This is a genomic window from Oryzifoliimicrobium ureilyticum (genome assembly GCF_037199735.1).
Taxonomy (GTDB): Bacteria; Pseudomonadota; Alphaproteobacteria; order Rhizobiales; family Rhizobiaceae; genus Rhizobium; species Rhizobium ureilyticus.
Window position 1 is genome coordinate 273 of record NZ_JBBBVQ010000029.1, and the last position, 53,573, is coordinate 53,845.

At 58.3% G+C, this 53,573-nt stretch carries 53 protein-coding genes and 5 pseudogenes; 35 read left to right on the forward strand and 23 right to left on the reverse strand.

Translation table 11 applies throughout. The features are described 5' to 3' along the window. A partial coding sequence (locus tag VQ830_RS25950) for a hypothetical protein (protein ID WP_337271057.1) occupies positions 1-288 on the forward strand: 288 nt, incomplete at its 5' end. 598 nt (positions 289-886) lie between these two features. On the opposite strand, the gene VQ830_RS25955 is transcribed toward VQ830_RS25950, so the two are convergent. The 4 genes from VQ830_RS25955 to VQ830_RS25970 all read right to left on the reverse strand — a co-directional run bounded on the left by VQ830_RS25955 (position 887) and on the right by VQ830_RS25970 (position 4,468). Further along, positions 887-1,777: a transglutaminase family protein gene (locus VQ830_RS25955; RefSeq protein WP_337271058.1), complete on the reverse strand. Its 891-nt coding sequence runs from the start codon at positions 1,775-1,777 to the stop codon at positions 887-889. Positions 1,778-2,034: 257 nt separating this feature from the next. Then, positions 2,035-3,120 carry a fatty acid desaturase gene (locus tag VQ830_RS25960; RefSeq protein ID WP_337271059.1) on the reverse strand — a complete coding sequence of 362 codons (1,086 nt, stop codon included), beginning with the start codon at positions 3,118-3,120 and terminating at the stop codon, positions 2,035-2,037. Then, positions 3,117-3,293, reverse strand: coding sequence for a DUF4167 domain-containing protein (locus VQ830_RS25965; protein WP_337271060.1), 177 nt, complete (start codon positions 3,291-3,293; stop codon positions 3,117-3,119). Before VQ830_RS25965 ends, VQ830_RS25960 begins: the two co-directional genes overlap by 4 nt. Before the next feature lie 863 nt (positions 3,294-4,156). Then, on the reverse strand, positions 4,157-4,468 hold the full coding sequence (locus VQ830_RS25970) for a BON domain-containing protein (protein WP_337271061.1): 312 nt from the start codon (positions 4,466-4,468) through the stop codon (positions 4,157-4,159). Between the two features lie 1,959 nt (positions 4,469-6,427). On the opposite strand from VQ830_RS25970, the gene VQ830_RS25975 reads away from it, so the two are divergent. The 6 genes from VQ830_RS25975 (at position 6,428) to VQ830_RS26000 (ending at position 10,562) form a co-directional block, all read left to right on the forward strand. Further along, complete coding sequence (locus tag VQ830_RS25975) at positions 6,428-6,709, forward strand: hypothetical protein (RefSeq protein ID WP_337271062.1); 282 nt, start codon at positions 6,428-6,430, stop codon at positions 6,707-6,709. A gap of 151 nt (positions 6,710-6,860) precedes the next feature. Beyond that, positions 6,861-7,100 carry a hypothetical protein gene (locus tag VQ830_RS25980; protein ID WP_337271063.1) on the forward strand — a complete coding sequence of 80 codons (240 nt, stop codon included), beginning with the start codon at positions 6,861-6,863 and terminating at the stop codon, positions 7,098-7,100. A 386-nt stretch (positions 7,101-7,486) separates the two neighbouring features. After that, complete coding sequence (tnpA, locus tag VQ830_RS25985) at positions 7,487-7,921, forward strand: IS66-like element accessory protein TnpA (protein WP_337271064.1); 435 nt, start codon at positions 7,487-7,489, stop codon at positions 7,919-7,921. A 29-nt stretch (positions 7,922-7,950) separates the two neighbouring features. Then, positions 7,951-8,271, forward strand: a complete 321-nt coding sequence (tnpB, locus tag VQ830_RS25990; protein WP_342792463.1) for an IS66 family insertion sequence element accessory protein TnpB — start codon at positions 7,951-7,953, stop codon at positions 8,269-8,271. A 45-nt stretch (positions 8,272-8,316) separates the two neighbouring features. Continuing rightward, positions 8,317-9,975 carry an IS66 family transposase gene (gene tnpC, locus VQ830_RS25995; protein ID WP_337271066.1) on the forward strand — a complete coding sequence of 553 codons (1,659 nt, stop codon included), beginning with the start codon at positions 8,317-8,319 and terminating at the stop codon, positions 9,973-9,975. 2 nt (positions 9,976-9,977) lie between these two features. Next, positions 9,978-10,562, forward strand: coding sequence for a plasmid pRiA4b ORF-3 family protein (locus tag VQ830_RS26000; RefSeq protein ID WP_337271067.1), 585 nt, complete (start codon positions 9,978-9,980; stop codon positions 10,560-10,562). A gap of 33 nt (positions 10,563-10,595) precedes the next feature. On the opposite strand, the gene VQ830_RS26005 is transcribed toward VQ830_RS26000, so the two are convergent. From VQ830_RS26005 to VQ830_RS26025, 5 genes are all read right to left on the reverse strand, one after another. Continuing rightward, positions 10,596-10,820 (reverse strand): DUF6429 family protein, encoded by a 225-nt coding sequence (locus tag VQ830_RS26005; protein ID WP_105375144.1) that lies wholly within the window; start codon positions 10,818-10,820, stop codon positions 10,596-10,598. Between the two features lie 56 nt (positions 10,821-10,876). Further along, entirely contained in the window at positions 10,877-12,220 is a 1,344-nt protein-coding gene (locus VQ830_RS26010) for an IS4 family transposase (protein WP_337271068.1), read from the reverse strand. A gap of 250 nt (positions 12,221-12,470) precedes the next feature. Beyond that, the gene (locus tag VQ830_RS26015) at positions 12,471-12,662 is read right to left on the reverse strand and encodes a CsbD family protein (protein WP_337271069.1); all 192 of its coding nucleotides are present in this window, start codon (positions 12,660-12,662) and stop codon (positions 12,471-12,473) included. Between the two features lie 327 nt (positions 12,663-12,989). Further along, the gene (locus VQ830_RS26020; protein ID WP_337271103.1) at positions 12,990-15,041 is read right to left on the reverse strand and encodes a hybrid sensor histidine kinase/response regulator; all 2,052 of its coding nucleotides are present in this window, start codon (positions 15,039-15,041) and stop codon (positions 12,990-12,992) included. Further along, the gene (locus tag VQ830_RS26025) at positions 15,034-16,542 is read right to left on the reverse strand and encodes an ATPase domain-containing protein (protein ID WP_337271070.1); all 1,509 of its coding nucleotides are present in this window, start codon (positions 16,540-16,542) and stop codon (positions 15,034-15,036) included. The genes VQ830_RS26020 and VQ830_RS26025 overlap by 8 nt, the downstream gene beginning before the upstream one ends. 93 nt (positions 16,543-16,635) lie before the next feature. Here VQ830_RS26025 and VQ830_RS26030 point away from each other — a divergent pair. Further along, positions 16,636-19,389, forward strand: a pseudogene (locus VQ830_RS26030) (error-prone DNA polymerase); the annotation flags it as partial. A gap of 49 nt (positions 19,390-19,438) precedes the next feature. On the opposite strand, the gene VQ830_RS26035 reads toward VQ830_RS26030, so the two are convergent. After that, positions 19,439-19,765 carry an XRE family transcriptional regulator gene (locus VQ830_RS26035; RefSeq protein ID WP_337271071.1) on the reverse strand — a complete coding sequence of 109 codons (327 nt, stop codon included), beginning with the start codon at positions 19,763-19,765 and terminating at the stop codon, positions 19,439-19,441. Further along, complete coding sequence (locus tag VQ830_RS26040; protein ID WP_337271072.1) at positions 19,762-20,334, reverse strand: type II toxin-antitoxin system RelE/ParE family toxin; 573 nt, start codon at positions 20,332-20,334, stop codon at positions 19,762-19,764. Before VQ830_RS26040 ends, VQ830_RS26035 begins: the two co-directional genes overlap by 4 nt. A gap of 326 nt (positions 20,335-20,660) precedes the next feature. On the opposite strand from VQ830_RS26040, the gene VQ830_RS26045 reads away from it, so the two are divergent. From VQ830_RS26045 to VQ830_RS26085, 9 genes and pseudogenes are all read left to right on the forward strand, one after another. Then, positions 20,661-20,837, forward strand: coding sequence for a hypothetical protein (locus VQ830_RS26045; RefSeq protein WP_035211408.1), 177 nt, complete (start codon positions 20,661-20,663; stop codon positions 20,835-20,837). After that, a complete protein-coding gene (locus VQ830_RS26050; protein WP_337271073.1) occupies positions 20,809-21,000 on the forward strand; it encodes a hypothetical protein in 192 nt (63 codons plus the stop codon). The genes VQ830_RS26045 and VQ830_RS26050 overlap by 29 nt, the downstream gene beginning before the upstream one ends. A 56-nt stretch (positions 21,001-21,056) precedes the next feature. Next, on the forward strand, positions 21,057-22,022 hold the full coding sequence (locus VQ830_RS26055; protein WP_337271074.1) for a DUF3991 domain-containing protein: 966 nt from the start codon (positions 21,057-21,059) through the stop codon (positions 22,020-22,022). Positions 22,023-22,164: 142 nt separating this feature from the next. Continuing rightward, positions 22,165-22,770, forward strand: a pseudogene (locus VQ830_RS26060) (DUF1419 domain-containing protein). Between the two features lie 13 nt (positions 22,771-22,783). Then, positions 22,784-23,186: pseudogene (locus VQ830_RS26065) on the forward strand (DUF3085 domain-containing protein). 24 nt (positions 23,187-23,210) lie between these two features. Next, positions 23,211-23,597, forward strand: a pseudogene (locus VQ830_RS26070) (DUF7007 domain-containing protein); the annotation flags it as partial. A 540-nt stretch (positions 23,598-24,137) separates the two neighbouring features. Further along, positions 24,138-24,311, forward strand: a complete 174-nt coding sequence (locus tag VQ830_RS26075) for a hypothetical protein (protein ID WP_337271109.1) — start codon at positions 24,138-24,140, stop codon at positions 24,309-24,311. Continuing rightward, positions 24,280-24,867: a hypothetical protein gene (locus tag VQ830_RS26080; RefSeq protein WP_337271076.1), complete on the forward strand. Its 588-nt coding sequence runs from the start codon at positions 24,280-24,282 to the stop codon at positions 24,865-24,867. Before VQ830_RS26075 ends, VQ830_RS26080 begins: the two co-directional genes overlap by 32 nt. A gap of 272 nt (positions 24,868-25,139) precedes the next feature. Continuing rightward, the gene (locus tag VQ830_RS26085) at positions 25,140-26,063 is read left to right on the forward strand and encodes an ArdC family protein (RefSeq protein ID WP_337271077.1); all 924 of its coding nucleotides are present in this window, start codon (positions 25,140-25,142) and stop codon (positions 26,061-26,063) included. Positions 26,064-26,066: 3 nt separating this feature from the next. Here VQ830_RS26085 and VQ830_RS26090 read toward each other — a convergent pair whose 3' ends face one another. After that, the gene (locus VQ830_RS26090) at positions 26,067-26,240 is read right to left on the reverse strand and encodes a hypothetical protein (protein WP_337271078.1); all 174 of its coding nucleotides are present in this window, start codon (positions 26,238-26,240) and stop codon (positions 26,067-26,069) included. A 92-nt stretch (positions 26,241-26,332) separates the two neighbouring features. Between VQ830_RS26090 and VQ830_RS26095 the strand changes: the two genes are divergently transcribed. The 6 genes from VQ830_RS26095 to VQ830_RS26120 all read left to right on the forward strand — a co-directional run bounded on the left by VQ830_RS26095 (position 26,333) and on the right by VQ830_RS26120 (position 33,164). After that, positions 26,333-26,476, forward strand: coding sequence for a hypothetical protein (locus VQ830_RS26095; RefSeq protein WP_337271079.1), 144 nt, complete (start codon positions 26,333-26,335; stop codon positions 26,474-26,476). A 603-nt stretch (positions 26,477-27,079) separates the two neighbouring features. Further along, positions 27,080-28,237, forward strand: coding sequence for a tyrosine-type recombinase/integrase (locus tag VQ830_RS26100; protein WP_337271080.1), 1,158 nt, complete (start codon positions 27,080-27,082; stop codon positions 28,235-28,237). Next, positions 28,224-30,056 (forward strand): hypothetical protein, encoded by a 1,833-nt coding sequence (locus VQ830_RS26105; RefSeq protein WP_337271081.1) that lies wholly within the window; start codon positions 28,224-28,226, stop codon positions 30,054-30,056. Before VQ830_RS26100 ends, VQ830_RS26105 begins: the two co-directional genes overlap by 14 nt. Before the next feature lie 2 nt (positions 30,057-30,058). Then, the gene (locus VQ830_RS26110; RefSeq protein ID WP_337271082.1) at positions 30,059-31,930 is read left to right on the forward strand and encodes a site-specific integrase; all 1,872 of its coding nucleotides are present in this window, start codon (positions 30,059-30,061) and stop codon (positions 31,928-31,930) included. Next, on the forward strand, positions 31,914-32,360 hold the full coding sequence (locus VQ830_RS26115; protein WP_337271083.1) for a hypothetical protein: 447 nt from the start codon (positions 31,914-31,916) through the stop codon (positions 32,358-32,360). Before VQ830_RS26110 ends, VQ830_RS26115 begins: the two co-directional genes overlap by 17 nt. Positions 32,361-32,867: 507 nt before the next feature. After that, complete coding sequence (locus VQ830_RS26120) at positions 32,868-33,164, forward strand: DUF736 domain-containing protein (protein ID WP_337271084.1); 297 nt, start codon at positions 32,868-32,870, stop codon at positions 33,162-33,164. A gap of 88 nt (positions 33,165-33,252) precedes the next feature. On the opposite strand, the gene VQ830_RS26125 is transcribed toward VQ830_RS26120, so the two are convergent. Then, positions 33,253-33,777 carry a DinB family protein gene (locus tag VQ830_RS26125; RefSeq protein ID WP_337271085.1) on the reverse strand — a complete coding sequence of 175 codons (525 nt, stop codon included), beginning with the start codon at positions 33,775-33,777 and terminating at the stop codon, positions 33,253-33,255. A 99-nt stretch (positions 33,778-33,876) separates the two neighbouring features. Between VQ830_RS26125 and VQ830_RS26130 the strand changes: the two genes are divergently transcribed. The 3 genes from VQ830_RS26130 to VQ830_RS28880 all read left to right on the forward strand — a co-directional run bounded on the left by VQ830_RS26130 (position 33,877) and on the right by VQ830_RS28880 (position 35,334). Next, on the forward strand, positions 33,877-34,530 hold the full coding sequence (locus VQ830_RS26130; RefSeq protein ID WP_337271104.1) for a TetR/AcrR family transcriptional regulator: 654 nt from the start codon (positions 33,877-33,879) through the stop codon (positions 34,528-34,530). A gap of 70 nt (positions 34,531-34,600) precedes the next feature. Continuing rightward, a complete protein-coding gene (locus VQ830_RS26135) occupies positions 34,601-34,858 on the forward strand; it encodes a DUF736 domain-containing protein (RefSeq protein WP_337271105.1) in 258 nt (85 codons plus the stop codon). A gap of 164 nt (positions 34,859-35,022) precedes the next feature. Further along, on the forward strand, positions 35,023-35,334 hold the full coding sequence (locus VQ830_RS28880) for a hypothetical protein (protein WP_438618741.1): 312 nt from the start codon (positions 35,023-35,025) through the stop codon (positions 35,332-35,334). A 45-nt stretch (positions 35,335-35,379) separates the two neighbouring features. On the opposite strand, the gene VQ830_RS26145 is transcribed toward VQ830_RS28880, so the two are convergent. From VQ830_RS26145 to traC, 6 genes and pseudogenes are all read right to left on the reverse strand, one after another. Continuing rightward, the gene (locus tag VQ830_RS26145) at positions 35,380-35,658 is read right to left on the reverse strand and encodes an HU family DNA-binding protein (RefSeq protein ID WP_337271086.1); all 279 of its coding nucleotides are present in this window, start codon (positions 35,656-35,658) and stop codon (positions 35,380-35,382) included. An 82-nt stretch (positions 35,659-35,740) separates the two neighbouring features. After that, entirely contained in the window at positions 35,741-36,007 is a 267-nt protein-coding gene (locus VQ830_RS26150) for a WGR domain-containing protein (protein ID WP_337271107.1), read from the reverse strand. Between the two features lie 60 nt (positions 36,008-36,067). Continuing rightward, a pseudogene (locus tag VQ830_RS28885) lies at positions 36,068-36,238 on the reverse strand (hypothetical protein); the annotation flags it as partial. Positions 36,239-36,548: 310 nt separating this feature from the next. Then, entirely contained in the window at positions 36,549-38,507 is a 1,959-nt protein-coding gene (gene traG / locus VQ830_RS26155; RefSeq protein ID WP_337271087.1) for a Ti-type conjugative transfer system protein TraG, read from the reverse strand. Beyond that, positions 38,494-38,709, reverse strand: coding sequence for a type IV conjugative transfer system coupling protein TraD (gene traD, locus VQ830_RS26160; protein WP_337271088.1), 216 nt, complete (start codon positions 38,707-38,709; stop codon positions 38,494-38,496). The genes traG and traD overlap by 14 nt, the downstream gene beginning before the upstream one ends. A 4-nt stretch (positions 38,710-38,713) precedes the next feature. Beyond that, on the reverse strand, positions 38,714-39,010 hold the full coding sequence (gene traC, locus VQ830_RS26165) for a conjugal transfer protein TraC (RefSeq protein WP_337271089.1): 297 nt from the start codon (positions 39,008-39,010) through the stop codon (positions 38,714-38,716). A gap of 254 nt (positions 39,011-39,264) precedes the next feature. Here traC and traA point away from each other — a divergent pair, with 254 nt between their 5' ends. The 8 genes from traA (at position 39,265) to VQ830_RS26205 (ending at position 49,038) form a co-directional block, all read left to right on the forward strand. Then, complete coding sequence (traA, locus tag VQ830_RS26170; protein WP_337271090.1) at positions 39,265-42,567, forward strand: Ti-type conjugative transfer relaxase TraA; 3,303 nt, start codon at positions 39,265-39,267, stop codon at positions 42,565-42,567. A 44-nt stretch (positions 42,568-42,611) separates the two neighbouring features. Further along, a complete protein-coding gene (gene traF / locus VQ830_RS26175) occupies positions 42,612-43,094 on the forward strand; it encodes a conjugative transfer signal peptidase TraF (protein ID WP_438618752.1) in 483 nt (160 codons plus the stop codon). Positions 43,095-43,110: 16 nt separating this feature from the next. Continuing rightward, a complete protein-coding gene (locus tag VQ830_RS26180) occupies positions 43,111-44,310 on the forward strand; it encodes a conjugal transfer protein TraB (RefSeq protein ID WP_337271092.1) in 1,200 nt (399 codons plus the stop codon). Positions 44,311-44,322: 12 nt separating this feature from the next. Beyond that, positions 44,323-44,955 (forward strand): TraH family protein, encoded by a 633-nt coding sequence (locus VQ830_RS26185; RefSeq protein ID WP_337271093.1) that lies wholly within the window; start codon positions 44,323-44,325, stop codon positions 44,953-44,955. Positions 44,956-45,013: 58 nt separating this feature from the next. Then, positions 45,014-45,751: a LuxR family transcriptional regulator gene (locus tag VQ830_RS26190; protein WP_337271094.1), complete on the forward strand. Its 738-nt coding sequence runs from the start codon at positions 45,014-45,016 to the stop codon at positions 45,749-45,751. A 234-nt stretch (positions 45,752-45,985) separates the two neighbouring features. Further along, positions 45,986-47,035, forward strand: a complete 1,050-nt coding sequence (locus VQ830_RS26195; RefSeq protein ID WP_337271095.1) for a class I SAM-dependent methyltransferase — start codon at positions 45,986-45,988, stop codon at positions 47,033-47,035. A 28-nt stretch (positions 47,036-47,063) separates the two neighbouring features. Beyond that, positions 47,064-48,470: a hypothetical protein gene (locus VQ830_RS26200; RefSeq protein WP_337271096.1), complete on the forward strand. Its 1,407-nt coding sequence runs from the start codon at positions 47,064-47,066 to the stop codon at positions 48,468-48,470. Between the two features lie 67 nt (positions 48,471-48,537). Further along, positions 48,538-49,038, forward strand: coding sequence for a GNAT family N-acetyltransferase (locus tag VQ830_RS26205; protein ID WP_337271097.1), 501 nt, complete (start codon positions 48,538-48,540; stop codon positions 49,036-49,038). Positions 49,039-49,071: 33 nt separating this feature from the next. Here VQ830_RS26205 and VQ830_RS26210 read toward each other — a convergent pair whose 3' ends face one another. The 4 genes from VQ830_RS26210 to VQ830_RS26225 all read right to left on the reverse strand — a co-directional run bounded on the left by VQ830_RS26210 (position 49,072) and on the right by VQ830_RS26225 (position 52,239). Next, positions 49,072-49,389: a helix-turn-helix transcriptional regulator gene (locus VQ830_RS26210; RefSeq protein ID WP_337271098.1), complete on the reverse strand. Its 318-nt coding sequence runs from the start codon at positions 49,387-49,389 to the stop codon at positions 49,072-49,074. A 21-nt stretch (positions 49,390-49,410) separates the two neighbouring features. Next, entirely contained in the window at positions 49,411-50,733 is a 1,323-nt protein-coding gene (locus VQ830_RS26215; RefSeq protein ID WP_337271099.1) for a type II toxin-antitoxin system HipA family toxin, read from the reverse strand. A gap of 712 nt (positions 50,734-51,445) precedes the next feature. After that, complete coding sequence (locus tag VQ830_RS26220; protein WP_337271100.1) at positions 51,446-51,886, reverse strand: nuclear transport factor 2 family protein; 441 nt, start codon at positions 51,884-51,886, stop codon at positions 51,446-51,448. Between the two features lie 68 nt (positions 51,887-51,954). Beyond that, positions 51,955-52,239, reverse strand: coding sequence for a helix-turn-helix domain-containing protein (locus VQ830_RS26225; RefSeq protein WP_438618746.1), 285 nt, complete (start codon positions 52,237-52,239; stop codon positions 51,955-51,957). 523 nt (positions 52,240-52,762) lie between these two features. Here VQ830_RS26225 and VQ830_RS26230 point away from each other — a divergent pair. Further along, a partial coding sequence (locus VQ830_RS26230) for an ABC transporter substrate-binding protein (RefSeq protein WP_438618748.1) occupies positions 52,763-53,573 on the forward strand: 811 nt, incomplete at its 3' end.

Genomic DNA, 53,573 nt, shown 5'->3' on the forward strand with positions numbered 1-53,573 from the left:
TGTGGTTCCCGCGATGCCTTGCGAGATAAGATCGATTATTTGAGAGGAAATCCAACGGGAGCTAAAAGCTCTGGAACGACGTCACAAGCATTGGTCGATGAAGAAGATATAAGCTCAATTTTTGGTGTTACAATGCCCGACCTGCATTTCCTCCAATTTCCCATGCTGAAACTCGCATCGACCTTGAGTAACGCCTTAAGTGCGGTCATGACCGTAACAGGGATGGGAGCCTGTTTGTCGCGACAGATTTCGCGCAGTGATCTTGCTCAAAGCAAGCGAGTAAGCTGATTTCGGATCGACTGGACGCCAATGACATTGACTACGATGCCAGAGAACATCGCCTCCACGTTTTCCAAATTCGGTCGAGGACATTTGTTCACCCTTGACGACCGCACCCGTTTTATTGGCTGCCAATGACCCTGTAGGAAAAGGGACCGTGCTTGTTGAGGACGGATTGAATTTTTATCGCCAACCGGAGCGTGGATGGGCATGCTTCTCGATGTCTAACTTTTATAAAGTGCCTTGAAGAGCAAACAGCGCTCACTACCCTTACTTCGGCCAGCACAGCATCCGGCAAAAGGCTCTCGCGAAGTCATCGATAGAACCTGAAGATCTAATCCAAAACGCTGCTTGCCCCGAAAGGATCGTGATCCTGAAAAGGATCAGCCGATCTTGGAAGTCGAGAGACGTAGCTAGCTAGTTAATGCACGGTCTTTCCAGATCGCTCGCAAAGCCCGTCGGCAAAGACGTTCCTTCTTGAGGCACCAGTGTTCGTCAAGCGCGGTTGCACAGTGGCGACGCTCAACGAGAAGGGTGCCCAAGGTTGTCTGTTCCCGTTGAGATGAAGACGCGCCACGGCCTGACGAGCCACCTCCATGCGATTGCTCTACAGCCGCGCGACTGAGGCGGGATCGATCATTTTTACTTCCACGCCCACCGTCATCGACACGAAGGCATTTGTCCCGCCCACGAAGCCCCCGGAAACCGGAACGGCCTGGCCGATATCGCGGGTCACAGCGACGGGGATGAGGTTGGCGCCTCCCATAGCGCGGTTCGTTGGATCGAACGCGATCCAGCCGGCGCCTGGAACGTATACCTCACTCCAGGCATGCGTTGATCCTTGGTTAGTGCAGCCGATGAACGAGCCATTAGGATTGAACAAGTACCCGGAGACGATCCGAGCGCCAAAGCCTAGGCTGCGCACCGCCTCTACGAATAGTACGGCGAAGTCTCTGCAGGAACCCCACCCCCGATCAAGTGTAGCGAGAGGCGTTTGCGTGCCTTCCTCCTCGCGGCTCTGATAAAAGATAGAGGATGCAATACCCAGACTGATATCCTTCAGGAGGGCCAATGTGTCTGTCGGCCTGCCGGCAATAAACCTGCGCGCCCACATTTCCAGCCGGTTGTCGTTTTCGTTATATTGTTGCGCCGCGAGCGCACCGAGATCAGTCCAATCATCTTCGGTATAAAGAAATGGATAGTTGATCGCAGACGCTGCGATGTGGAACACGGGCCACGATACCGCGCTGAGGTCCACTATAGACGAGCTCTCCACCACGAGGCTGTCATTCCGGTCTTGAAACGTCGCGCCAGCAATTGCATTGCCGAACACATCGATCGACCAGTTGAGCGTTGCCTCAGGGATCGTCGATATATGATGGCTCAGCAGTCTCAATTCTCGCCCTTCGCGCGGCCTGAGCATAAGGCGGTGCGGCGACAGCGACACGTCCTCGCGAAAGCTATAGGTCGTAAGGTGATGAATACTAAGCATGGGCATGGCGATAGACCTCTTAAAGCTACTAGCGAGCCCGCTGCCCTGACGGGGGAAGAGCGTGTCTTTATTGAGCCGCTTCAACGGACGAACTGATCAACCTACCGGACGATGCCGCATTACTGATGATATTGCTGATGTCCGCATCCTAACCCCGGCATCGGGAACTAAACCTCGTTCGCATGTACGATGCCATAGTCATCACAGCTTTCATCCTTGACGCACGTGGCTCTCCAGTCGGAACTGGTGTTCATTGCAGGAAGTCAGTCCTGAGACGTTTGCTGTCCGGCTCGATGATCTCTGTGGCCTTGCTGAACAGGAGATGCGTCATGGGCAGCATCACGAAATGAGATCAGTCTTCGGCTCTGTTCGTCCCACAGAACCAGCCTCACGCATTGCAGGCTTTGCCACAGCGTTATCCTGCCAATTTCACCGAGTTCTGGATGGTTCCGAAGGACCTCAGGCAGGCGATAGTAGGGGACCTTGCTTGAAAGGTGGTGCACGTGGTGGATGCCTATATTGCCGGTCAGCCAACGCAGAGGAGGCGGCAGGTCGTAATGCGAGGCACCGTGCAGGGCGGCCTTTGAGAACTGCCAATCCGACTCTTTCGTCCAATGCGTCTCCTCGAATTGATGCTGCACATAGAAAAGCCAGACGCCCACCGTTCCAGCAAGAAGGACGATCGGCAGATGGACGACGAGGAAAGAGATGGGGCCGATAGCCCAGATCAGTAATGAAGCTACTGCCAAGACCGCAGCGTTGGTAGCCATCGTAGACATCCAGGGAAGGATGCCCTCGCGCATCATACCGATCGGCAGGCGTTGCTGAACCAGAAAGAGCCAAGCCGGACCTATTCCAAACATCACCAGCGGATGCCGATAAAGGCGGTATCCCATCCGTCCCCACCGGGACCGCCGACAGTATTCATTCACAGTGAGCGTGGTAATATCGCCGACGCCCCGCTCATCGAGATTGCCTGCCGAAGCGTGATGCGTGGCATGGGCCTTTCGCCAATAGTCGTATGGGGTCAGTGTCAGGACGCCGATGATACGCCCTGTCCAATCGTCGAAGCGCCGCCGGGCGAAGAAGGAACCGTGCCCGCAATCATGCTGGATCATGAATAGCCGCAAGAGAAAGCCCGCTGCCGGGACGATCAGCATCAAGCCCCACCAAAAGCTCAAATGTACCGCCAACCAGGTCAACGTCCAAAATACGGCGAAAGGGATAACTGTAACGGCCAACTCGAACACGCTGCGACCCGCATGCGGCGTGCGATATCTCGCGAGGATTTTGAGCCAGACTTTTTCATCCGAACGGTGTTGATTGGGCGATGTTGTCTCCTCGATCATTGCTCTTGACCATCTTCCTGCAAAGCTGCCGCGCGATAGAAGTGCTCAGCATGCTGATAAAGATTCTCGGCCTCGACCTGATCACCGGCTTGGGCAGCTTTTTGGGCTGAGACCACATACTGCTCGTATCGTCTTACCAGGGTCTTTGATTTTGATATTGCGATCGCATCCACGGTAGCTCCAAAAGCGCGGGTGGCAGATTGACTGGAATTTCGGCGTCGTGTTTCCAAAAGAATAATTCAAGCCGTCATGAGGCTTGCTCCATAAAAGTCTTGATTTCGGGAACGATTGAGGGCGACGGGTGAAGATGCGTTGACCAGGACGTCGCACCTCCGGGCTGATCGCAGCTAAGGTACAGGCTACTTTTGGCCAGAAGACCATTCTATTTCTTTACGTGCTTGGTTGGTGACGCGCTCGCTTGCTTTACCTGAAAGCCAGGAGATATAGGGGACACTCCTGCGGCCTTATCTTTTTTTGGTTTGCGAACTTCTTTATTGCTGCGAGCTTGGCCTTTGGCCATTTGATTATCCTTCGTGTCAAGTCAAACATCTGATGCGTACGCATATCAGCGATGCCAGCGAACTGCGCATAGCAACGCGGGCCCAACCAAAAACTGGAGTTCCATCTGAACATTTTCGCACTGCTTGAAAATCCCCAGCTAGTTTCGTTTGGTAACCTTTCGCTAAGGTTTCTCCTGAGGCTAAATTCAATTTAGAAAACAAACGGGTAGTGTTTTTTCGATCGCTCATAGCCCGTCAGTTTTGCCAGAAATCCATTGTCAGCCCTGCGAAGAGCATCTTTTATGCCGCCTAAGCGGGAACTCCTCTCAGATCTGCGGCTCTGACGAATTCACGGTCGCGAATGTTTGATACGGGCTCGTTTGCGAAATTCATCGTTGTCTTCCCGCGGTGCCTTTCAAGAGAAGTACTGCGCGACATAACGGATCATTGAGCAAGTATTACGTAGCGTTGGTCGCGGTAAGTTTCACAACAAAATCAGTTGGTATATGTGGCAGGCTTTGCACACCATTCTTCAGTCAAAGTGAGCGGCTCAGATGATTGTGAACCGATTGCACACCGGGCACATTTGTCGCTATCCCGGCTGAAATAGTAATTTCGGACTCACTTGCGACCCATCCACTTAAGGTCACAATCGCCCCCTTGGCGGATACGAAAATGTAGGCACAATCCAAATCTTCCGCACGCACCAAAGCCGCTTCAACCGCAGTTTCGATGTCGAAATCGTCGCAGACAAAGCTGGGCTGCTTTTTCAGCAGTCGCAAGTGGCTTTGACATTGTGCTACCATTGCCTGATGAGAACCCTGAACTAACGCTTGTGCACGTTGCATGGCCTGATCTCTCTCTCGTTGGGGTAATCTAAGGTTTTCGCTTAAGCATGTTTCTAAGCGGTTCGAAAGATAAACTGGCTTGTGCATCAGCAAAGGTAGATTACATCAATTGGTCTAGGCCTCATCCAAATGCTTTTCGAACTGCTCGATTAGAACCTGGGCCGCTTTGTCTCTAACAGCCTGTTGTTTCTGATCGCAAAAATGATGCATTCCGGCCTCCTCTAGGAGGTGATCAAGCCGAGTAAACTCACGTAGGGATAACAGTGAAGTGGAAGACATTTCGTCCTCCTTTTCTCTTTTGGGGCTAGGGCACCTATGGTCACCCTTTGCGACAGCGCCCATGTCATTGGCTGTCGACAAACCAAGTCGTACGACAGGATTATGCTCGTACTAAGGCGGCCAAAAGGTTTAACTCATCAAAAAAGTCACATTGAACGAACGGGAGCGTGACCTGCCTCACCCCACAACACGCGCATCATCATTGTCGAGCTGCGGTTGTTGCGCTGCCAAAGGGAATACGATGGCCTCAATCTAATGCTGGCCCTATGGTGGCCTCTCAATCGTTTCCTGCATTAGCGGTCTGCCGGATTTCAATCGTCATAAACTCTGGTTGGCGGATGGTCATCGCTGAAATGATCAAGCGCGCCTACTGCGAGCGCTTCACAGCCACGCAACTCGCTCGGGGTTTCTGATTAACCTTAGATAGGTGGTGGCGCTTGGTAAAATCTGGACCATTGCGACGAGAGTGTAGACTCTGACGAATTCGGGGCGCATTCTATTTTAAGAAACGCTTGAATAAGCGAATGGACTTGGGAGCGGCGGCTATGAGTCCAAATGACGTCCCGGATAGTTCGAACGACTTACACAGTCTTCTAACGACTTACGCGGGGCTATTCCACGCAAGCAGCGACGAAAAAGAGCTCATTGTTCAGCGCGTGCTTCAATCGTTGCGTCGCAATCCGCATTTCAATGTCGTTCCCATAGATGAAAGAGCGATATTTTTGATGATGCATCGTCTCGTGCGCGGGCGCTCAGATTGAACGCCCGCTTCCTTCGGTGATAGGCCGGCGTGCTGACGGCGGATCTTATCAGCAGTAGGCAATTCATGAGGGATGTTTGACGACCTTAATCGAAGAGCTTTTACTGTGAGGTACATGTTTGGAAAAAATTCCAGCGGACGGTTGCCTTGCCTTGCTTTTGCGCGCTTCGTAGCGCCGATCGCGCTCAACTTTTCATACTCTCATCATCAAGTACGCGTGCCATATGCTCGCTCTCGCTGATTCGCGCTTGGCACGTCGGTTTTTGCGGGCAGCAACTATTGCAGCCCGTTCTGCCTAAATCTCGACTTCAGCTCGATCCTTCCAAAACTTTCGCGTTCTGAAATGCGTTGATGAGGGCCGCTTTGGCGTCAGACGAGGCGGATCGGCGTTCAAGGATATCATTGTCACTAGCGCACTTCATCCATTGTCTTCATGAAAATGGACGTGAACCCGTTTTTGTCACCAAGAAGATCAGCATCTGCACGCTCATTGGCAAGCCGCGCCGCTCGCGTTCTGCTCTTGGCGAAGAACGTTATCTGAAAATGGCTCAGGGCAATTGCTTTTTGCTGTCCGGACTTGCGATCTGACTAGGCAGTTCGCTTGCCGCTAAAACGCGTTTGTCGAAGATGCGAAATCGAACAGTATTGTAAGGGCTTGTTGGTGTCCTGACATCTTCAGTCCTGTCACTTGTTCCCCCGGCTTAACGAGATTGTAACATCCGCGATCACTGCGAACAGTCCGTTTTAGTTTCATCGTTTTTGCGACAGGCAAAATTGCTCTGGAAAAGCCGGTTCTTCGACAGATTGAGAACTTGGTTGCTAATGGTTTGGAAAGCGCGCATGCTAATAGCTTCGGTGGCAATTGAACGGGCGCTGCCGAAATTGGCTTAAAAGCCTTGCCCCAACCAAAGGAGGACGCCATGTCTTCCATTACAACTTTGACTGACATTACTCCCACTGAACTATACCTCATGCAGCGCGTGTTGTTCGATGCAGGTTACGGGGGAGGGAGGGATGCCTCTTCATCATGTCGTGAGATGACCATAGCAGAACGCCTCTTGGTCAACCTAATTCGCAGCGGAGTCGAGGATCCATTGGTATTAGCAAACGCGCTTGAGAAAAGCTTCGGTATGGCAGAAAGGCGGTCGAAATTGTCAAAGCCGCTGATCAATCGCCGTTTGATCCAAGGTATAAACCCCTGATTAGCGGAATACCTGCCGACAGTCTCCCCAGGTCAAAACGCTGCTTCCAGATAACGGACTTCAGCGGCAAAGACTGTACTTCAATGTGGTCTGCCGGTCGCGTCCCGAATGCGCCGGGAGTCTTTCGAAACTTATCCAGACGGGAGGAAACATGGCGGTCTTCGACTATAGCGCTGGCGCAGAGCTTTATCCTTGCAAAACGCAACGGAGAATGACTAAGCTTTTTTATCGAAGGTTTGAGACAGCAGCTGAGGCTCTCCGTTTTGCTATAGAAGAAATGCCCGCTGCGTTGAGAAAAGGCTCAGTCCTCGAGGTTGAAGAGGCACGTTTCACTGAAGGGCAAATGCGCGAATTGTACGACGCTGCTGAATATCCCTTTGCTCGCTTATAGTAACGCGCTTTGAAGCAGGGTGTGGGCGGTAGTTCTTCAGTTGCCTTCATGGCCGATGAACGGATCCTACCGACTTCTCCCCGTTCAATTGATTTCCGAGAAGTGGCTGTTCGAGCAGTAACAGTGGCATGCGCTAATTGCTGATCAAAGATGCTTCTAGCCCACGCCGTGTTTGCATCGGCGTTTCGCATACTACAGCGCAGTTCATGGCGCATAGGTGTTTGACCGGGTTCCTGCCCTCTCGCTGCGTAATCGCTCGGCCTGCCTACGTTTTTGACGGCGCTTGGTCATAACCGATGTATCCGTCCGAGCGGGGCCGCCTTTGAATATTGGATAAAACTGTTCAGACCCTGTCCTTATTCCCAGGCATAAGGACAGTTGGACAGATGGAGATTTTGGGAGGAGACAGCGGGTCTCGGGTGAGCCGTATCGAGGTGATCAACACCGGACGGCGGCGGCGCTTTAGTGAGGATGAGAAGCTGCGGATTGTCGCAGAAAGCTTTGCGGGGAGAGGCCAGGCGTCGGCCACGGCCCGTCAGTACGGCATCAGCCGCTCGCTGTTGAACCGTTGGCGCAAATCGGTTCGCCAGGGTTTGCACGACCAGAAACAAACCGATGGTTTTGTGCCGGCGTTCGTCATGGCGGAGGCTTTGGTGCCGATGAAGCAGGTCACTCCACCTGCTGCGACGGAGCATCCGGTGGCGCCTCCTTCCGGCCGTATGGAGATTGTCGCGGCGAACGGCCGTCGTGTGATCGTGGACGGCAGCGTCGACGTTGAGGTGCTGCTGCGGATCATGCGGGGTGTGGAGACGTTGCGTTGATCACGCTTCCTTCCGGTCAAAATGTGCGGGTGTGGATTGCAACGGGCCATACGGACATGCGGTGTGGGTTTCCATCCCTTGCGTTGCGGGTGCAGGAGGTGCTGAAACTGAACCCTCTGGACGGCAATCTTTTTGTATTCCGCGGTCGCAGCGGATCGCTGATAAAAGTGATCTGGAGTGACGGCCAGGGGAGTTGCCTTTTTACAAAAAAGTTGGACCGCGGCCGGTTTGTCTGGCCGTCTGCGGAAGGCGGCGCGATAGTGATATCACCCGCGCAGCTGAGTTATCTTCTGTCCGGGATCGACTGGAGGCATCCTCAGGAAACTTGGCGGCCGACGAAGGTTGGCTAGCATTATTCAATTGAAAATACAGCGGAAATCTGATCGAATGGCTTCATGATCTCGAAGCCTGTCGATCTTCCTGCGGATGTTGTAGGCGCTTACCTGGCGCTGCTTGGCGAGCATGAAGCCTTGCAGGCTAAACACGCTATCGCAGTTGCGGAAGCGGCCAATGCGCAGGCGATGCTCACAGACAACGAGGCACTGATCGTTGCTTTGGAATTGAAGATCGAGAAGCTCAGGCGCGAGTTGCGAGGCCAGCGCTCTGAGCGCACGGCGCGCCTTCTCGACCAGTTGGAACTGCAGCTCGAGGAACTCGTGACGGCGGCGACGGAGGATGAGGTCGCGGCACAAGCAGCAAGCGCCAGAACCTCGAGCGTACGTTCGTTCACGCGCAAACGGCCGGTGCGCAAGCCATGGCCGGACGATATCGAGCGCGAACGTATTGTCATCGAGCCGCCGACGACTTGCGCCTGCTGTGGCGGTTCGCGCCTGTCGAAGCTGGGCGAGGACGTCACCGAGACGCTCGAAGAGATTCCGCGCCGGTTCAAGGTGATCGAGACGGTGCGGGAAAAGTTCACGTGTCGTGACTGTGAAGGCATCAGCCAGCCGCCGGCACCGTTCCATGCCACGCCGCGCGGCTTCATCGGTCCTCATCTGCTGGCGACGATCCTGTTCGACAAGTTCGGCATGCACAGCCCGCTCAGCCGGCAGAGTGCCCGGTTCAAATGCGAGGGGATCGATCTTTCGACCTCGACGCTGGCCGACCAGGTCGGGTACGCAACAGCCGCTCTCATGCCTGTCTTCGATCTGATCGAGAAGCATGTCTTCGCGGCCGAGCGATTGCATGGTGACGACACGACCATTCCCATTCAGGCCAGGGACAAATGCACGACCGGACGCATATGGACTTACGTATGCGATGACCGGCCATTCGGGGGAACGGCGCCGCCAGCCGCAATCTATTATGCGTCGAGTGATCGGCGCGGCGAACATCCGCAGAAGCACCTGGCCGGATATGGCGGCATTCTGCAGAGCGATTGTTACAACGGGTTCGAGCCGATCGCTGTTGCCGCCACGAAAGAGGTGCCCATCACCTTCGCCTTTTGCCATGCGCATGCGCGGCGGAAATTCTTTGAGCTGGCCGATATCCAGAAAAGTGCGCGGGATCGCAAACGCAAGGGCAAGCCGATCTCGCCGATCGCATTGGAAGCCGTCAAGCGCTACGACGAACTGTTCGAGATTGAGCGACAGATCAACGGATTGAGCGCCGAAGAGCGACTGGCTGTGCGGCAGGAGAAGAGCAAGCCGCTGTTCGATGACATGCGTGAGTGGTTGACGAAGGAGCGCGCCACGCTCAGCAGATCGTCCGAGGTCATCGAGCCAATCGATTACATGCTCAAGCGCTGGGAGGGCTTTGCCCTCTTCCTCGAAGACGGGAGAGTTTGTCTCACGAACAACGCAGCCGAGCGGGCGCTGAGAAGTGTTGCATTGGGAAGACGGAATTGGACCTTCGCCGGTTCCCAGCGTGGGGCCGATCGTGCCGCCGTCATGCTCTCCGTCATCACGACCTGCCGTCTCAATGACGTTGACCCAAAGGCGTGGCTCGCCGATGTCCTGGGTCGCATCGCCGACCATCCTGTCACGCGCCTGCATGAACTGCTGCCCTGGGAGTGGAAACGTGCATCGCCGGCAACCGTCATGCTGGCGGCCTGACGATGGTGGCTTCTGTCGTCCGCCTGAAGGTCACCCTCGATCATGTCGAGCCGATAGTGATGCGGCGCGTTGTCGTGCCGTTCACCATCAGGCTTAGTCGGCTGCACGAGGTATTGCAGGCGGCGATGGGCTGGACCAACAGCCACCTTTACGAATTCCGCATGCGTGACGTCGGCTTTGGTTTGCCTGACGAGGAATGGGGGGATGGTCCGATCGATGCCCGCAGGGTCTCGCTGCTGTCGGCAGTCCAGGACACCGGTGCGAAATCGTTCAAATACCTTTACGACTTTGGCGACGGTTGGGAACACAGCATCAAGATCGAGCGCACCTTTCCTGCAGTCGGCACGGAAGGGCCGATGCTCCTCGAAGCAACGGGACACTGCCCGCCCGAAGACGTTGGTGGTCCATGGGGTTATCAGGAGTTCTGCGAGGCGCTTGCGGACCCGGCGCACGAGCGACATGCCGAAATCCTCGAATGGTGGGGTGGCCGCGATTATGATCCCGCCGCCGCCAACGTCTCGCAGCTCAACAAAGCAGTCGATGACCTGGGCGCAAAATGGGTCCGAAAAGCGCGACGCAAAACCTGAACACTGGGCTGTGGTGAAAGCCGAAACTGGATTTTACCGTGTAAACAACCGGCGGAATAGTTCTTCCGAACGCCGTAGACCTTCGTCCGTCAGGACCAGCGACTTCGACTTGTTCACCGGATCACAGATCAGTCCCTTCTCATGCAACCGGTCCGTCGTCGCCCAGTCAAATCCCTTCCAGGCGCAACGTTCGTTGTGGAGCGTCAGCCATAACAGGGCCAGGACCGCGTCATCGATTTTGTCTTCGTCGATCTCCATTCTGCCATGATATCATGCGCGAAACTTCAAGTCCCGCGGCCCACCTCGGCTTCCGATTACCCACATTGTCGGCGAGTTCCAATGGAAATGCCGAAGGCGATGTCATTGAGGCGGGCTAGGCCTCGCCATACGACCATGTTTCCGGGAGGAGGATCGTGCTTGCGGGCAAGGTAGCCACCGAGCATGGCGATCTGGAGCAAATAGGAGGCAAGGGTCCTGCGCAGGATGCGCGGCGTAGGGCGCGCTGCATCGATGCTGTCGAGTGTCGCAATTTCAGCGGAGGTAAGAATTGTCTCCGGCTCCGCCTCGGGCTTTTCCCGTGCAGACATGGTGAGGAAAAATATCCGCCAACTGACCACCGCAATGAGGGCAAGGAACTTCGCCAATCGATCTGCGGTCTCGAGCCTTGCCTTTTCGGCGCCGCAGCCGGATTTCATCACCTTGTGAAAGACTTCGACTTTCCAGCGCAAGGCGTACCATTCAAGTTTCTCGACGGCGGCGGTGATATCGCCGACCGGCAGATTGGTCACCAGCTTCCAGTCGATCGGCGCACGGTCCGCCGGCGGGTTGATCTCAAGAGCATGGATGTAGGTGAGAAGCTGAGGGGCGTAGCGCTTCCGCTTGCCTTTGGGCGGTAGAGTTTCGATGGTGGCAAATTTCACATGCAGGCGCGCGATTTCGTTCTGGCCGATCTTGACACAATGGCATCCGACCCAAGGCTCTGCCGAGAGCTGGGCGAGGCAGAACAGTTCGTAGATGTCGCTCTCGCGATCGGCCACATGCACACAGCGTCCCGGTGTTCCGATGAGCGTCATTGACTGGCGCAGGTTCTCCAGCCAACGATAGCTTTCCTTCGTCTCGATCGGAACGCGTGTGGGATTTACATGCCGCTTGAGCGTCCAGGTTCCCTTGTACTTCGTACGTGTCCAGAATTTCGCTGCCGTCAACCCAAGCGGCGTGCCTTCCAGCGTTAACGCCAGGCTCGAATGCATCAACATTCCACACAATGTTACCGGGTAGGATCGCCCTGCCTTACAAGCTCCGGCGTTAATGGTCTTGGTGAAGCCGATCTTGCCCAGCCGCGTACGGCTGTAAGTGAACTCTGTCGTGTCCTGCACGATCAGGATCGGGCCTTCATTGTCTGCACAGCGCCTGGCGGTCGCAGCGAAATGGCCAGCCAGCACGCCGTGCTCTGTAACCCGTGGATTGTCGAAGAACCGGTAGGCCGCTTTCGTCGCGGCCCAGTCGCCACACGCCGCCGGGATGGGGTGACCAGGTGCTGACGTCATCTGGTCAAGCAGTCGGTGCATCCGGCGCGCCAGGCGTTTGTCTGGCAGACCTGATGAAATGATTTCATCGCCAAGCCAGCCCGCTTCGCCAGCTTCGATATCCTCGCTCATCTGCGACGCCTCCGTGATTCGGCGTCACAGACAGAATCACAGACGATTCATCGGATGCAACCTCGTCTGCAGTAGATGTGGGTAATCGGAAGCCACCTCGGATGCATACTAACCGATTTGTCTCGTCATCGCCTTAAATTGTGTTGACGCGAATGGTTGCCGCCCTGGATAAAACTGGGCAGCCAAGCTGTAATAATGAGGTCGCAGCGAATTTGCTCCGACCCCATTTTTTAGTCATTGACGGCCTATGTCAGGCTTTGTCGACGACGCCTTTAACGGCGTCTTTGGCATGACCCTTCGCCTGCTGAGCATCGCCCTTCGCTTCCTGGGCGGTACCTTTGGCCTCCAAGCTCTTGTTGTCAGTGGCGTCGCCAACCGCCTGTTTGGCTTTGCCCGTCAACTCATTGGCCTTGCCGGAAACTTTATCGGATGTCGAACCCATTTTAGGTCCTCCTTTGCAAGCAGTACGCGCGACCTCGGAGCAGCTATCCGGTCAGTCACCGGGGCAGTCGGTCTTCGGTAGCTTAACGATCTGCTCTTTTATCAAATGCTCCTCTCAACCTATCGTTCCAGCACCAATGACAGGAAAGGACGCTTATCCCAACCTTCAGCGGTAACATTATGAAGTTGCCAGCGGTCTTTGCTGGCGCGCTCGGGCCGTTACTCGTCGCGTTTGCTCTGCTCTGCTTGGACGCATACGACGTCGTCTGGTCCTAGCCCGCGCCAGTCCGAAAATTTAGTTCCTGGCTCCTCCGGCCTGGAAGAGCCCCTACGGGTTGGATAAGAGCTTGCCGATTTCCAGCATCAGCTGCTGTTGGGTGTAAGGTTTTCCGAGTCTCGCGACGTCGAGGTCGAGACCCGCTGGAAGTTCGGCATAACCAGACGCGATAAGGATTGGCATATCTGGAGCAACCGCACGGACAGCCCGTGCCAAGTCTCCACCAGTCATGCCCGGCATGGAATAGTCGGTGATGATGAGATCGAAGCCAGATCCGTCACCGAAAATGTCAAGAGCCTCTAGACCCGAGTGGGCCTCAACAACGTCGTGGCCAAGATCCATCAGCATGTCGGCAGAGCTCATTGCAATCAGCATGTCGTCGTCGACCAGCAAAATTCGTTTCGGACCAACTGCCCTCGGTGTCGGTGCCGTCGAGGAGCTGATCGGCTGAGCCTCAGATGGGATAATTATCGTTGAGACTGGGATCCACAACTCGGCCGTTGTGCCTTTACCGACCTCGCTTGTGAGCTTAAGTTCGCCGTTAAGCTGCGATGCCAGTCCATGGATCATAGAAAGGCCCAAGCCCGTTCCCTTGCCCAATTCTTTGGTCGAAAAGAACGGCTCGATCGCCTTTTGCAGTGTCTCGACATCCATCCCGCAACCTTCGTCTGTGACCGAAAGGACGACGTAGTGCCCAGCCGCCAGTTCGCCGAGTTGCGAGCTGTGCTCTGCCTCGTAAAGTTCAACATGGATTGAGCCTCCGCTCGGCATCGCATCTCGCGCATTGACAGCGAGATTGAGTAGAGCCAGTTCCACTTGATTGGCATCAGCGGATACGAGCGGCAGTTTGTCAGGCACATTTATTTCGACCACGATCGTCGAACCGACAGAGCGCCTCAACAGATCTTCTATTCCAATGAGAAGCTCTCGCATATCCACGGGGCCTATACGCAGGTCCTGTCTTCGAGAAAAGGCGAGAAGCCGCTGGGTGAGAGATGCCCCGCGTTTTGCGCCCTGCTGCGCTCCGTCGATCAGGCGGAGGGCTTTTTCATCACTGCCAACATATTTGCGTAGAAGTTCGAGATTGCCGAGCACTGCCATGAGCAAGTTGTTGAAGTCATGCGCCACGCCACCCGTCAGCTGTCCGATCGCCTCCATCTTCTGACTTTGGCGCAGTTTCTGTTCGGCGCTTTCTCTCTGGCCTACCTCCGCCAAGACCGCGGCATGAGCCTGCTCGAGTTCGCGGGTTCGATCCGCAACGCGCTGCTCCAAAACTTCGTTCAGCCGTCGCTGCTGTTCCTCCGCCTCCAGTCGGGCTGTTACATCGGCAGATACTCCTACCAACTTTATCGCCTTGCCGGATTTGTCTTTATATAATTGCGCGCGTAATTCTACCCAATGGACAGACCCGTCCCTCCAGATGGTTCTATACTCTATCGCGTAATCGGTCCCAGTCTCGATGGTGGATTTGACCGTGGATTGCATCCGATCTACATCGCCGGGATGGATCGCCGATATCAGCTCATCATAGGAAAACGGCTCATCAAATCCACGTCCGAATATCGCCCTGAATTTTTCAGACGCGGTGAGCTGAAAGGAAGCAAGGTCGAGCTCCCAGGCGCCCAGTCGACCTGCGCTCAGGGCCGTCTGGAGACGGCGCTCTCCTTCATCCAGATCTTCTATCCTCGAACGCGCGTCGAACTGACGGCCTCTACCGCGCATCGCTGAGCGAGCAACACTGATAAACGTCGTAGCATGAAAGGGCCGCTCTACAAAGCTTACATTACCTAATACTTCAGATAGTCGTGCCGCAGCCGGATTGCGTTCCGGCCCACCGCCACGGTTCGTCAGGATGATGAAGGGTAGATCAGACCAACTCGCCTGCGCCTCGATCCACGCGGATATAGCGCGCAAGTCGGCGGATCGGAACGCCTCCTCTGTGACAACGGCGAAGGCGATTTCATCGCCCAGACTTGCGACGAACGACACGATATCCGTTGTTGACTTCGAAGAAATACCAGCCTCTTTTAAGAGCGACGCTGCAATTTGCGCATCGCGGCCGACTGGAGCGTAAATCAGACCGAGCGCGTGGGTGTTAGGAATTGCTGCCGTCCTTGTCGATCAAGGCGAGGAGGGGCTGCTGATCGCCAACGAAACTGGGAACACCCCGTAGCACGCCCTGGAAGCCGGAAAGAGGTTCGCCGAGTGTTAGACCTTTATCGGAGATCCTGAACTCCCGGATCGTGTCCTCGTGGGGACCGGTACGCTTCTTGATCACCGATACCGCTCGACGGACTTTTCCCAGAGCCTCGAAGTATCGCAGCAGGATGACGGTGTCAGCAAGATAGGTCACATCGACCGGCGATTTCATGTCCCCGACGAGACCGTGTTGGGCGACAGTCAAGAAGGTGTTTGCTCCTTGCCGATTCAGGTATTGCAGAAGTTCATGCATGTGTAGGATGAGCGCGTTCTCCTCCGGCATAGCGGCCTGATAACCGTTGACGCTATCGATGACGACGGTTTTGGCATCGAAGCTGGCGACACGGTCTCGAACGCGTTGGGCGAACTCGCCGGGAGACAGCTCTGCAGCATCCAATTGTTCTATATGTATGTGTCCTTCATTCCGCAACTTCTCAAGATCGATACCCATCGCCTTGGTGCGTGAATAAAGAAGTCCGAGTTCCTCATCGAAGATAAACACTGCGGCCTTTTCGCCTCGAGAAATCGTGGCATTGACGAACTGAAGAGCGAACAGACTTTTACCGGTGCCGGCCGGACCGATAAGCAACGTGCTCGAACCACGTGCGACCCCACCGCCTAGGAGGCCGTCGAATTCTGCCAAACCGCTTGAAAGTGAAGTTCGCTCGAAGCCAGTCTTGTGCTCGATTGCGCGTAGACGTGGAAAAACCGCGACGCCACCGGTCTTGATGATGAAGTCGTGATAGCCGCCGCGGAACGATTGGCCACGATACTTGATTACCCGTAGTCTGCGACGTTCTGATCCATAATCAGGGGCAAGCTGCTCCAGGTGAATGACACCATGGACAATGCTATGCACTGTCTTGTCGAAATTCTCGGATGTCATGTCGTCGAGAAGGAGGACTGTTGCATCTGATCGCGAAAAAAAATGCTTCAACGCGAGGATTTGACGGCGGTAACGCAGCGAACTCTGCGCTAATAAACGGATTTCCGACAGACTATCGATGACAACGCGGTGAGGCCTGAGGCGCTCAAACGCCTCAAAAATCAGCTTTGTCGTTTCCCCGAGTTCAAGGTCGGATGAGTAAAGCAGACTTTGCTGTTGGTCCGCGTCGAGAAGGCTTTCGGGCGGAACGAGTTCGAAAATCTGAATTCCTTCGCTTAGGTCCATACCATGCGATTGCGCACAGTCCCGGAGCTCCGCCTCCGTCTCCGAGAGGCTGATGTAGAGGCAGCGTTCGCCGAGCTTTTCGCCTTCCAGAAGAAATTGAAGCGCAATCGTCGTCTTGCCCGTGCCGGGAGATCCTTCGAGTAGAAAGACATGGTTACGCGTAAGGCCACCGGATAAAACATCATCCAGCCCTTGAACACCGGTTTCGGCCTTACTGCTGGGTCTCAGATCCATAGTTCCTCCGGACTTTCTAAAATACTTAGAGCGCAACATGGATGGAAACAAGCCAATAGCACATCGTAGATAAAGGAGCATCCGCGTGACAGTCTGCGTCGGCGTCCCAACGACCAGTTGCGCCAGCATGAGATTTCCAACATGGGTACGCGGTTCAAGGTCAGAACCGTCGTCACCAATGACGTGCTGTTTCATGAGCCGGGGCGGCGGCAGTTGCAGGATATCGTCACCTGCATCCGGCACAACACCACGATCGACGATGTCGGCTTCGAGCGGGAGAGGCACGCCGACCGATTTCTCAAGCCGCCGGAGGAGATGGAGCGGCTGTTTCCGCGCTACCCCGAAGCTCTGGCGCGAACCCTGGAAATCGTGCGTCGCTGCAAGTTCTCGCTCGAGGAGCTGACCTATCAGTATCCGGAGGAGGCGATCGTGCCGGGCAAGGACGCTCAAGCTTCGTTGGAGCACTATGTCTGGGAATGCTCGCCCGATCGGTATCCAGAGGGGCTGCCGCCGGATGTGTTGAAAACTGTGCGGCATGAGCTCGATCTCATCCGCACCATGAAATACGCGCCGTATTTCCTGACCGTGTTTTCGATCGTACGCTTTGCCAGAAGCCAGGGCATTCTCTGCCAGGGCAGGGGATCGGCGGCCAACAGCGCCGTCTGCTATATTCTCGGCATCACCTCGATCGACCCCTCCACCAATGAGCTTCTCTTCGAGCGTTTCGTCAGCCAGGAACGGGACGAGCCACCGGATATCGATGTCGATTTCGAGCATGAACGGCGCGAGGAGGTCATCCAGTGGATCTACAAGACCTACGGACATGACAAGGCGGCCCTTTGCGCCACCGTTACGCGATACCGCGCCAAGGGCGCAATCCGCGATGTCGGCAAGGCACTCGGCCTGCCGGAGGACGTGATCAAGGCGCTCTCGTCAGGCATGTGGTCGTGGTCGGAGGAGGTGCCGGATCAGAATATCCGCGAGCTTAACCTCAATCCCGATGACCGGCGTCTGGCGCTCACCCTAAAACTGGCGCAGCAGCTGATGGGCGCGCCGCGCCATCTCGGTCAGCACCCCGGCGGCTTTGTCCTCACCCACGATAGGCTCGATGACCTCGTGCCGATCGAGCCGGCGACGATGAAGGACCGCCAGATCATCGAATGGGACAAGGACGACGTCGAGGCACTGAAGTTCATGAAGGTCGACATCTTGGCATTGGGCATGCTCACTTGCATGGCGAAGGCATTCGATCTTATTCGCGAGCACAAGGGCGATGATCTCGATCTCTCGAAAATAAAGCACGAGGATGCGGCGACCTATGCGATGATCCGCAAGGCCGACACGCTCGGCACCTTCCAGATCGAAAGCCGCGCGCAGATGGCGATGCTGCCACGCCTGAAACCCCGCACCTTCTACGATCTGGTCGTGCAGGTGGCGATCGTCCGCCCCGGCCCGATCCAGGGCGACATGGTGCATCCCTATCTTCGTCGGCGTGAAGGGAAGGAGCCGGTCGAGTATCCGACACACGAGTTGGAGGCCGTGCTTGGAAAAACGCTCGGCGTGCCGCTGTTTCAAGAGTCGGCGATGCGCGTCGCCATGGTTTGTGCCGGCTTCACCGGCGCCGTCTCGCGCTTCAAGGACAAGCTCGTTTCGGGGATGGTGAAGAATGGCTATTCCCCGGAGTTTGCCGAAAAGACGTTTTCGCAACTCGAAGGGTTTGGCTCCTACGGCTTTCCTGAGAGCCATGCAGCCTCCTTTGCGCTGATCGCCTATGCCTCGAACTACATCAAGTGCCATTACCCGGATGTCTTTTGCGCAGCCCTTCTCAACAGCCAGCCGATGGGTTTTTATGCGCCTGCTCAGATTGTCGGGGATGCCATCAAGCATGGCGTTGAGGTGAGGCCGGTCTGCGTCAACCGCTCGCGCTGGGACTGTACGCTGGAAACGATCGGAAGCAGCGATCGTCATGCTGTGCGTCTCGGCTTTCGGCAGGTCAAGGGGCTGGCAGTCGCGGATGCAGCTCGCATCGTGGCGGCCCGCATGAACAGCCCGTTCGCCTCTGTCGATGACACGTGGCGCCGGTCCAGTGTTCCGACCGAGGCACTCGTCCATTTGGCGGAGGCCGACGCCTTCCTGCCATCGCTGAAGCTCGAACGGCGCGATGCGCTCTGGGCGATCAAGGCGCTGCGCGACGAACCCTTGCCCTTGTTTGCCGCTGCGGCCGAAAGAGAGATGGCGGCGATTGCCGAGCAGCAGGAGCCGGAGGTGGCACTTCGGCAGATGACCTCTGGCCACAACGTTATCGAGGATTACAGCCATACCGGGCTGACGCTTCGCCAGCATCCGGTTGCCTTCTTGCGCAAGGATCTCTCGGAGCGCAACATCATCACCTGCGCCGAGGCGATGAACGCCCGCGATGGCCGATGGGTTTACACCGCTGGACTCGTGCTGGTGCGGCAGAAACCAGGATCGGCCAAGGGTGTCATGTTCATCACCATCGAGGACGAGACAGGACCGGCCAACGTTGTGGTCTGGCCCACTCTGTTCGAGAAGCGCAGGCGCATCGTGCTGGGATCCTCGATGATCGCGATCAACGGGCGCATCCAGCGGGAAGGGGAGGTCGTGCATCTCGTGGCGCAGCAACTCTTCGATCTTTCGGGCGACCTCGTCGGCCTTGCCGATCGGGATACCGCCTTCAAGCTGCCGGCCGGGCGAGGCGATGAGTTTGCCCATGGCGGCGGCGGGCCGGACTCACGCGACAGGCCGAAGCCGGTTGTCCCGCGGGACCTGTTCGTGCCCGATCTTCATATCGATACGCTGAAGGTGAAGAGCCGGAATTTTCAGTGAGCGATCTAGATAAGTGTATAGTCGGAGGCCCAATTGTTTCAAAGCGATGTTACTTCTCAGTAGCCAGTTCGCTGAAATTCTTGATGTTGACCGAGGCGTCGGGAAACCTCGCGGTAATCTCCAACGTGCCACCTAATGCTTCGATATAGCGTCGCAGGTTGCTGACATAAATATCGGCGCGCTGCTCCAGCTTTGCGACGGCCGGTTGCTTCACATGGAGTGCACGCGCCACATCCTGCTGGGTTTTTTCACGCGCCACGCGCAGTTCGTGCAGCGCCATCTCCTCGAGAATTGCCTTCGTCGCTTCATCGTTGCGAGCCTGGCGTTCAGGCGACATTCTGTTGCGCAAGTCGTTAAAGGAGCGATGTCCCGTCATATCAACCCTTCCTTCCCGATCTCGATCAGGTAATTGTCATATAGTCGATCAGCGACCGGAATCATGATTTCATAAAAGCGGTCGTCGCCGGTTTTATTTCCACCAATCAGCAAAATAGCAGTGCGACGCGGATCGAAAGCGTAGAATACCCGGTAGGGTTCGCCGCCGCTCTGAATCCGCAGCTCCCGCATATGTTCGTGCTTTGAACCTTCGATGCCGGATGAGTAAGGGAAGGGAAGTTGCGGTCCTTTGGCTTCGAGAAGCCCGACAACCCTTACAACATCGTCTTGAACGGCCTCGATCAGCGTCGTGTACCACTCACCAAACTCATCGGTATATTCAACGCTCCAACTCATCGCTGCTCCGAATGTATTCCATCTGTGGAATATTTCAAGCGATATTCCGCAGACGGAATAACTTGACCCCTCAAAGTTGACAAGCGTAGATGGCGCTGACCTGTCGGCGCCCACGACGATCATTCCAGCAAACTTGTGATCTGGCCTGCGTGAGAACGACGTCAGACCTCGATGCGGCTTCAACCGCTCGAGATGATCATCTTCGAGCTGCATGCGAGGCGTCTCCGGCAGTTATAACCGTCAACGCTGACCCGACGTCGGAGCGAGGAAACAACCAGCAAGGCGATCGGGTAAGGCAAGGATCCGCATCAGCACGATTATTGTGGATCCAAGGCAAGGTCTAAGGGGCGTGCCAATCCCGCTCTTTATGGATGGCTTCCTGGTCCAGCCCCGGATCTCCGTCGATCAACCCGCTGACGGGGTCCGCTAGCAAGCTGCGGCCGCTTCGGCTCACGCCTTTGCGGTGATCGCGACCGGTTCCGGACACTGACGGGAGCCATCGAGCGGGAATGGCCCCGCTCCAAAGATGGAGCCCTCAGATGAACACCGATCTTTCCCTTGCGCAGAACCACGCCTTCCAGCTCGCCCGCACCCTGATGGTTCCAGTCACGCTGTTCAGGTCCGGCGACGAGTTCGGCGTTCTGCCGAGCGACGAACTCGATGACGAAGACGATCTGGAGATCGTGCATGAATTCCATCCCTGGCCGGCTCATTGAGCCGGCACTTCCCCCTGGGGTGCCGCTTGCGAGCGGCAGGCGGCAAGGGAAGCTTCGCCGCGCCATGGCACCGACGGAAGGCGCCAAGCTGCAGATCAGCAGATTGCCATGGCGCGCCCTTGCCCCCTTTGCTCTTCGCGGACCGCTGGAAACGGTCCCGTAAATTGCGGGAGCCATGAATCTGGAGAGAAGGGCGGCGCCAAGAGCGCCGGGAAAATAATGGAGAAGCAGAAACTGGAAGAACTTCGGGACCGCGTCCCGTGCGCAGCAGTGCTGGAACGGGCCGGCTTTACCTTCGACATGAAGGAAAGCACCCGCAAGGCACAAAAATACCGGCGCGGTACGGAAATCGTCATCGTCATCCATGAGGGGCGGGGATGGTTCGATCCACTCTCCGACGCGAAGGGCGATGTCTTCGGCCTCGCAGAGCATCTGGATGGCGTCACCTTCATCGAGGCGCTCGACCGGGTGGCCGAGCTGATCGGCGTCATCGCCAGGGATCCTGCCTGGTCTCCGCCGGCCGGAAAGCCCGCTTGTAGCATTTCCGTCTTGGAACGCTGGGCAAAACGACGTCGCCCGTGGCAGGGATCGATGACCTGGCGCTACCTGCGCACCGAGCGCAGCCTACCGCCAACGATCATCCGGGAGGCCATCCAAAGTGATGTCCTTCGGGACGGCCCTTATGGCAGCATGTGGGCCGCGCATGTCAACGACGATGGTGTTGTTATTGGCTGGGAGGAGCGAGGTCCCGATTGGCGCGGCTTTTCGACAGGCGGTTCCAAAATACTGTTTCGCCTTGGTTCTCCTGACGCGACGCGTCTTTGCGTCACCGAGGCGGCGATAGACGCCATGAGCCTTGCGGCATTTGAGGGCCTTCGCGAGGGCAGCGTCTATCTCAGCACCGGCGGAGGTTGGTCACCGACGACGGACGCCGCAGTCCGCAAGCTGGCAGCACGTCCGGGTGCTGTTCTGGTCGCCGCCACCGACGCCAATAGCCAGGGCGAGATCTTTGCCGGGCGCCTCCGGGACATCGCGGATGAATTGGGCTGTGATTGGTTGCGACTGAAGCCGCCGGCAGAGGACTGGAATGAAGCGCTGAAGGCGCGGGAAGAGGAAAAGAAGGAAAAGAAAGCGAGGGCGGGAAGAGGAGGCCTGCCGCATGCCCGCCAGCCGCGTCAAGGGTGAAGCTTCGCCCGCTCGAGAGCGGCCCTTGACCCGTCCGGACGGAGAGGCGGCGTGAGGGTAGGGGTCATGAAGGACTGAAGAGGATGGTGAGCCGGCAGGCAGCACCGCGCTTCGGTTCGGACAGGGCCAAAAGGAGCCGTTAATGAGCACCCCTTCCGCAATCCGTAAAGTCTACCAGGGCACCGTCGACCGCCATCAGATGTTCCGCATGTTCGATCGGCATGCATAGCGTCCTCACCGTTTCGAGGGGAACGCGAGCGCGCTCTATGCAGGCGAGTGGTTCGAAATCACCGAGCGTGAGCATGATTACATGTTCGAGATCCTGCCGCCGCTGTGGATCCGGGGCTCGATGTTCGCGATGCGCGAATTCCTGACCGGATCCGTCACATCGGTGTTCTTCGCGCTGCGGATCGACGGTAACATCCGTTACTTCCATGGCTATTGCGATCTCTCCGACGGCCGGTCGGTGGAAGCCATGCGGCTGGCGATCATTGAGAGGGAGGCGCGCCCTGTGAGGGCGATGACGCGGAACGAGCGGCTCGAGCACATCTGGAGTGCCACGGCGGACGCCTATCGCGGCTACTCCGACGAAACCTCCCCGCGGTATTTGCCGGGTCAGCGTGTCATCACTTTCTTCAGCGATACCGGATCTGCCGGGTTGAAGCTGCTTGATGACCTGACCGACGACGAGATCGCAGCCAAGCTGCCGGTGCAACTGCGTCATCTTCCGGACGCCTTGGCGGCGTGAGGGGGGCCTAGCCATGCTCTCCTTTCCGATCGACTCCGTGCGGGCGGTGATCGCCCGCGGACGCGCCGACGCGGAAGCCAATGGCGGCTTTCGCAATCCGCACTACGGTCTCCATGCCGGTCGTGACGAGCAGTCTGGCGTCTGGCTGGTCGGTGATCACGGTGTCTACCTGTGCTCGAATGGGAAACTGCCTGACGGCGAGAGGCCTCTCGTCGCTTATGCGCTCGAATGCGATCCCCCGCACCAACGACGGCTGGTTCGAGGTGAAGCGCAGGACCTTCGGGGGTGAGGACGGTGTCGAATTCCTCGACGCCAACCAGCTGGAGGCGATGATCGCCGCAACCCCCAATGCGAGGCATCTCGGCATCACCTTCGACGAGGACTCGATGGAACTGTTCATCATCGAGTGGTCGTAGCGCTCCGTCGCAGCGGCATCCCCAACGTCAATGTTCACCGTATATGAGCGATCCCTGGCCGAAAGTGCAATCCGCAACACTTGGCCGGATGCCTGGGAGGCGATCCACGGTTGCGAGCTTGCCGAGAGCGAAAGCTGGACAAAGGATCAACGGGCGTTCGATCAACGTCATGCGAAGGACTATATCGTCACGTCGGCGATCTTCTCCGATCAGAGCCCCGGCATGACAGAGGTCGTGGCGGTCGTCGGGGGGCGCCGAAAGTCCGACCACGATGAGCGTCGCTTCCTGGTGCCGAGCGACGAGTATGCACAGCGTGGCCGGTTCGGCTTCGTCATCGATACCGGTCGGCATGCCGAATATCATGGGCCGTCTTCCTTCATTGGCTGGCGATGCCGGGGGAGTGGGACATGATCGACGTCCTCGTTTCAAAGCCGCTGGCGAAGGCAATCGGCGCCCGGCGCGAAACCCAGCGGCATCTCGACTGTCTGACACGGCAGATTGCCGCGCGCGCCGGACGGCAGGAGATCACGGCAACCGTCCGGAGTCGGGCTCGACGTCGGTCCGGTTACCGCCTCTATCATCAGGAGCTTGCCGATCGCCTGACTTTCGAACGGTGGCGCGAACTCGACGCGGTCACGTGCAGATCATCGACGAATACAAGCGTCGCGATGATGCGCCTGGTTTGCCCATCGCGGGATAGGCGGACCACAGGAATGGGCTGCGGGGTTGGCTTTGCACCAGGATGCTGCTCTGAGTCTGCAAGGGTAGCGGGCTTGGCCATATCGCCCTCCGAGCGCTTGTACGTGATATCGGACCCCTGCCGGACCGCCCTTCTTGTTCGCTGCGGTCTGAACCGGCGGCCGGTCGTTTCAAGGCCGCTGTCGCGCCGCGTGGCGGCCGATCTGGCCTCACTTCGCGAGGGCAGGCTCGCGGTCCTAAGCAGGTCAAAACATGCTGGCCCGCAAACCTGCCCTGCTTGCTCAGCCGGATCGGACCTGTGAAGCCGCCCGTCCTTTGCCGGTTCTGGTCGTCCGCATCGAAGGGCAGACCGGCACGGGCCGGAACCGCTTCGGCAGCCAAGGAAGGAACAGATATGGCCAAGCCCGCAACTCCCAACCGCTCTAACGCACGCGTCTCGCAACTCCGCAAAGGAGCAACCCTCGAAATGGTCCGCCTCACATGCCCCGATGCCTCCCAGGCGCTCAAGATCGCCGAAAGCTTCGGCACTACGGTCGTCGACAGCGATGGCATCCGCAGCCTGCATGAGCGGCTGATCAATGAGACCGCCGACAGCCTCTCCGAAGGTCTGGGCGAAAGAGCCATGCAGATCCACCTGCAGCGCATCGTCGGGGCCTTCGTCGGATCGGCGCACGGCGCCGGCCAGTTTTACTCCCGCGCCGTCACCGAGGCGCGCGACGCAACGGCGAAGGCATCGAACGATGCCCGCGACGAGGATCTCGATGGCCCGGTCGGCTATGACAACGCCGCCCAGCGCAAGCGGGAATTCGCGGCCGACATGGGCATCCAGTCTCATGCGCTCCGGATGGCAGCCGAGGGCGCGGTGGCAGCCGACGAACAGGTCGTCGGCGAGACGTGGAAGCCCTGCGACCGGCCGGTCGAAAACCCGGGCGCGTCGCTCGATCGTAAAGCAGCGGAAGTTCAGATGGCTGCATTCGGATGACACGCTCGGCGGGGTCACACCCCGCCGTTTATTTCTGATCCGAGGCCGGCACCTCCAGCGCCGGCTTTTCTTATGTCGAAAAGGAAAACTGGCGACGCCCGATCGCGGCCCGTCCCGCTCGGCGGTCCTGCAGGAGCCGGGTGCCCATGCAACGGCTTTGCCGTCCTCCACACTGTTGCGGCCTTCGGTGCATGGCCACACCATCGGCCCCTGACTTCGGACCTCCGTGACGGACCGCGATCGGCGCGGTCCCTGAAAAGGAGAGAGAAGTCATGCCAGAGAAATCAGAATCGGACCGTGCCGACGTTTACACGCGGATCACCGATCGGATCGTCGAGGATCTGCAGAAAGGTGTCCGCCCCTGGATGAAACCGTGGAACGCTGCCAGCACGCATAGTCGCATCACCCGGCCGGTGCGGCACAATGGCCAGCCATACTCGGGCATGAACGTTCTGCTCCTGTGGTCAGAGCAGATGTCACGCGGCTTCGCATCCTCGATGTGGATGACGTTCAAGCAGTCCCTCGAACTGGGCGGGGCTGTGCGCAAAGGCGAGACTGGCTCGACGGTCGTCTTCGCCAGCCGCTTCACCAAGTCGGAAGCGGACGCGAATGGTAACGAGATCGATCGCGAGATCCCCTTCCTGAAGGCCTATTCAGTATTCAACGTGGAGCAGATCGACGGTCTGCCCGACAGCTATTATGCGCCGCCCGCCACGGTTCTTGATCCCGTCGAGCGGATCGAGAGCGCCGATCGCTTTTTCCGCAATACCGGCGCAGTCATCCGGCACGGCGGCAACCAGGCCTACTATTCCCCGGTCATGGACTATATCCAGATGCCGCCGTTCGAGGCGTTTCGCGATGCGGCCGGATACGCGGCCGTCCTCAGTCATGAGGCGACGCACTGGACGGCGGCGGAGCACCGTGTAGGACGTGACCTGTCGCGCTACACCAAGGACCGGACCAATCGGGCCCGGGAAGAGCTCATTGCCGAGCTCGGCAGTTGCTTCCTCTGCGCCGATCTTGGCATCGCACCGGAACTTGAGCCGCGGCCGGACCACGCTTCTTATCTGCAGTCGTGGTTATCGCTGCTGGCCAACGACAAGCGGGCGATATTCCAAGCAGCGGCTCACGCACAGCGTGCGGTGAGCTTCCTTCATTCCTTGCAGCCGGGGACGGATATGAAGGCTGCGGCCTGACCTTCAAGCGCGGTCGTCACCACCGGTGGCGGCCGCGTGGTCCATATCACGCTGATCGCTCAGACCTTGCGCAATGTCAGCATCCAGCCTTCCCCAGATCGACGGTTTTGCAGTGTCGGGCTTGGGTTTGCGGGACGGTTTGCGTTCGACGATGAACGGCTTGGTCTGCTGACGCATTTGTCCTCCAGGCTAAGATTCGCGAGCGCAACGATATCGCAAAGGGCGCAGTCAGCAAGCGGGCCAATGTTAGCTGGAGCGCTTGTCCCCTGATGAAGCAGACGATGAGGGCGGTCCTGGCGTCCATGGCGCGGGATGGCCTTCGTACCCAAGGCAAGCGCAGCGGTACGCCATTGCCATATCCCTTCCGTCAGATTTCCGGCAACCCATCTGCGGGCTCGATGAGGCATGTCTGACCGGAGACCGGCTGCGCCTCGATCGTCTTCCCGCAACGGCCACGACCACTTTTCTTACCCCTGCCGGCTGCGCCGCCATTCCTCTCCAACTAACAAAAGTGGCAGTTGCCGCCCTCCACTGTGTTCCGGCCCTATCAGGTGCGGTCCGATCGTCACCGGTCTTTGCGACAGCCATCGAGGCCGCGATGGGCGCGGCCCGAACACGAGAAAAGGAATACGACAATGGCAACCATCGGCACCTTCACCTCCACCGAAAACGGCTTAGGTCACGTCGCCAGAAGTGTCCTTTAGTGCTGTCGTTTCGGGTCTTGGCACACAGACGTCCGGGTCAAGCGTTCCCGCAGCGTAGCGAGGACAACGCTTGAGGCGGCGGCGACACCTTAAGCTTGTCCATGGGGTGCAGGCATTGTCCTGCACCCTTGCCACGTGGCGAACGGGAGAGCGCGAGGGGAACCCCTCGCGTCCAAAGGAAGACTCGCGCCGGAGGCGCTCCGCTTATTCTTTCTTAAGGCGCTGTCATCTGTCCGTTTCGTCGAAGACATAAAGTCCTGGACGATGTCGATGTCCTTTTGCGCCTCCGGGCGCTTTGCCCCCGGAGGTGCAATGGTTTCGATTGTACGGGCGGCGCCCGGTGTTGATGGGATTCCGGCCGGATTTCCGATTTTGCTCGACGCGCAGATGTCGATTTTGGAACCGGCCTTCAGTTATTTGCTCGAACTCGCCACTATCCCCGGCCGCTCTCACGCGCTTGAGACGCTGCGGACGTATAGCGAGCACCTGCATGATTGGTTCGACAGCCTGGAGCAGAGCGGGCTGGACTGGCGCTTCACGGACGAAGGAGCCATCGCCGCCTACCGCAATCGGATGCTGTCGGCACCCAGCCCTCATACCGGGCGACCCTATGCGCGCTCCACGGTGAATTATCGTGTCCGGACGATTTGTCGTTTTTATTCATGGGCGCATCGGCGGGGTCTGATCGATGCCATACCTTTTGATTATGTCGAGGTGTCGGTCCGGTCAGGACGCCGGCAGGGCATGCTGGCGCATCTGGATCACCGGCCGCTAACTGTGATGGCAAACATTTTGACGATTTCGGAGGTTGAGCGGCTGCCGCGACCGCTCCGGGTCGATCAGCTCCAATGCTTATTCCGGCATCTTGCCTCACCTTATGATTTGATCGCCGAGTGGGCTTTGGCAACCGGCATGCGCCGTAAGGAGCTATGCGGCTTGCAGCTTCATCAGGTGCCGAGCGTCGCTCATCTCGATATAGATGAGACCCCACTCATCGGGGTGCCGCTGACTGTCACAAAGGGGGATCGGCCGCGAACCGTCTATCTGCCGCTGCGACTGATCGATCGGACCCACTGGTATGCGGGGGAGCAACGCGCGGTGCTGGTGAAGCGGCGGAGATCCGAACCCGGGTACCGTCCGCCAACGGCGCTTTTCCTCAACAGCAACGGCGATCCGGTTTCAAGAGCGAGGTTTTCAGCCGCGTTCGGGGCCGCCTTTGAGGCGGCGGGGCTGACGGGATCTGGCCATTGGCTGCGCCATACCTTTGCGATGACCATGCTGGTGCGCCTACAAAAGCAGGCGGTGACGAAGCCGGATCTCAATCCGCTGAAGATTGTGCAAGTCTTGCTCGGCCATGCGTCGATCCAGTCGACAGCTATCTACCTGCGCTGCGTGGAACTCAACGCCGATGCACTCGCCGAGAGTCTTGCCTACCTCTACGGCGAGTTGGTGCCCGATGACCGCCCGTAAGAGAAGCCCGATTGATCGCCGCTTCTCGGTTCCCGCCGCGCAGTCGGAGATCGCAGTTTCCCGGCTATTGACGAACACGATCATTTTCATCGATGCGTGGGGCAAGCCCGAGCAACGCTTCGACCTCGATCAACTCATTGGCCTGCCAGCTGATCTGCGAGAGCTTCTGATCGACGCCTTTCGCGAGCATTGTGCCGGTCAGAGGCTGGCTACGCGTCGCACGGCCTGGGGAGCAGTCCGCCGTTTCGCCCGCTTCGTCGCGGCCGATGGCATGATCAGACAAGCCGGCGACGTCGATACGGCTGCGATCGGCCGCTATGTTCTCTGGCTCCGCAAGGAGGGCACCTCGCGAGCGGCGCGTGGCGCGCATGCCATCGCCTTCGATCTCCTGCGTCCCTTGCTGTTATGGTGTCGGCGCAACAGACCAGGTGTGCTTCCTGCCAATCTCGACATTCCGTGGAACGCGTTTCCGGGCCGCCGGACCAGTCAACAACCACGACGCAGGCTCTCCGCCGACGAGATCAAGGCGATCCTTCGTGCCTGCTACGAGGAGATCGATGAAGCATGGGCGCGGTTTCAGCATGGTCAGGAGGTCATCCGCCGTCCCGAGCTCCCGCCGAAGACGCTGCGCGGTCAGGGCCTCGACCGATGGATATGGCGCATTTCCAGGATTGAAGGTGGTCTGATGCCGGACGTCGCTGCCTTGGAGGAGCACGGCATCAAGTCCAGCACATTGGTCAAGTATTGGGGCGGCTCCCGCACCATGACTCAATATTTCCACATCACCACCGATACGCTCGTTCCGTTCTTTCTGGCTATCGCCATCCAGACCGCTGCCAACCCCGAGGCGCTCCGACATATTCACCGCGATTGCCTCGTTCCTCACCCCCTCGATGAGCACCGTGTCATTATCGACTGGACCAAGGCTCGGACCGGTGCCCGGCTCCAGAAGGCGCAGCGCCGCTCCTTCGACCGGCGACGGCGCTACGCCGCACCGAATCTGATCGAGATGATGCTGGCCCTGACCGCGCCTATCTCCGCCACGGCGCTGCCCGCCGAACAGGATCATCTGTTCCTGACTCGCAGCATCTTCAGGGAGCACGTTCGTCGCTCCCTTCGCAGCCGCACCGGGATCATCGAGCATTCCGTCCTCAGGCGGGCAATCCTCAGGTTCATAAAACGCGCAAACCGCCGGATCGAAGAATGGAATGCGGCACATCCAGATAAACTACGCGACGCGATCGCCAATTTTGGTCCGGCGCTGTTTCGAGGGACTGTCGCCACCGCGCACTACCGTGCCTCGGGCGGCGATGTTCTCGTCGCGCAATCGCTTCTGAACCATGCAAGTGTCGCGACAACCGAGACCTATCTCAAGGGCGAGGAGACGACACGGTTCCAGCGCCAGACGATCGCTCACCTGCAAGAGACGATGATCGCCTGGGTACGTGGGTCTGCTGAAGACGAGCCGGCGCCAGCATCCGGCGAGTCCCGTGCCACTGTCCTTTTCGGTCACGATTGTCTCGCCCCTGTCGTTTCCGGCCGCGACGGCGGCGAGCGCCTGTGCCCGCATTTCGGCGGATGCCTTGCCTGCCCGGGCCTCGTCATTCCGATCGACCCCGAGCATCTGGCCCGTATTCTCGCGGCCAGAGGCCGCCTCGAGCAGGCTCGTATCCGGCTCGATCCACGGCGCTGGAGCCTGCTCTATGCGCCATCATGGAAGATCATCACCCAAGATATCCTTCCTGACTTTCCATCGGAGATGCATGAGGTCGCACGCGAACTCGCCGCAAACATGCCGGCCCTGCCGGAACTGGAGTGATCATGTCGGCGCTAGGCCAGCAGATTTCCCATCGTGACGTCCTTCGGCCTATATCGTCGCGGTCGTTCTGGAGCGATCCTCAATGGCATTTCGACAAGCCACGTGCCGATTTGCGATCCCATCAGCTTCTCATCGACTGGGCCTTCGAACTGCCGGACGGCGGTCGCTTCACCGATGAACGGTGGCGGCAGTGGCTGGAAGACGCGCGCGCTTTCATATGGTCGCTTCACGTCGATCCGCCGTCGGGCCGACGGCAGGCACGGCCACGAACATTGGTGACGACAGCGCTCAAGCTTCGTCTTCTGATCCGGTGGATGACGGAGCAGAGCATGCGCGGTTTCGACGAAATGGATCGCGATGCGGCCGAGCAGTTCATGCAGCATGTGGCGGTAAGGCAAACGCATTCTGGCGAGTCGATCAGGCCAAGCACCAGGCAGGCCTACGCCAACCTTCTCATCACCCTTTATCAGCAAAGGGCCAAGCTCGCCTCTCCACCTCCGGAGAGCCCCTTCGGTGATGAACGGGCCAGCCGGTTCTCCGGCTTCCGTCGTCACACCGTCCGCCGCTTGCCCTTCACGCCGGACGCCATCGCTGTTCCCCTCATATCGGCAGCAATCCGGCTGATCGGTCAACCCGCTGACGACGTGATTGCACTGCGCGACCGCGTTGTTCCTGCCCGCCTGGATGCTCAGGGGCAATCGCTGTTCATCCACCGGGCGGCAGTCCGGACTCTTGTGTCCTCCTTCCGCTTTTCCAAGCTCGACGGTGAGCAAGCCCCGTGGCACGCCCCACTCTCCGGGGTGAAGGAACTGCGGTTGCTGATCAACCGGATTCAGGAGGCATGCTTTGTCACCATCGCTTATCTGGTCGGCGCACGGGTCTCCGAGATCCTGACACTGGAGGCGGACTGCATTGAGGAGTATTCTTCGGCGGATGGCAGCGAAGCATTCGCCTATCTCCGCGGGCGGATATTCAAAACCACAGCAGGCGAGGCCGGAACGCAGCACCTGTGGCCGGCTCCGCCGCCTGTCCAGCGCGCGGTCGAGGTGTTGCACCGTCTCTCGGAGCCATATCGCGCCGAGACAGGTCGATCGGAACTCTGGCTCTCCCTCGCTGGCAGCGGCATCATCGACGCTCGAACCCCGGACGTCATCACCGCCGCTTCCCTCATTATCCGGTTGAATGAGCGGTTTGCGCCTTTCGTCGACTTGCCCCGCAATGAGGACGGCTCCGTCTGGCATCTGACCACACATCAGGGCCGCAAGACCTTTGCCCGTTTCGTCGGCAAGCGCGACCGCACCGGCCTTCACGCCCTCCAGCACCATTTCGGGCATGTGACCCGCATCATGACCGATAGCGCCTATGTCGGTACGGATTTCGACCTTGGCGAACTCGTCGATGCGCAGACACTGGAGGAGACGCACAACGCTCTGGAAGAGCTGCTTACCTCCGCTCGCCTCAGCGGCAAGGCCGGGCGGCTGATGTCTTCGCGATCACGTTTCCGAGGCCGCACCCGCGACGGTGAGCTTGCCGCCTATGTCGACTTCCTGATCGAGGACAGCGGCATGCGTCTCGGCGTCTGTGACTGGGGCTATTGCGTCTATCGTGCGGAGACCGCAGCGTGCATGGGCGACGAACGCGGCCCGAACCCGCTCTGGCGCACCGAGAGCACCTGCGCGAGCTGCGCCAATTTCGCCGTCACGGATCGCCATCGGCCCGTCTGGCAGGCACGCCTTGAACGCAATCTCGCACTGATTGGCGACCAGCGCCTCGACGAGGCTAGCCGTGCCCTTGCCAGAACGCGCATCGCCGAATGCGAGCGCATCCTTTCCGATCTGCCCGCAGCAGGGAGACCCCATGGTGAAGTCACATGACAAGCGTATGGAGGCGACTGCCGAGAAGCTGCGCGCCGCGCTCGATCGCCTCATCCAGGGGGATGGAAAACGCTCCATCGTCCCGGCCTCGCGCCTGACGGTTGCGGCACTGGCGCGCGAAGCCGGCGTTGGCCGCAATGCCATCTATAGCAACCACCGCGCCATTCTCGACGATCTCAACCAAGCCCTCCAGCGGCAGAGCCGGCCCGACCGGGGCCACCGCGTCGAAGACAGGATTTCTGACCAACGCAGCATGATGGACGAGATGCAGGCGCAGATCCGACAATTGGTAACCGAGAATGCCGGGCTCATGCGGCGAGCCATTGAAGCAGAGCGTCGCGCCGACAGGGCTGAACGCCGCAGCGCATTGTTGACGAAGGAGGTCGACACGCTTCGCCGTCCTACGCTGCTGCGGCCACCGGATGAGTGATGCGTGTGGCGCTGAACAGTGATGTTAGCCAGCCCGTTCTCATGCAATCCATCGCCGGCGCTGACTTAGTTGATCTTTACAGGACGGAAGCAGGCGAGGCACATCTTCCTTCTTGTCGTCACGGGTTGTTCGGACATGATGCAGGGATGGAGCGCGGTTTCCGGCGTTTGGTCACCGACCGGTTTCCACCGTCATGCACCAGGTGCCTTCTCCTCCATAAAGCTGCCCGAGACGCGTCCACTGCGGCCTTTCTTGTTGGCGTATCTCACACCGGGTTAGCCTGCTGTGCAGCCCGACCTCGATCCCGCAACAGCGCGATGCCGACCTTCTTCCCCGCCGTACTCGGCTAAAGCCTGCGCGCGGCTTCCTCGCGATAGCCAAGAAGCTCGTCCCTGCGCTGCCCTCCATTGCATTTCGGCCCTTCGGGTGCGGGCCGGTCGCCCGGTGCTCTCCGATCGCCATCAAGGCCGCGGTGGTCGCGACCTGATACAGCAACGGAGAAGACAAATGGCTCAGATCGGCACTTTCACCCGCAACGAAGACGGCTCTTTCGCCGGAGTTATCAAGACCCTCAACCTCAACATCAAGGCCCGCCTGGTCGTGGCCGAGAAGGAAAGCGACAAGTCGCCCGACCTTCGCGCTCTCGCGGGCACCATCGAGATCGGCGCAGGCTGGAAGAAGACCGCCAAGGAGACCGGCCGCGAATATCACTCGGTCAAGCTCGACGACCCGAGTTTCCCCGCTCCAATCTACGCCAGCCTCGTCGAGAACGAGGACGGTTACGCCCTCATATGGTCACGCTGAGGTGACCAATTGCAGGACGCGGCGCTCCACTCCGGAGCGCCGCAGTTCCGCAAAGGGTGAGCCCTCGGAGAGGCTCTTCGACAGTTCATCAAGCCGGAACGGACTGTGCGACACCTTGGTGCCGCCGCGCCGGCTCGGCCTGATGAAGATAAACGGCGAAGGTGTCCCAAGGTGGGGTGGTGGAGAGTTGCCACAGTATCCGCCCGACCTCGCCGCGATGATATCCTCCATGCAGGGCAACATGGGTCAGCATTTCCTCCCTGGTCATGTAGCCCTTGTCGCCATCGGTGAAGCTAAACGGGATCGCCTCGGCCAGAGTCTCGGGCGCGACGCCGCGAAGGTAATTGAGATACCATTGATCGGACGATGTTACCGCAGCGCGCAGTTCGCCCAACGTCGGCGTATCGTCCGTGTTGTCGGATGTGTAGCCATGCTGCGCACCGGTGAGATGAGCTGCGAAGATCCGAGCCACGACATAATAGTGGTTGATCAGGCGCAAGGCGGTGTGCAGCTCGGCCTTGTGCTGCTCCTGATCCAAAGTCGTCAATTTGTCGAACAGGTCATCATTGGCCCAAGCGTGATAGCCGTAGAGTTTTTGCAGCAATGTGCTCATGAGATCGGCCCTTCCAAGTTTTCCGAATGTGAGTAATTTACTCACATTCTGTACAAGGAGCGTCCTTTGTCTACTCGCATTGCAAAGCAGCAACCGGACATGCGCAAGAAGCCGCGACAGGCCCGTTCCCGTGCCACGGTAGAAGCGATCCTTCAGGCTGGAGCTCGCGTTTTGAGCGATGAAGGCTGGGCCGGTTTCACGACGAACAAGGTCGCAGACCTGGCTGGAGTGAGCATCGGCTCGCTGTACCAGTATTTTCCGGACAAGCTTTCTTTGGTCGATGCTATCCGTCGGCGGCATCTTGATGACTGCATAGCCGTCATGCGGCGATCCAGAACCGAAGGGCTGTCACCTGTGCAGTTTGTGGCGAACCTCGTTCGCGCCATGATCGCCGCCCATAGCATCTGCCCCGGCCTACATAGGGTACTGCTCGATGAAGCCCCAAGCTCGGATGACTATCGCAATCCCAACAGCGAATTTGAGATCGAATATATCGGTTACTATGCAGAGGCCGTAGCTACCTATCGGAACAGCCAGCTCGGCGAGAGCGATCGAACCGCCGCGCTGATCATTTCCGATGCGATAGACGGGGTGATCCACAATGCGGCGCGTCGCGGCATGTTGGCGGATCCGATGGTGCAAAGCGAACTTATTCGGTTGGTCAGCCTGTACATCAATGATCGAGGTGAAGCATCAGGTTGGCCTACATCAATCCGGCAAAAGGACACATCGGAAGTGTCTTTCAACGAATAAATAAGCTATACCAATAACTTATATCTAAAATGACAGTTGGAAGCTGACCTAAACCGGCTTCACCGGCTCCATCCGTACCCTCGCCCTCAACGTCAAGGCCCGCATCGCCCGGGTCGAGAACTCCTCCGACAAGGGCCCGCAGTTCCGCGTCTACGCCGGCAGCGTAGAACTGGGCGCCGCCTGGCAGAAGACCTCCGAGCAAGGCCGCGACTACCTCTCGGTCAAGCTCGACGATCCGAGCTTCCCGGCTCCAATCTACGCGACACTCGCCGAGGTCGAAGGCGAGGATGGCCTCCAGCTCATCTGGTCCCGGCCGAACCGGGACTGATCGGCATCACGAGGCTCCGCCACCGGCGGAGCCCTCTCCTCTGACCGAAATATCAAAGCCGTACCCGGCATCGAGCCAAGGCTGGCTTTTTTGGTGCCATAAGGAGGGGAGGAAAAACTGCTCAGTATCCGGTGATGATGCCAACGGGACTGCCGTCGTCAAGGATGAGCGGTACCCCCAATTTCGAATTGGCAGCAGAGCCGCCAACACGAAATCGGCTCCCCCACTCCCCCGCGCTGCCGGTCGCTTCGGTGATCCCTGACATCGTCTTTCACATAGCAGATCAGACGATAACCTACGGACTCGAACGCCACATTGACGAACTTCGTGCCGAACTGCGTAATGCTGTCGATCCTTGCGAGCGCCACCAGATCGAAGCCGAGCTCGATTTCGCACAGGCGGAGCTGATGCTGGCGATTGCCGAGATGGACGGCAGGATTGAAATGGAGCCACCGTTCTGGGGGGCCTTCATCTGATCGGGAAAGCCCCACTTGCCAGAGTGGGACTTTCAATAGCAAGGCTCACTTGTTCAGTGCATCCTTGAGCGCCTTTGCAGGCGCAAACGTCAGCTTGTTGGAAGCCGCAATCTTCATGGCTTCTCCAGTTGCTGGATTGCGCCCCTCGCGCTCAGGCGACGCCTTCACTTTGAATTTTCCGAAGCCGGGGATTGAAGTTTCTGTGCCAGCTACTGCTGCATCCGTAATGGCCCGGAAGACAGCTTCGACGATCGCCTTGCCCTGAGCCTTGGTCAGGTCATTGTCGACGGCGATCTTGTCAGCGATTTCGTTGGCAGTGGTCATGGAATTTCCTCGAGAAAAGGGACAATGTATAATCCGTGTCAGCTTCCGGGGTAGTTGTCATCGGCGCCGATCGCTGCGTCGCTCAGATTAACTGGCTTTCCACAACTCGTTTTGGCTTGTAGCCTCGCTTGCGTTTCTCTCGTAGAACATTCAGGAACAGAGCGACAGCATCGTGTTCGTTGTCGAAAAGATGGATGATCTGCTGCCCGCGCGTTCCGATCCGTCCCCAGGAACGCACAAGCGACACTTGCCCAAAGAGTGTGGGTTGGACCGCGAGCGCGTAAAACCGCGCCATGTTCTTTTGAGGCGCGATGCGTTCGACATAAAGGTGATAGGGCTGCGTGATCATGAACATAGAATCGCGCCAACCGGATCCGGCGTCCAACGAGAGTTTTGAATCGAACGAGGCTCACCGATTCATGGCGTTGATCAGTGCCACAGTTCCAGCACACCGGCTGCGACGTGTTCCCTCCCAGCTCCGAGCCAGGCCTTCGGCAACGAGCATGTCGCTGACAAATCGAAGGCCACGATAGACGACCCTAAGCTTGCGGCCGAAGCGGTCCTCGTCCCTCACTTGCTCCTGACCACGAGCGGTCCCGAGTTGAGTATTTCGAGCAGACGCTGCTTTGCTACAATACCGCGCTGGCGTTCACGCTCGCATCTCGAAGGGCTCAGTTCCAGCGTGTCGATGTCGGCAATCCTGACCTTCGTGCCTCGGAGCTAGAATGTATCTCCATCCATGAGGCATGGTTTCCTCTGCCCGTTTCCGCAAAACGAGAATGTCTGGTTTGGGGTCATCAGTTGCTGCGCTGACCCCGCGTTTGCGAAGCTGCAGACTGTCACGATTGCGACGGCGGCGCAGGCCGGAGATGTTCTCAATCTTTGACCTTCTATTCTTTGCTCGGATTCGTCTCCCCGGCCTCTGGGTGTTTCATGGCCAGCCTGTGGAACCGGTTCTCTCTAACGCAGGACCTCATATCTTGTCGACGAAACCAGATCGCGCGCCCGCATCGCAGCGGCGCGTTGCCGGCCGTGAACACGATCTGTTCGTCGGCGCGCATGCGAAGCACTTCATGCGGCTGGATCAGCGGTCTCGCGGCAAGCTGCTTCGAGCGTGTGCGCGACGATCCGCGAGACTGGAAACTGCGGCTGACCTGATCGATCTCGACCGTCGTTGTGCCGCAGCGCCGTGATATATACTCCGCGGTCTCCGGATCGTTGATCGCAGCAAACGAGATCCAGCTCGCGCTCTCGAACCACTTGCTCGAAGCGTCGCGGCCGCCGTAGGTTTCGCGGAGTTGGCCGATCGACTGGAAGATCATTGTCAGCGCGATGCCGTATTTCCGGCCTGCGTCGCGTGCGGTCTCGAGGATCCTCAGATAGCCGAGACGCGCCACTTCGTCGAGCAGGAAAAGGGTCCGCCCCTTCACATCACCGTTGCGGTTATAGATCGCGTTCAGCAGTGAACCGATGACGACGCGCGCAAGGCCCGGATGGGCTTCCAGCACTTTCAGATCGATCGCGATGAAAATGTCGGTCTCGCCGTTGGCGAGATCGTCGGTCGAGAGACTGTCGCCGGAGACCAGAGCGGCATAGTTCAGGTAGGACAGCCAGTGCGTTTCCTTGACTGCATTGGCGTACACACCAGAAAACGTCTCGGGCGTCATGTTGACGAAGGCGGCGACGTTCTCTTTCACGAAGGCGGACTCCGACCCTTCATAGATCTTCGTCAGGCGTGCCCGAAGCTGCGGCTCGGGTTGGGACAGGTTGGCGCGGACACGGCGCAAAGTCTGGTCTTTTTCAGCCGTGTGCCCCGACAGGCAAACGTCGGCGATCAGCGCCGTCAAAAGCTGCATCGCCGAGGCCCTGAAGAAGTCGTCGCGGGCGGACGCGGTGCGCGCATTGTCGGTCATGATCCACGTGGCGACGGCAACAATATCCTCTTCTTTCGTATTGCCATGACGGCCAATCCAGTCCAGCGCATTGAAGCCGACACCTGACGCTGTGGGATCGAGTACGATCACTTTCCGGCCCGTCTGGCGCCTGTGCTCACTGACCATGGGAGCGACCTCGCTCGACGGATCCAGCACAACGAGACCGCCACCCCATTTGAGCGCGGTCGGGATTGTTACCGAGGTCGTCTTGAAGCCACCGGAACCGGCGAAGACAATGCCATGCGACGAGCCGAAGGAGCCATCGAAGCAAAGCAGCGATGACTTACCTCCGACACCCCAACTCTGCGGATCACCGGCACGAAACGGCAGAGCGGCAACGCCATCGCGATCGACACGATATCGCTCGCCGATGACGATTCCGCCGTGCTCCGTAAACAGCTCCGCGGCCTCATGCATCTTCATCCAGTCGGCCTCGCCATGGATTGCTCGCCTGCCACCGATCCGCTTCGGTGCTACCATCGCGAAGGCGGCATTCCCCTTGATCGCGACCCGCAAGGCGAAGACGCTTCCAATGAAGGCGACGCCGGCGCCGATGATCGTTGCCGGATCAGCATAGGCGAGAACCGATTGTTTGGCCGGTACGTCGCTGGCAATACCGGCCTGCCGGATCGCCTCGCGTGTCATGGCGATGATGATGACCACAGCATTTCCTGTCAGCACGCTCAGCCCGGCAACCTTGATATTCGTCGATCCGTTGGCGGCAAAGAGCGTGACGACGCCGATCACGGCGGGAACAATATAAGGCAGGGCGAGCCCGACCCGGCCCAGCAGCAGCTTCGCTTGCGCCGATGTTCCGAGTGCAGCCAGTCGATGTTCCATGCCAGACGTCAGGACCATCGCCGCGATCATGATCGCCGCCGGCAGGACCAAGAGCAGCAATCTATTCACTGTCATTGCCGAAGGCCTCCGCGCCGATTGCTGTCAGGCGGGACTTTTCCGTCTCGTCGCCTTTGATGCGTCTCCCGGCTTCGATCAGCAGGCCGAGCAACAGAGAACGCTTTTCGTACCGCAGTCCCGCCTTGACGATCAGGCCGCCGAGTTCGATCTTTTCGCGCGTGTCCTTTTTGCGCGCCTCTGTCGTCGTTGATTTCGCCATCCGCTCAAGCCTCAACAGTCCCGCCCGCATCCGCGCGAGCCGGCTGCGTCGCGGACGGGTCACTGCCGCTCCTGCTCTCGCCAGCATACTTTCTTCCGGTCGCAGCACCTTTGTCTCCGCGAAACCGTCTAGCGGTCTCCTCGAACGCTGCCTGAAGCTCGACCTCGTCGATCTCGATCTCCCCAAGGCCGGCCTTCAGCGCGATGCGTCCGATGCGTTCGGCTTCACGGGTCTCAGCTTGCTTGAGCTGATCCTGCAATCTGGCGATTTCTTCCCTGATCCTCGATGACGGCTTCTTCATTCCGGTTGCTCCTCTGAACTCTGGGCATTGCTCTTGCGACGCCCAGATTCTTCCGGATGCGCAGAAAAGGACATCTGCAGATCTGCAGATCGCCAGGGGCGATGCTTTAGTGAATGATCCCGGCCGTTCCGAGGGAATGGTTCCAAGGGCGCAATTATACGTCGCGATGCGACGTGTTGCTTTCAGCCGTGGCGGGGCCATGTGGCCCCTGCCGCTCCGGACGAACGACGTTCGAACCAGGAGTTTCCTTCGCCGTGGCCATCGCCCATTTCTCAGCCAGCATTGTCAGCCGCGGCTCCGGCCGCAGTGCCGTGCTGTCTGCGGCCTACCGGCACTGTGCAAAGATGGAATACGAGCGCGAGGCGCGCACGATCGACTACACCCGCAAGCAGGGCCTGCTGCACGAGGAGTTTGTCCTTCCCGCTAGCGCCCCGAAATGGGTTCGCTCCCTGACCGGTGATCGTTCTGTCTCCGGAGCGTCGGAAGCCTTCTGGAACAAGGTCGAAGCGTTCGAGAAGCGTGCCGATGCGCAGCTTGCCCGTGACCTGACGATTGCCTTGCCGCTCGAACTGTCAGCGGAGCAAAACATCGCCCTGGTCCGGGATTTTGTCGAAAAACACATTATCGCCAAAGGCATGGTCGCCGACTGGGTTTATCACGACAATCCCGGTAATCCGCATATCCATCTGATGACCACGCTGAGGCCTTTTACGGAGGAGGGGTTAGGCTCGAAGAAGGTCCCTGTCATTGGCGACGACGGCCAGCCGGTAAGAACGAAGTCCGGAAAAATCCTCTACGAACTCTGGGCCGGATCGACTGATGATTTCAACGTGCTGCGGGATGGGTGGTTCGAGCGACAGAACCATCATTTGGCGCTTGCTGGGATCGATCTTCGCATCGACGGGCGTTCTTACGAGAAGCAGGGAATTGATCTCGAGCCCACTATTCATCTCGGCGTCGGGGCCAAGGCGATCGAGCGCAAGGCAGAGCAACAGGGCGTCCGGCCGGAGCTCGAACGGATCGAGCTGAACGAGCAGCGACGCACGGAAAACGCCCGCCGGATTCTGAAGAATCCCGCTATTGTGCTCGACCTGATCACGCGTGAAAGGAGCGTTTTCGACGAGCGCGACGTGGCCAAGGTCCTGCATCGCTATGTCGACGATCCTGCAGTCTTCCAGCAGTTGATGCTGAAAATTATCCTAGCCCCAAAGGTGCTCCGGCTGCAGCGCGACACGATCGACTTTGCCACCGGTGAGAAAGTGCTGGCGCGCTACTCGACGCGTGCGATGATCCGGCTCGAAGCGACGATGGCACGGCAGGCCAAGTGGCTGTCGGCTAAGAAAACGCATGCCGTCTCCGAGGCTGTACTGGATGCGACGTTCAGGCGGCATGAACAGCTCTCCGATGAGCAGAAGGCAGCCATCGAGCGCATTGCAGCGCCTGCCCGAATCGCTGCCGTCGTCGGGCGCGCCGGGGCCGGCAAGACCACGATGATGAAGGCGGCCCGAGAGGCGTGGGAGCTGGCCGGATATCGCGTCGTTGGCGGCGCGCTTGCAGGCAAGGCAGCTGAGGGTCTGGAGAAGGAAGCCGGGATCGCGAGCCGGACGCTTGCGTCATGGGAGCTGCGCTGGAACAGCGGCCGTGACGTTCTGGACGACAAAACGATCTTCGTCATGGACGAGGCCGGCATGGTGGCGTCGAAACAGATGGCTGGATTCGTCGATTCCGTCGTAAGGACGGGTGCGAAGATCGTGCTGGTTGGCGATCCCGAACAGCTCCAGCCGATCGAGGCGGGGGCCGCTTTCCGCGCCATTGTCGATCGCATTGGCTATGCCGAGCTCGAAACCATCTATCGCCAGCGCGACGACTGGATGCGGAGGGTATCACTCGATCTTGCGCGCGGCAATGTCGAAAAGGCTCTCGTTGCCTATGAAGGTCAGGGCAGGGTGCTCGGCTCTCGTCTGAAGTCCGAAGCCGTCGAGAGGCTGATCGCCGATTGGAACCGCGACTACGACCAGTCAAAGACGACGCTGATCCTCGCCCATCTGCGCGGCGACGTTCGCGTCCTCAATGTCATGGCTCGCGAGAAACTCGTCGAGCGCGGCGTTGTCGGGGAAGGTCATGTCTTCAAGACGGCTGACGGCGAGCGCCGTTTCGATGTCGGCGACCAGATCGTCTTCCTGAAGAATGAGGGATCGCTTGGGCTCAAGAATGGCATGATCGGCCATGTCGTAGAGGCCGCTACAAACCGCATCGTTGCAACGGTGGGCGAGGGCGATCAGCGCCGACAGGTAATCGTCGAACAGCGGTTCTACAACAATCTCGATCACGGCTACGCGACGACGATTCACAAGAGCCAGGGCGCCACGGTCGACAGGGTCAAGGTGCTTGCTTCCCTGTCCCTGGACCGGCATCTGACCTATGTGGCGATGACCCGTCACCGGGAGGATCTGCAGCTCTACTACGGGACGCGGTCCTTCGCCTTCAATGGGGGCTTGGCCAAGGTTCTATCCCGAAGGAATGCCAAGGAGACGACGCTCGATTACGAGCAACGCCAGCTCTATCGCGAGGCGCTGCGCTTCGCGGAAAACCGCGGCCTGCACATCGTCCAGGTCGCGCGCACGCTGGTCCGCGACCGGCTTGACTGGACTCTGCGCCAGAGGGCGAAGCTTGTCGATCTCGGCCAGCGGCTTGGCGCTTTCGCCGCACGCCTTGGCTTCACCCAAACCTCGAAGACCCAAACGATGAAGGAGGCCGCACCCATGATTGCAGGCATCAAGACATTTTCCGGCTCTGTTGCCGATACGGTCGGTGACAAGCTTGGCGACGATCCCGCCCTGAAACGGCAATGGGAAGAAGTCTCGGCGCGCTTCGCTTATGTCTTCGCCGATCCCGAAACCGCCTTCCGGTCGATGAACTTCGATTCTGTCCTGGCAGACAAGGAGATGGCGAAACAGGTCCTGCAAAAGCTCGGGGCGGCGGCGGAGACTTTCGGTCCATTGAAGGGCAAGACCGGCATTCTTGCGGGCAAGGTAGAGCGGGAGGCGCGTCGCGTCGCGGAGGTCAATGTCCCGGCCTTGAAGCGGGATCTTGAGCAATATCTTCGGATGCGCGACACCGCCGCATTGAGGCACCAGGCGGACGAGCAGGCCCTGCGCCAACGCGTTTCGATCGACATTCCGGCGCTGTCACCGGCAGCGCGTGTTGTGCTGGAGCGGGTGCGTGACGCTATCGACCGCAACGATCTCCCGGCGGCGATGGCGTACGCACTCAGCAATCGCGAGACCAAGATTGAAATCGACGGCTTCAACCGGGCGGTGACCGAGCGGTTCGGGGAACGGACGTTGCTGAGCAACGCGGCGCGCGAGCCTTCTGGAGCGCTGTACGAAAAACTCTCCGAGGGCATGAATACGGAACAGAAGAAGCAGCTGAAACAAGCCTGGCCGGTGATGCGGACAGCGCAACAGCTTGGCGTCCACGAGCGCACCGTCCAGTCGCTAAGACAAGCCGAGGAACAGCGTCTTACCCAGCGCCAGATGCCGGTGCTGAAGCAATGAGGCAGAGGGGGATTCTTCTGTTTCTGGCGGCTGCCGCCGTCATCATGTCCGCACTGGCGGCGACGGCGTTCGCGGGTGGCTATCGTCTCAACCTGACCCCCAGCGAGCCGCTCGGCCTCTGGCGCATCGAGGAGCTTCAGCGTCCGGTCGCCATCGGTGATCTGGTGTTTCTGTGCCCGCCCATGACGGCTGTCTTCGCAGACGCATGGCGGCGTGGATATCTGCGCCGAGGGCTGTGCGCCGGCGGAGTCGCGCCGTTGATTAAGACGGTCGCAGCACTTCCCGGACAGCGTGTCGATATCACTGATCACGTGCTCGTCGAAGGTCGCCTGGTTGCCGCATCGTCGGTATGGCGCACGGATGGCGAGGGCAGGGCGATCAACCCCGATCCTGGCGGTGTCGTGCCGCCGCACCATCTGTTTCTTCATTCACCCTTTGCGAGTTCTTATGACAGCAGATATTTTGGTCCGGTCCCGGATTCTGGTCTTCTCGGTCTGGCGCTCCCGGTCCTCACCTTCGATCCGTGATTGGAGTGGCGACTATATGCCCGTTCGCTGGAAATCTCCTCTTCTGATACTCGCGTCCATTGTTTGTGGGTGGATCGGCTGGAGCGGGGAGGTGCTTCTTCTCCCGCTCGCCATGTTCTTTCCCTTGCTCTGGTCAAAGGCGCCGTCGCGATCAATCGCGTCACTTGTGGCGGCGGGCTATTTCCTGGCGGCCTCTCGCGGGTTGCCCCGGGGCGTGGCCAACTTCTATAGCGCCGATCTTTGGCCGGGGCTCATGCTTTGGGTGATAGCTTCCGCATCCTTCGTCATCGTGCATGCAGTGTTCTGGACGAAACCTCGTTGCGGAAACACTCCCGGGAAGGAAGGAACGGACGCGGCGAGAGGGCTACGCTATCTCGCGGTCATGATGTTGATGGCACTGCCGCCTTTCGGCATTACCGGTTGGGCACATCCCCTGACAGCCGCTGGCGTCTTGTTTCCCGGCTGGAGATGGTGGGGAGTCGGCGCGACCGCGATCCTGTTGGTCGTCATGACCGGTCGAAGATGGCAAATCGCGGTCGCAGTCCTTGGAGCACTTTACGTCTGGTCCGCCACGAACTGGACGCCCCCGAAACTAACACCCGGCTGGATCTCCGTCGATCTGAAACACGGGGCGGAGCTCGGGCGCGATGGCTCGCTTCAGTATCACCGTGACCTGATCGCGACGGTGCGTGGGACAATTGCCGAACGGCCGGTCGCGCTTGTTGTGGTGCTTCCAGAGAGCGCGCTCGGTTTCTGGACGCCGACGGTGGCACGTCTCTGGCAACAAGGTCTCCGTGGCTCGGAAGTCACCGTCATCGCAGGTGCTGCCGTCGTCGACGCCAGGGGCTACGACAATGGCATGGTGACGATATCGGCCGATAGATCGAACATCCTCTATCGCGAGCGCATGCCGGTTCCCGGATCGATGTGGCAGCCGTGGTTGCAGTGGACCGGGCAGAGCGGCGGCGCGCGGGTGGACTTCTTCGGCAATCCGGTGGTCGAGGTTGCCGGAGTAAGGATCGCACCGATGATCTGCTACGAACAGCTCATTGTCTGGCCCGTCCTGCAATCGATGCTGCACGCGCCGCAAGTGATCGTTGCCGTCGGCAATGGCTGGTGGACCGAAAACACCTCGATCGTCGCCATCCAGAAAGCGAGCGTCTTTGCCTGGGCAAGGCTCTTTGGCCTGCCCGTCGTTATGGCCTTCAACACTTAGGGAGTACCTGGGATGCTCGATGCCGTCCTTGTCCAGCAATGCGCCGACACTTCCCTGAAGCCTGCGATTGTTGAGCAGTTCATCGCGAAGGCGGGATCTCAGGATCCGCTGGCTGTCACCGTGCGCTCCGGCAACCGGCTGGTGCTGGTGCCGAAGCCGACAACACCAGAAGAGGCCCTTGCTTTGGTCCGTGACAACCTCGGCCGCAACATCGTTCGCGTGGGTATCACCCAGTATCCTGCAGGCTTAGGCCTCATGGAGGCCGGGCAGTTGAAGCCGGAGATCGTCAACCCCTGTGAGAATATCCGCATGGGGACGGCGCTGTTCGCCAAGGTCTTTCGCATCATATCGAAATGGTATGGCAATCCCACGGCAAAGGACGTCCTGCCACAGGTCATGGATGATGCGGTCATCGCCTGGCGGACGGGATATTTCGAAGGAGTGGCGGTGTTCCGCGCCGAAGATCCAGGCGGGATAAAAGTCGCGGAGCCGAATCAGGATGAGCCGAGCGTCGAGCCGGCTACAGCTGGTGATGCGAGGCCGAACCAGAAGGAGAGCTTGGAGGCGACGAAATCCAACGGCCCAAGCGATCCAAATAAGGCGGGGATACGCGTCGATCTCTCCGAAATTAGGGGATCCAGGTAAGCGGAGTTTCCAGCAAACATAAAGCCATAGCGCAGAGGCAACTTTCGAAAGCAAAGAAATGGAAAATCGACAACTACAGCCATTACCATGGTCCTTGGCGATGTTGCGGCGCGTAGTAAGCGGAGCGGATTTATATGAGGCAGTTGCTCGTATTCGTGACCGCTACCAATTTGCTCATCTGGCTTTTTTGGTGGTCCGTCTCGCGGACCGGCCAGATCCCTATCCCTTCTATTGCACGACATATCCAGACGAATGGGTTTCCCTTTATCTTCGAAACAACTACTTCGAGATCGACCCCGTTATCGACCTCAGCAAAACAGCTTTCTTGCCCGTCGACTGGTTGGATCTGGATCACAGAACTCCGGAGGCTCGCAGCTTTTTTAAGGAGGCCAAATCGTTTGACATTGGCCGGAATGGTCTGACGGTCCCGATTAGAGGATCAGGTGGCGAACGCAGCCTCTTCTCTGCAACCTCGAACTTGCCGAGGCGAGAGTGGCGGAAACTACGCATGTCGAGCAAGCATGACCTTCAGGTTCTTTCCCATTATCTGCACGAGAAGGCGTTGTCCGTGTCGGGCCTTCGAAAAAACGGCGGCTACCGGAAACTGTCACGGCGAGAACAGGAATGCCTGCAGCTTCTGGCGCGGGGCCTCGTTTCGAAGCGCATCGCCGCCAGATTGCAAATTTCGGAGAATGCTGTCCGTCTCTATCTCAACTTGGCTAAACGCAAACTTGATGCCAAGACGCTCTATCAGGCCATCGCAAGGGCAAGCTTCCTCGAAATAATCCAGCCCTGAATCGCTCCAAAACTCAGTTCTCAGGGCCAACGGTCACGTCTTTTGCGTGGATCGAATTGAGGGTCAATCTCTCAATACCGGTAGATTGCCTCGGCCCTTGCTGGCGGTCAACTCTGCACAATCACCGATAGCTCACATGGATGCTCAAGCAGAGGGCTATCACCCGACCGGTGACGCCTGTTCGAACATGAATCAGGTCAGCACCCGTCATTCGGTTAGAACGAGGATCGTTTCATGGTGGATAGCAAGACTATTGATGCCTGGCGGAAGGCTCCGCGTCTAAATTCGTTCGCAACATTCTTTGAACAAACAGCAAGGGGGCTGGGCGGCGCGCCCGATCTGGGTAGGCCGGAGCCGGAAATGGATCTTCTGTCGTTCGATCTTGATTGTATGACATTCTGGGACACTCACCGGCGTTTGTGGGGGCATTTCGACAACCACTATTTTGCAAGCATCCCCTATCGGCTGGAGGAGGAGTGCCGTTTGGGTACCGCGATCCTCACCTTTGCGGAGAAAAGATGGGCCTGCCTCGGACGCCCGGCGACGGTCTATACACTTGGAGCCGGCGCCGGCACACTTGCAAGAGCGCTGGCGAAGCTCGGCGACGGGCGCCTGAAAACCCTCAATTGCAGCCCGACTGAGGGCAACCGGGTCTGCTTTTTCGCCCGAAGAGGCAGTGAGGACGCGCAGTTCTATCATGGACCATTCTTCGAACTGGACGACGAACACTATGAGAAAGACGAAACACTGCAGCCTTTCCGCGACGGATATGACGTCCTGCTCGAAGATACGACATTCCAGATGTATGGCCGGGATCGGGATAAGCAAACCGGGTTTATAGCCCCTCGACTCCGTTCGAACGGCGTTTTGGTTCAGGTGCAAAAACTTAGTCATCAAAACGGCGACGCCTATCTCGAACGAGAGCGCCAGAAGGACGATTTGTTTAAATCGCGGTTCTTTTCCGGAAGACAGATTGCTGAGAAGAGACGTGATGTTCTTGATACGATGTTTGACTTCCAGGTTGACCTGGAGACAACCCGATCGGCTCTCGGCTCTTATTTTCAATATGCCGTTGTGACCTGGAATAGCGGAAATTTCTACACGATCGTTTCGTCCAATTCATTGAGTTCTCTGCATGAGTTTGTCTCCTTGATGGTGAAGCCGGCCATTCCGTCAGAATTCTGCTACCAACAACTGCCGCACATCATCGTGAACCAGGAAGTGAACCCTGTGCATGCAGGCTTGGCCTGGCGGCCACCAATATCGATTGGCGGTGGAGCGTGAGGAGTACCTTCACGCGGAGGTGGCGAAGATGAGTAACGAGCCGTCGAGTGGCGCCTTCGATCAGGTTGCGGTGAAGGGGCTAAGGCATACCTTGTCTTACCTCATGCCTGATCTCGCCCCGTTCTGGGCACGTCCGCTTGCGCACTATGCATCTGCTGTCTACGAGACGGGCGCCCGCGGCCGATGCTCCATCCGCAATGACGCGATGCTTCGGCTTCAGGCCTTTGTCACGCGTATCGCATTGAGATCAGGCGCTGATCAGTATGATGCAGACGAAGCAGGCCGGCAAATTGCTGCCTCACCCGTTTTGCAAACCGGTCCTCATTGTCACTTGCTGATCGAGCCCGATGCTTTCTACACACACCTGTTTAGTGCACTTGGCCTTGGAGCACATAATTTGCGGTGGCACATCTGCTACGGTTCTTCGACAGTCAAGTTCATCGAGAAATCGAAAAGAGGCCCGGGCTGGCTCTCCGTTGGTGGCGAGGTGCTAAATGTCTTCGGCCTGCCTCGAAGCAGGATGGATCCATATAGCATATGTGGTTTCAACGGGCCTTATCGCTTCAAGCTCGCCGGCCAGAATGGTCATGGACGGGCCAATCCCGCCGCGATCCGGCTGAAGGCCATCTTGCCGGACGTGGATTTTCCGTCGGCCGCCGATGCGATCAAAGCCGCCAATGAATCACTGTGGCGAAGATGGTTTCCACCGTCTCTCCGGCTGCTGCAATTTGACGATATCGATGTTGCCGATCTTGTTGCGGAGCATTTTGAAGACCCGGAATCCTGGCTGTCTTCCCGCTTTTCCTCTGGCGATCTGTTCGCCCAACGCTTGTTGCTGGCGCTGGACCGGCTGAACAGCGGTCCGTGGGCAGGATGGGTCCGCAGAACAACCGATTTCTTCTGGGGCCTGGAGGATGGCAGGCTATTTCCTCTGAGTTTGCGGGATGGCGTCCTCTCGGGCAGTTCACTTTCAGTCCGCGACCTGCGGTTCGGCCCAGAAAGCATCGCGGTATCGCTGCGCCAGCGAAAATTGGTGCCAAACCTGCTTATGATGTTTCTGGTGACGTCGATCCTTCCGGGCGTTCGTGTGCTCGGTGGATGCCGGCAGACGATTTATTATCCGCTCATGCGGTATCTTCTCACCACTGCGCTCCAATCATCGAGTGATCGGGAACTGCTCGCTACGCTACGTGCCGACGAGCGGCCCGGAATGTGGGGGCATCGTGTGCTGCGCCCAACGAACGGTACGCCGTTCTTAGAGATCGGAGAGGATGGATCCGGGCTGGAGGTCGCGAACAAGTATGGCGTCCGGTCTTTGGTGGATACGGCCGGCGATCTGGCCAGTTTCACCGGTGATCCGATTTGGGCGAAGCTGTCGGCACATATCAGAACAGGACGAATTCACCCCGCTTCGGCGGAGTGGCTATGGGTATAGTCCTGATAGCCACTGGCGGGCGTGGGTTGAAGGGACTTCGTAGAGTTTCGTGTTTCAGGAGCCGATCATGGCAGTGAAGCTGGTATCAATTAGACAAATTGTCCCTGACGAGATCGATGTCTTCCGGAGTATTCGGCTCGAGGCCCTTCGCTGCGAACCGGCTTCCTTCGCCAGCCGGTTTGAGGATTGGCAATTCCTGTCTGACGAGGAATGGCGTCAGCGGCTGCAGGATCCCGTCTTTGTCGCTTTCAGCAGCAACGAGCCCGTGGGGATCATGCGGCTCGTACGCCTTCGCCCAAGCAAGATGGCGCATAGGGCTAAGCTCGTCAGCGTCTATGTGAGAAAGAGCGAACGAGGGAAGGGAATTGCTTCAAGTCTTCTGCGCGCGGTTTCGGATCATGCGACGCGACTTGGGGTTCTCCAAATAGAGCTTGCCGTTAACGCCGAGAATTCCGCCGCACTTCGTTTCTACAAGCGCCAAGGATTTATCGAGGTCGGTCGAATTCCTGGTGGAGTGCTGGACGCGGCCCGAGAAATTGACGATGTCATCATGATACGACGGCTGTAAGGCGGAGAAGCGTTGGCGCCTCGTCTTTCAGGATTATCCTTGCCGCTCGGACCGAGATTCTGAGAAAAATCCACGTGCGGTCCTTGGTACAAAGCCGAGTGTGAACCCAAATAGCCTGCCGATCTTGTCGAGCGTTTCAAACGTAGGGTTTGCAGTGCCGGCTTCGATTTCCGCGACTTGCCGTCGTGTCACCCCAAGCGTCTTGGAGAACTCCTCCTGTGTCATACCGAAACTCTTACGAATCTCGACCACGGCGCCAGGCAGGCGCAGCTCGCCGTGGCGAGCCCGCTCCGCTAGATTTCTGCGATGCTCCAGAATTTCCTCTCTCGTGGGTTTTTTCCAGCGAGCCATCTGTTCTGCTTCCTCCCAATACTAGGTGCACGCTTCCGAAACACTGTCCGCGATCTCGATACAGCGGCTCATGGCCCGATCGACAATCTCGGGCGGCGCTCCAAAGTCTTTCGCAATTTGGGGGGCCCGCCTTAGCCGATCCGCGAATTCGCCAAGTTGGGCCGCGAGACGTACCTGTTCGCCCTTTTCAGGCATAAGATCCGCGCAGATCAGTTTCCAATCCGGAAGGTGATCGCGCCCTGCATCGCGCATTGAGGCCCAGCGCGTGGAGCGAATAATGCCTTCCTTGGCGAGGCGCATGGGGGCAAAGTCGAATAGCGGCGACAGTCTGACCGTTCTATCGGGATGCTTGCTCAGTGCCGAGTTCCGGCCGTGATTATCGGGATTACCAAGCGCCAGGTTGGCAATGTCACGCTTCAAGTATTCGACCACGTCCTGAAACGGATCGGACGAAAATTGCTTCAAGACTTCGATATAGGCTTCATGCGTGCTGATATGGCCGAAATCGGCAACACCGATAGCTGATACCAGGCTTTCCTGTCCGAGGCGCAGCACTTGACCATCTAGCGCCTTTTGCCGGTCGAAGCGAGGGATGATCAACACGCCTTCGGTATAGGTCGAGACTTCGTTGACATTCAGACCGATCTCCGCGGCGATGCGGGAATAGAGCGCTTCCCCCTCAAGGATCAATCGATCCATGGGATCGGTGCTGCGAACCAGTTTGACGATTACATGGCGCGTGGCTTCTTCGTCGGAGACGAAGCTGTCCGGGTAATATAACCCATCATTGGCCCTGGTCATCGAAACTTTCGGCCACTCACCCTGAAGGCCGCTCGAGCCCGAGGCAAGCATCCCGAAGCGATCGGCCACTTCCATGAAGCGGTCCGAGCGCTGAAGAATTTCAGCCTCGGTGGCGCCTTGACGCTGCACGCCATGCAGACGTTCCGCTTCCGCGTCGGCTGCTTGCTTGATCCGAATATTGCCTATGCCGCCTGTGGCTGACCGGAGAAGTAGGGGAAGATCGGAAGCGCGCGCCGCTTCGACGAGCCCTAGATGCTCGGCGAGCCTTCGCCTCGCATGTCCCTGCGGCAAGAGGTCCAGCAGGAATGGAGGCCAATGAGGGCCATATCTGTTCTCGAGGTCTACTGGATAGCGGACCGAAAGCGCGCGAAAATCGCAGACCGTTTCGCCCGAAGCGAATGCCTGCGATGCTTCCGCGATGAAATAGTCTAGATCATAGTCGACGATCGATGCGCCGCGGTAGCCAGCATTGGCGTCCTTTATATCGAGCGTGGCGGCTTGATGCCACTCATGATCGAAATGGATTTGAAGCGATAATTGCATCCTAATGTCCCCTTAAATGGATCAATTAATTCGGTTCTACAGAAGAATCAACCCATTATGATGGATCATTAAATTGTTTGGAGGACTATCTTTTAACTCAGGCCCACGTCGGAACGACTAGTTTTTGGTTCCTGTGTGACGCCAAATTGGCGCGAGGAAAGTGCGAGATAATGCTTCGGCTGAGCGTTAAGTTGTTAGCCCTCAGAATGCTCATTTCCTTCCAGGGCTGCGAGATTCTTTTTTAATATCGGTGGGGAAGGCTCACAATTGAGCGCCTGTGAGTTCATGCTCAACCGCGATCTGCGGGCTGTTCTGTCTTTGGTTGGCCGTCCGTTAACAGATCGATTCCATATAATGTCGCGATCATCGTCTGCTCACACCGGGCCTCAACGGAAATGCCGGGATCGTCGTTTCAAGGATGGAACACCACCGCATCCAACGGCCTTGCGTCCTTGACGTTGCGCGTAGCGAGTTAGAGATCGTGCTCGACCGCCGTTGCGCCGAGCATCGTATCGATCACCGGAGGTGGATGGTCCTTACTTCGCCTAAGCAAGGCCCCTACACCAAAAAATATTGTCGTCCAGTGACAGAACCCGTGAGTTCTCTCAGATCAAGTATTCAAAGCCAACCGAGCTTTGGCAATTGCTCGATCAAATTTTCACGCTAGGCCGCCTTTAGTAAACCAGTTGACGTTGACGACAGGATATCGGCTCTATCTGCGCCCAAATCCAAACCGCCAACCGGAGTGTTTCAGCTCCTCGGAGAAGACTTTGACGCGAGTGATCATCCAGATCCCCGTTACTTTCGTCCACACATAAGCAGCGCGTCGGTTCAGCCTCCAGCTCCTATGAATAAGACCGAATGCGCTTGCCTCGATAGTCCCCAGTTGCACGAGGGTTTCGATGATTTCGTCGCCGTCTACTTTCAGATCCTCTCGACTGAAATGCCATGTCGCTTTATAGCCTCGGCGGAACTGCACTTCGACATCATTCAGGAGCTGTCGGCGGCCTATCACGGAGCCGTCGACCTGCTGATAAGCGAGATTGGGCGAGAACAGTGCGCCGTATGCGGCTATGTCCCGATTCAGAAATGCAACGCGGGCCACGGCGTGACGTTTGTCTAACTCTTCTTCGAGGCTCCTTGGCAGAACCATTGCCTTTCCTGAACAGGTAAAGAACCACTCCGGCGGCTAATCGGCTGGCGTCGCTTGTTTCAACCGATTTAGTTATCAACGATCCCGCTCGGCTTCTTGAGGCGAACACCGACCCCGCCACCGTTTTCGGGAATAAATTCGATTCCAACGGCTTCCAAGGCAAGTTGCATGGCCCTTAGATTAGCGCTCGTCACAGAGGGAACTCCGTCTTCAACCTCTGCGCGACTGACTGTCGCGACACCAATTCCCGCCGCCCGCGCAAGGTCCTTTGCACTCCAATGAATCATTGCTCGCGCGGCACGTAACTGTGTGCCTGTGATTTTCATGAACTCATGTGATTTCGAATTGATCAACCGAATCTCGTGTGTTACGTAGGTGCTACTAGCAGCTGCACTCGGTGCTCGAATACCGAGTGCAGCCTGACCACAACCAAGCTGTCAGGAGCTCGGATCATGGCTGATTCCGACAATAGCAGAACTTTGTCCAGGGTCACGCAGGGAGGCCTGCAATCCTTCGACGTAGAGTCTTTTCCCACAAATCCTGCGCTCGCAGCCCGGCTCACGAGGCGCCTAGATATCCAGATTGACGATCTCGCCGTCTTAATTTGGCATCAGTGGTTCGCGGCATGGCATCGTTTGATCGAATCATGTCTTCGGCAGCAAGGACTCGAACAGAAGCTACCGGCGACGGTTGGCTCGCCATCCGACGCGTCGGCTTTCACTAATCGTTGCGACTGCCGCATCCGGGCTGGGCATCGGGAAAGCTAGAGGGACGCGGCGGATCCTTGAGGAGATCATTTCAGCAGACATGCGTGGCGGGATCGCTCCCGCCGCGGCGGCTTCGGCTGCGCCAAAAAGCAAAAAAGGGAACGTCATGATAAAACTCGGATATCCATTGCATCGGCTCACTCTATCCGCGTCGCTGATCCTGCTCGCGGTATTGGCCATATTGGCCGGGCCGGCACGGGCGCAGGAGCTGCGGATCGCGACCTCGTACAAGCTGATGACGCTCGATCCGCATTATGCGAACCTCAATGAGAATACGTCGCTGCTGTCGCACATCTATGAGCGGCTCGTTTATCAGGACGAGCGTCTCGATCTGAAGCCCGGTCTTGCGGTCTCCTGGCGGGCAACCTCGGATACGCAATGGGAATTCAAGCTGCGGGGGAATGTCCGTTTCCATGATGGCTCTGCCTTCACGGCGGACGATGTGGTCTACACGATCGAGCGCATTCGAGATTTCCTGAACACGCCCAATGGCGGCTTTCGCTCTTACCTGACCGGCATCAAGGCGGCCTCGGCGCCCGATCCTCTCACCGTCGTCATCGAGACGAATGGCAACGTGCCCAACCTGCCGCTGGCCTTCTCCTCGATCTTCGTGATGCATCGGCCAGAAGGGGAGGGGTTCCAGACCACGGAGGACCTCAATGCCGGCAATCCTCCGGATGGCACAGGCCCTTACAGGTTCGAGAACTGGCGTTCCGGCGAGATGCTGAAGCTCACGAGGAACGAGGATTATTGGGGCCGCAAACCCGCCTGGTCGACCGTGACCTTCCGGATCATCGAGAACCCGGCGGCGCGCGTGGCTGCGCTGGCGGCCGGAGATGTCGATCTTGCAGACACGATCCCGGCCCGCGACGTTGCTTCCCTGAAAGCACGAGGGGTGAAGATCGAGAATATCAGTGCCG

Bases quoted from the DNA above. Each gene is read 5' to 3' on its own strand.
- VQ830_RS25955 (WP_337271058.1), bottom strand. From the start codon at position 1,777: ATGCCCATGCTTAGTATTCATCACCTTACGACCTATAGCTTTCGCGAG.
- VQ830_RS25960 (WP_337271059.1), bottom strand. From the start codon at position 3,120: ATGATCGAGGAGACAACATCGCCCAATCAACACCGTTCGGATGAAAAA.
- VQ830_RS25970 (WP_337271061.1), bottom strand. From the start codon at position 4,468: ATGCAACGTGCACAAGCGTTAGTTCAGGGTTCTCATCAGGCAATGGTA.
- VQ830_RS25975 (WP_337271062.1), top strand. From the start codon at position 6,428: ATGTCTTCCATTACAACTTTGACTGACATTACTCCCACTGAACTATAC.
- VQ830_RS25980 (WP_337271063.1), top strand. From the start codon at position 6,861: ATGGCGGTCTTCGACTATAGCGCTGGCGCAGAGCTTTATCCTTGCAAA.
- tnpA (WP_337271064.1), top strand. From the start codon at position 7,487: ATGGAGATTTTGGGAGGAGACAGCGGGTCTCGGGTGAGCCGTATCGAG.
- tnpC (WP_337271066.1), top strand. From the start codon at position 8,317: ATGATCTCGAAGCCTGTCGATCTTCCTGCGGATGTTGTAGGCGCTTAC.
- VQ830_RS26000 (WP_337271067.1), top strand. From the start codon at position 9,978: ATGGTGGCTTCTGTCGTCCGCCTGAAGGTCACCCTCGATCATGTCGAG.
- VQ830_RS26005 (WP_105375144.1), bottom strand. From the start codon at position 10,820: ATGGAGATCGACGAAGACAAAATCGATGACGCGGTCCTGGCCCTGTTA.
- VQ830_RS26010 (WP_337271068.1), bottom strand. From the start codon at position 12,220: ATGAGCGAGGATATCGAAGCTGGCGAAGCGGGCTGGCTTGGCGATGAA.
- VQ830_RS26015 (WP_337271069.1), bottom strand. From the start codon at position 12,662: ATGGGTTCGACATCCGATAAAGTTTCCGGCAAGGCCAATGAGTTGACG.
- VQ830_RS26025 (WP_337271070.1), bottom strand. From the start codon at position 16,542: ATGGATCTGAGACCCAGCAGTAAGGCCGAAACCGGTGTTCAAGGGCTG.
- VQ830_RS26035 (WP_337271071.1), bottom strand. From the start codon at position 19,765: ATGACGGGACATCGCTCCTTTAACGACTTGCGCAACAGAATGTCGCCT.
- VQ830_RS26040 (WP_337271072.1), bottom strand. From the start codon at position 20,334: ATGCAGCTCGAAGATGATCATCTCGAGCGGTTGAAGCCGCATCGAGGT.
- VQ830_RS26045 (WP_035211408.1), top strand. From the start codon at position 20,661: ATGAACACCGATCTTTCCCTTGCGCAGAACCACGCCTTCCAGCTCGCC.
- VQ830_RS26050 (WP_337271073.1), top strand. From the start codon at position 20,809: ATGAATTCCATCCCTGGCCGGCTCATTGAGCCGGCACTTCCCCCTGGG.
- VQ830_RS26055 (WP_337271074.1), top strand. From the start codon at position 21,057: ATGGAGAAGCAGAAACTGGAAGAACTTCGGGACCGCGTCCCGTGCGCA.
- VQ830_RS26075 (WP_337271109.1), top strand. From the start codon at position 24,138: ATGCTGGCCCGCAAACCTGCCCTGCTTGCTCAGCCGGATCGGACCTGT.
- VQ830_RS26080 (WP_337271076.1), top strand. From the start codon at position 24,280: ATGGCCAAGCCCGCAACTCCCAACCGCTCTAACGCACGCGTCTCGCAA.
- VQ830_RS26085 (WP_337271077.1), top strand. From the start codon at position 25,140: ATGCCAGAGAAATCAGAATCGGACCGTGCCGACGTTTACACGCGGATC.
- VQ830_RS26090 (WP_337271078.1), bottom strand. From the start codon at position 26,240: ATGCGTCAGCAGACCAAGCCGTTCATCGTCGAACGCAAACCGTCCCGC.
- VQ830_RS26095 (WP_337271079.1), top strand. From the start codon at position 26,333: ATGAAGCAGACGATGAGGGCGGTCCTGGCGTCCATGGCGCGGGATGGC.
- VQ830_RS26100 (WP_337271080.1), top strand. From the start codon at position 27,080: ATGGTTTCGATTGTACGGGCGGCGCCCGGTGTTGATGGGATTCCGGCC.
- VQ830_RS26105 (WP_337271081.1), top strand. From the start codon at position 28,224: ATGACCGCCCGTAAGAGAAGCCCGATTGATCGCCGCTTCTCGGTTCCC.
- VQ830_RS26110 (WP_337271082.1), top strand. From the start codon at position 30,059: ATGTCGGCGCTAGGCCAGCAGATTTCCCATCGTGACGTCCTTCGGCCT.
- VQ830_RS26115 (WP_337271083.1), top strand. From the start codon at position 31,914: ATGGTGAAGTCACATGACAAGCGTATGGAGGCGACTGCCGAGAAGCTG.
- VQ830_RS26120 (WP_337271084.1), top strand. From the start codon at position 32,868: ATGGCTCAGATCGGCACTTTCACCCGCAACGAAGACGGCTCTTTCGCC.
- VQ830_RS26125 (WP_337271085.1), bottom strand. From the start codon at position 33,777: ATGAGCACATTGCTGCAAAAACTCTACGGCTATCACGCTTGGGCCAAT.
- VQ830_RS26130 (WP_337271104.1), top strand. From the start codon at position 33,877: ATGCGCAAGAAGCCGCGACAGGCCCGTTCCCGTGCCACGGTAGAAGCG.
- VQ830_RS28880 (WP_438618741.1), top strand. From the start codon at position 35,023: ATGAGCGGTACCCCCAATTTCGAATTGGCAGCAGAGCCGCCAACACGA.
- VQ830_RS26145 (WP_337271086.1), bottom strand. From the start codon at position 35,658: ATGACCACTGCCAACGAAATCGCTGACAAGATCGCCGTCGACAATGAC.
- VQ830_RS26150 (WP_337271107.1), bottom strand. From the start codon at position 36,007: ATGATCACGCAGCCCTATCACCTTTATGTCGAACGCATCGCGCCTCAA.
- traG (WP_337271087.1), bottom strand. From the start codon at position 38,507: ATGACAGTGAATAGATTGCTGCTCTTGGTCCTGCCGGCGGCGATCATG.
- traD (WP_337271088.1), bottom strand. From the start codon at position 38,709: ATGGCGAAATCAACGACGACAGAGGCGCGCAAAAAGGACACGCGCGAA.
- traC (WP_337271089.1), bottom strand. From the start codon at position 39,010: ATGAAGAAGCCGTCATCGAGGATCAGGGAAGAAATCGCCAGATTGCAG.
- traF (WP_438618752.1), top strand. From the start codon at position 42,612: ATGTCCGCACTGGCGGCGACGGCGTTCGCGGGTGGCTATCGTCTCAAC.
- VQ830_RS26180 (WP_337271092.1), top strand. From the start codon at position 43,111: ATGCCCGTTCGCTGGAAATCTCCTCTTCTGATACTCGCGTCCATTGTT.
- VQ830_RS26185 (WP_337271093.1), top strand. From the start codon at position 44,323: ATGCTCGATGCCGTCCTTGTCCAGCAATGCGCCGACACTTCCCTGAAG.
- VQ830_RS26190 (WP_337271094.1), top strand. From the start codon at position 45,014: ATGGAAAATCGACAACTACAGCCATTACCATGGTCCTTGGCGATGTTG.
- VQ830_RS26195 (WP_337271095.1), top strand. From the start codon at position 45,986: ATGGTGGATAGCAAGACTATTGATGCCTGGCGGAAGGCTCCGCGTCTA.
- VQ830_RS26200 (WP_337271096.1), top strand. From the start codon at position 47,064: ATGAGTAACGAGCCGTCGAGTGGCGCCTTCGATCAGGTTGCGGTGAAG.
- VQ830_RS26205 (WP_337271097.1), top strand. From the start codon at position 48,538: ATGGCAGTGAAGCTGGTATCAATTAGACAAATTGTCCCTGACGAGATC.
- VQ830_RS26210 (WP_337271098.1), bottom strand. From the start codon at position 49,389: ATGGCTCGCTGGAAAAAACCCACGAGAGAGGAAATTCTGGAGCATCGC.
- VQ830_RS26215 (WP_337271099.1), bottom strand. From the start codon at position 50,733: ATGCAATTATCGCTTCAAATCCATTTCGATCATGAGTGGCATCAAGCC.
- VQ830_RS26220 (WP_337271100.1), bottom strand. From the start codon at position 51,886: ATGGTTCTGCCAAGGAGCCTCGAAGAAGAGTTAGACAAACGTCACGCC.